The organism is Actinomadura rugatobispora, assembly GCF_055379765.1.
Genome location: NZ_AP029191.1, coordinates 4318545 through 4376215, shown reverse-complemented (window position 1 = coordinate 4376215; position 57671 = coordinate 4318545). Strand labels below are relative to the sequence as shown.

Sequence of the window (57671 nt, the reverse complement as noted above, 5' to 3'; positions counted from 1 at the left end):
CGCGAGTGAGACCGAGTACGGGAGCATTGTCGACATCGCACGGAAGATCCCCGATGGGTGCCGCGCCGTGATCGCGTTCACGCCGGGGATCCAGCCGGAGATCATGGACCCGGCCCAGGAGCAGAAGATCACCAGTGTGTCCGTCGTCCGCGACGGTGACGAGTCGGCCGCCGTCCGGCTCGGCGACGTCGACCCGGCCGTCGCGTCCGAACTCGTCGCCGACCTGACCCGCCTGACGGCGTCCTAGGAACGGGCGTAGCGGGCGGGGGAGGTGCCCACCACGGCGGTGAAGTCGCGGGTGAGGTGGGACTGGTCGAAGTAGCCCAGGTCGCCGGCCAGGCCCGCCCAGTCGATGCGGGCGCCCTGGTCGGCGCGGGCCGCGGCCTCGTGCAGGCGTGCGCGGCGCAGCACCCACTTGGGGCTCGCCCCGACGTACTCGGCGAAGAGCCGCTGGAGGGTGCGGGTGGAGACGTTCAGCGTCCCGGCGGCCTCGTCGACGCGGAACAGCGCCGGGTCGGCGGTGATGCGCCCGACCATTTCCGCCACCTCCTCGGCGACCGGGTCCGGGACGGCGGGTAGCAGGGGCAGCAGGAACTCTTCCGCCCGGCGCACCATCACGGCGAGGTCTGTTGTGCCGAGGACGGCGCGGTTGACCTCCTCCACGGCCGGGCCGAGGAACTCGGTGGCCGGGATCCGGCGGTCGGCCAGTTCGATGACCGGGCGCCCCGCGAACGGGCGGAAGTAGCCGGGACGGAACTTGACCCCCAGAACCTGCCCGCGCCCTTCGAGCTTCCGCACGAACAGGGCGCGGTCCACGCCGTACACCAGCGGGGCGGGCTCCTCGAAGACGAGGTGGACGTTCGGGTGGGAGAGCACCTTGGTCTCATAGGGCTCGTCGGTGTCCCACCGGACGTGCCAGTAGAACTCCACGAACCGCGCCAGCTCCGGGCAGGGGGCTTGGCGGTCCACGCTGACGATGGACTCGTGCTCGTGCGGGTACAGCACCCCACGTCCCATATCCGCCACCTGACCAGGGTACTTGGCGCGTTTCTCCAAGAGCCGCGTCCCGGCCGGTCCGTAGCGTGGACCGCATGAACGAACTCCACGTCCACATGAAGGAATGCGCCGCCGAGGCCGCCCGCGTCGCCCGTGGCGTCCACCGGGAGCGCCTGTCCGATCCGACTCCGTGCGGGGAGTTCGACCTTCGCGCCCTGGTGAACCACTGGGTGCTCTACACGTCCCATGGCCTGGAGCACAGGGCGCTGCGCGAGCAGCTTCCCGAGTCGCTCACCCAGCGCGACTTCACCGTCGACCGGGACTGGGCGCAGGAGTACGCCGCGCAGCTCGACCGGGCCGTCGCCGCCTGGGCGGACCCGGCGGTGTGGGAGGGCGAGATCGACCTCGGGTTCGCGTCGTCGCCGGCGACCGAGGTGGCCTCGCTGATCATCAAGGAGACGGCCGTGCACGGCTGGGACGTCGCCGCGGCCACCGGCCAGCAGTTCAACGTGTCGCCGGAGGCGGGCGCGTTCCTGCTCCGGGTCGTCCAGGAGAACGCCGAGATGTACCGGCAGTACGACGGCTTCGCCGACCCGGTGGCCGTGGACGCGGACGCCCCGGCCTTCGAGCGGGCCCTGGGCGCCTCCGGACGCGACCCCCGCTGGCGGCCCTAGTCCTGCCAGTAGAACAGCAGATCCCCCACGGCCAAGGGCTCGCGTTCTCCGAAGAAGTACACGTGCAGCTTCTCGAAGCGGATCCCGGCCAGCACCTGGTCGATGTGCCGGAACCCGGCCGCCCGCAACGCCGCGATCGCCCGCCCGTCGGCGCCGGTGCCGCCGAAGAACGGCCCGAGCGTGCTCACCATGAGCTGGCCGGCACTGATCTTGATCACGTCGTAGGTGCCCGACCCGGTCCCCTCGTGCTCGCCCGCCGCCACCGGCTCCTGCGGGTCCAGGCCCGCGGCGGTGAGGGCCTCGGCGGCGCGGTGGAGGCGGTCCTCGACGAAGTCGCTGTCCCAGGGGTCGGGCGCCGGCTCCAGGCACGCCGCCTCGAGCAGCCACCGGGGGTCGGTGTCGCGCTGGCCGGGCGTGTACTGGCGCACGATCGCCTCGCGCACGTCCGCCGGCACCCCCGGCAGCTCGATGCGGGGCGGGCCGAGCTCCTCCCACATCGCCCGGATCTCGTGGCCGCGCCGGTGCAGCACGGCCAGCGCCCACAGGTGGCCGGGGCGCCGTTCCTGGGCCATCGCCAGGAGCGGGCCGTCATCGCGGTCATCGGCCGTGCTCAGCAGCTCGTACGCCTTGCGGGCCACCATCGTCGAGGCGTCGGCGAGCGCGGGCGTCACGTCGCCGCCCGCCCGCCACGCGAGCCGCACGCCCAGCAGCCGATCTGCCGCCGACCTCCCGCCGGTCACGAGCTCCTCCGGTGAGCCGGCGCCGAGCGCGCCGAGCACGGCGGGGAGCCCCCGCGATTCGACCAGGACGTCGACGGCCTGCTCTCCGACCTTCCGCCGATGCGCCCAGGGGTCGGCGGCCAGCAGGGCGAGACGTCCCGCCGCGCTCACGTCGCCCATCTCCGCCCTGGCCAGGGCCATCGCCGTGTCCAGGTTGTACCGCTCGGTCTCCGGGGCGCCGTCCTGCGCCCGCAACCAGCCGAGCAGCTCGTCCGAATGTGGCCGCCCCGGCACGCCCAGCGCGCCGAGCAGCGCCCGCCGGATCTCGGTGGTGACGCCGTCGTCGCGCACGCACTCCAGCAGGGCCGCCGCACGCCCGTCGGGGACGCGTCCGGTCAGCGCCCGGGCGCAGGCCATCCGCCGCCACCAGGGCTCCTGCGCGTCCAGGACGAGGTCGGCCAGCGCGTCCGCGGGGACCTCCGCGAGCCTCCGCACCAGGCCGTCCACCGACTCGGTCCGCACCCGCGCCTCGGGAACGAGAGTCCTCAACCGCGCCCGATGATCGAGATCGCCTGTCACGTCCAGATCATCACCTATCCGCCCTGCCTGTGCAATCCGCCGCTTTTATGCGTCAGGACCGAAAAACCTTGAGACGCGGGACCCTCCGCACGCGAAATCAGTGTGTCTGCAATAGGTAGGAAAAATCCGACGTATAGTGGAGGTCATGACCGTGACCGAGGATCGCCTCTTCGCCGCGCTGGCCAGCCCCGTACGCCGCGAAGTCCTCCACCTGCTGCGCGAGCGGGGCCCGGCCTCCGTCAACGAACTGGCCGGGCACTTCACGATGGCCCGCCCCAGCTTCTCCGAGCACCTGCGGGTGCTGCGCGAGGCCGGCCTGGTCCACGAACGCCGCGAGGGCCGCCACCGCCTCTACCGCCTGCAGGCCGCACCGCTGGAGGAGATCCAGCAGTGGCTCCACCCGTTCGAGCGATTCTGGCGCGAACGCCTGACCGACCTCAGCGACGTCCTCGACACCCTGGACGGTGACGAATCATGACCACCAGCGACACGATCAGCGTCGACCAGTTCCTCGCGCACCCGCCCGCCAAGGTGTGGCGGGCACTCACCGAGCCGGAACTACTGGCCAGGTGGCTGATGCCCGGCGACTTCCGGTTGGAGGTGGGACACCGCTACCGCATGCAGACCCGTCCCGTACCGGCCACCGGGTTCTCCGGCACGGTCCTGGCCGAGGTGCTCGCCTTCGAGCCGGAGAAGATGCTCCGCGTCTCCTGGCAGGACGCCGAAGGCGGTGGTGACACCGACTGGACCATTACCTGGACGCTCCAGCCCGAAGGCCGCGGCACCCGGCTGTTCCTGCTCCACGAGGGCTTCGACCCGGACAACCCCCTGCACCAGCGCTCCCGCACCATCATGGGCGGCGGCTGGCGCTCCCACGTAATGAACGCCCTGCAACGCGTACTGAAGGAAGACGCCATGTCGGACCAGGCCGAACGCTTCCGCCTCGCCGCCGACGGCTTCGCCGCCAGGATCGCCGCCGTCCCGCCGCACCGCTGGGACGACCCGAGCCCGTGCCCCGGCTGGTCGGCCCGCGATGTGGCCGCCCACGTCATCTCCGAGACCCGCCGTATCGCCTCCACCGTCCGCGGCACCGAGCCCGAGCCCGTCCACGGCGTCGGCCTGGCCGAAATGGGCGCCCTGCCGCACGTCGAGTCCGACGCGTCCCTGCACGCCGCCTGGATCCAGATCAGCGCCGACCTGACCGCCGCGATCGACGACCCCGCCTGCCGCACCGCACAACTGCCCTCCCCGGTCGGCATGGTGCCGTTCGCCGACACCGTCGAGGCCCTGCCGGAGGACGTCCTCGTCCACACCTGGGACCTGGCCCGCGCGACCGGCGGTGACGAACGCCTGGACCCCGGCCTGGTCGCCCACGTCTACGAGCACCTCAAGCCGATGGACGAGGCACTGCGCCAACCCTGGGCCTTCGGCCCCAAGGTCCCGACTCCGCCCGGCGCCGACCTCCAGACCGAATTCCTCGGCTTCACCGGCAGGACCCCCTGATCGCCGGCTCTACTGGCGGCTGATGGTGCGGGTGATGCCGGCGGCGATCGTGGTGGCCAGGATCCACCCCGACAGGATCAGCGCGTACGACAGCCACTGGTACCAGCCCTGCGGCTTGAACGCCTTCTCCTGACCGAAATCGATGATCGGCAACAGCAGGTCGAAGGTGTAGAAGAGCGCGTTGAAGGCCGGGGCCTCACCCGGCTTCAGGGCGGGCGGCCGCTTCTGCGCGTAGGCCAGGGTGCCGGCGAGCAGCAGCGCCACCAGCCAGGCCGCCGCGCGCATGGGCCGGAAGCCGTAGCCGACGGTGCCGTCCTGCAGGTAGCCCCAGATCTTGGCGTACCGGGGAAGTGTGGCGCGATGGCGTCGCTGCTTGGCCAGCTGCACCATGCGGGCCGCCGCGTCGTCGCCGATGCGCCGGTAGGCGGCGGCGAGCTGCTCGTAGGTGTAGGGGACGTAGCCGTCCTCCTCGCGTTCCAGCAGCGGCAGACGCTGTTCGGCGGGAAGGTGCGGGGTGAGCGCGCTGTAGGTGAGGCCGTCGAGCTTGACGACGTCCGGCCACACGTCCGGGGCGGCGTGGAGCAGCTCGAACTGCGAGCGGCGCAGGTTGACCGCGCCCTCGATGGGGTGCGTGTTCCGCAGCCAGAACTCACGGGCGATGACGCTGCTGGCCCGGAGCGCCACACCGCCGGGGTTGGAAAGCCGCGCTCCGGTGAGGTCGATTCCTCCGGCGACCGTGGTGCCGCGCAGGTTGACGCGGCCCTGCGCGCGCATTCCCACGGCCTGCATGTCGGTGCCGACGGAGAAGGACTTGGCGTCCAGCGCCGTGTCGCCGGGATTGACGAGCACCGCTTCGTCGAGGTTGACGGTGCCGGAGACCTTGGTGCCGTTCAGCCGGATCCGGCCGTGGACGGTGAGGCCCCGGGCCCACATGTCGTCGTCGATGGCGGCGTGGTTGAGGTGCAGGACGTCGCCCTGATCCTCGTCCTCGTCGCCGAGCCGCGCCCGCTCCAGGAACAACGCGCCGGACAGCCGCGCGCCACCGAGCCGGACCTGCCCCGGGATGAAGCACTCGGAAAGCCGCATGACGCCGTCGACCTGGATGGTGGCCGCCTCAACGGCGGGCAGGTAGGAGCGGCCGAGGTTGAGCTGCCGGACGTGCGCGCCGTAGAGGATGGCCGCGCGTTCGAAATGGCAGCCCCACAGGCGGATGGCGTGCTCGACGGTCGCGTACTGCAGGTCGAGCACGCCGGTGATCCGGGCACCGACGACCCGCAAGGCCGCGACCTCGCCCTCCTCGGCGGAGCCGGTGAGCAGGAGGGCCCGCAGGACCTTGGCGCGAACGGTGCGCTCCGGGCCCCAGGCGTGGCCGTCCTCCGGGTCCTCGTCGTCGGATCGGCGGAAATCGACGGTGCCGCCCCGCGGGAACGCCCGCCACACACGGCGCTCGGCGGGCGACAGTTCGTTGATCTCCATCGCCGGGACCTTCTCGTGCCCCCCACCCCCTGTCAACCGGATGCCGGGACGGAACCGTCGGGAGTGGTCCCGGACGGCCGGCCCTACCCTGCGGCCAGGGCTACGACGGAGGGCAGAGAGCATGAAGCAGAAGCGGCACCTGGATCGTTGCGCCTCGTGGGCGCTGCTCATCACCGCGGCGGCCCTGCCGCTCGCGGGGTGCGGCGAGGACGAGCCGGACACGGCCGCCCCGCGCGCCTCCACGTCCGCACCGAGCACCCCGCCGCCGCCCGCCCCCACGTCCGCCGCGCCGAGTGCGAGCCCGGCGGCGTTGAAGGCGGCCGACGGTACGCGCCTGAAGTCCTGCGCGGACGCCAGGTGCGAGGTCGAGATCAAGGCCGGCGACGTCATCCGCTTCAACGCGACCGGCGAGAGCAGGGCGGGCTTCGGTGACATCACAGTGAAGAAGGTGAGTGAGAAAGAGATCACCTACGACCTGGCGTCCGGCGCCGCCACCTTCACCCAGCCGGCAAGGAAGGTGCCCGACTCCGGCAACCTCAACGGCATCTCGCTCACCCTGGTCGCCGTCCAGGGCGAACGCGCCGTCATCCGCCTGGGAAAACCCGTCTCCGGCGCGTTCTCGGCCGAGGTAGGCCCCGGCGGCATGACCGTGACCACCCCCGGCGGCTGACCAACCCCGCAGACCTGATGACCCACCTCCACCCCGGTTCCGTGTCTCCGTGAACGGGGTGGCGACCCGGCGGCGGGGCTGCAAGGCTTTGCCCTGGCTTGTTCGGCTTGATGGTGACCGGGAGGCCGGGGCGCTCCTGGGGAGCGCGCGGCGCAGGGGACACAGGGAGGCGACGGTTGTGACCGTCTCGATGGTGAAGGGCCAGCGGATCCCGCTGGAGAAGCCGGGCGGGGCGCTGCGCATGGTCCGGATGGGGCTGGGCTGGGACGCGGTGCGGAAGCAGGGCTTCTTCGGCTCCCGGCAGCGGGAGATCGACCTCGACGCCTCCTGCGTGCTCTTCGCCGACGGACGCATCGCCGATGTCGTCTTCTTCGGCAAGCTGGTCAGCGACGACGGCTCGGTCCGGCACACCGGGGACAACCTGACCGGCGCGGGCGACGGCGACGACGAGTCGGTGATCGTCGATCTGGCCCGGCTGCCGGTGCACGTCGGCTCGCTGGTCTTCACCGTCAGCTCGTTCAACGGGCAGACCTTCAACGAGGTGGACAACGCCTTCTGCCGGCTGGTCAACGAGATGGACGGCGGGGAGCTCGCCCGGTACACGCTGACCGGTGGAGGCACCCATACCGCCATGGTGATGGCCCGGATCTACCGCCACGGCGAGGGGTGGAAGATGAACGCGATCGGTGAGCCGTGCCACGGACGCACCTTCGAGGACATGCTGCCGACGATCGCCGGGCTGGCCTGACGGGCGATGCTCGAACTCTCGCACGGCGCCAACGCCCCGCTGCCCGCCCGACGGGTGACCGCCACCGTGTCCTGTGCCGTTCCCGTCGACGTCAGTGCCCTGCTGGTGGGCCCGGACCTGCGCGTGCGCTCCGACACCGACCTGGTGTTCTTCAACGCCCCCGAGGCGCCCGGCGTGCGCTGGAGCGAGGGCGGCGGCCACCAGCGTGTCGACCTCGACCTCGACGCCGTTCCCGCGGACGCCCAGGCGGTGCTCATCGCGGTCAGCCTCGCCGGGCGGGGTGTCTCGTTCGGGGCGGTGTCACCGCCGCAGGTCCAGCTCCTCACGGCCGGTGGCGATCCGGTGGCGCTGTTCACCGTCGCGGGGCTGGGCCCGGAAAAGGCGATCATCGGGCTGGAGATCTACCGGAGGGCCGACCGGTGGAAGGTGCGTGCCGTCGGGCAGGGCTACGCCGGCGGGCTGGTCGAGCTGGTCGAGGCGCACGGTGTCGAGGTGGAGGACGCGGGCGAGGAGACGGTCGCCTCGCCGCCCGGTCCCGTCGTCGGGGCACCGCCTGGCCCGCAGAGCACCTCCGCGCCGCAGGGGCCGCCCGCCGGGGAGGTCGGCTACCTCGAACGGTGCTGGCTGGTCTGGGAGGACGCGAGCCGCTCGCTGGCCGCGTTCCGCGCGTCCACCGAGCACGCGCTCAACATCCGCAACGACGAGGTCGTCGGCCGGGCGCCGCGCGGGCGCTTCGACCAGCTGATGGCGGCGGCCGACCAGCGGCTGCGGTCCGATGCCGCGCAGCTGCGCGACGAGCTGGCCCGGGTGGAGCAGCACGTCACCGCCGAGGCGGCACCCTTCGACGCACCCTCCTGGCTGACGTGGCGACCGCGCACCGACCTGGCCGAGGGGGTCCTGCTGGGGCGGCTGTCCACCGCGGAGATGCCCGACCTGCGGGTGCCGCTCCTTCTGCCGGTGCCCTGGCGGCGCGGCGTGTGGATCTCGCGGGGCACGCTGCCCGGCGACGCGGCGGCCTATGCCTGGTCGCTGGTGACCCGGTTTCTGGCGGCCGTCCCACCCGGGCTGGTCGGGCTGGAGGTGATCGACGCGGTGGGGCTGTCGGGGGCCGGCTGGCTGGACTCGCTCGACCCGACCGGCAGGGCCGGGCTGCTGGGCGGCGGGGTGGCCACCGGTCCCGCGGCGGCCGAGCGGCTCCGGCGGTTGCTCGACCTGGTGGACCTGCGCCGGATCGGCGGCTCGGACGGCGGTCCGGCCTCGGGGCCGGGTGGCGGCCCCCCGGTCCGGCTGGTGGTGATCATGGACGCCGGGGCCGCCCTGGACGGTGAGGACGCGGACCGGCTGCTGCGCCTGGTGGAGGACGGACCGCTGGTCGGGGTCCCGGTGCTGCTGGTGGAGACCGACACCGCGGCCGCCGAGTCCGTGCGCGCCATCCGGATCCGGCAGTCCTGCAACAACCTTCCGTCCGGCCAGGGCTCGGTCGGCGATTCGTGGGTGGGCATGGATTGGACGCTCACCCCGGAGGTGCTCCCGGACGGCGGCGACGGCTCTCGTGCCCCGTCGCTGCTCGCGCACGTGCTCGGCGCCCACGCGCGCGCGACCGCCTTGCCCGACTAGCGGCGTCAGACGTGGGCGGCCTCCGCGGCGGCGGTCTTGTCCCAGGAGGAGGGAGCGCGGTTCGCGTTCGGCGAGGCTCTGCATGCCGCGCGGGCGGAGGTCGGGACATGCGAGCGGCGTTCCGGCCGCCTGATCGGAGGCTAACCTGCTGCCAGGCGGGTGAGGCCGGTGATCAGCCACCGCTCGTACTGCTCGGGGCTCCAGCCGTGCATCCGGGTGCCGAGCAGGTAGGTCTCGACGTGCACGAGGATCGCTGAAGTCTCCGTCAGCCAGGCGATGTCGCGGTCGGCCGGGAGCAGCCCGTCGCCCGCCGCCCGGGTCCAGAAGTGCCGCAGGTTGTCGCGCGTCGCCTCGCGGGCCGCCTGGGCCGCCTCGGCCAGGACCGGCTCGGTCGGCGCGGCCTCCAAGGCCACCGCGAGCAGGCCGCTCGCCCGGACCATCATCTCGCGTCCGCCACTGGCCATCGCGGTGATCCGTTCGTCCAGGGTGGGGGCGCTGCCGGACAGGACGAACCAGGGCCGGCCGCTGACGGCCACCGGGGCGGTGTCGCCGACCATGGCCACATCGGCCACCCGTTTCAGCAGGGCGGCCTTCGTTCCGAACCGCACGTAGACGGTGCGGACGCCGACGCGGGCCTGTGCGGCGACGGCGGTGAGCGTCGTGCCCGCGTAGCCGTGTTCCAGGAACAGCCGGGTCGCGGCGCTCAGGATCTTCTCCTCGGTGTCGGCGACCCGGGCTGCCCGCAGATCGGCCTTGACGTCGTCCACCATGAGTTGCAGTATAACTGCATCGATGCAGTGAGACTGCATATACGTGGGGAACGGGGATCATGGAGAATGCGCCGACCCTGGCCGGGGTCCATCACCTGAAGCTGCCGGTGCGCGACATCAAGCGGTCACTCGCCTGGTACGAGAGCCGCCTCGGCTACGAACTCCTGATCGAGTTCGTCGAGGAGGGCACGCTGATGGGCGTCGCGATGCAGCATCCGCGCGGCGGGCCCGGCCTCGCCCTCCGGCTGGATCCCGAACGCGCCGAGGCGGCGGCCGGATTCGACTACTTCGCCATCGGCGTCCCGGACAAGGCCGCACTGGACGACCTCGCCGCCCGCCTCACCGGCATGGGCGAGTCCCACGCGGGGCTGCACTCCGCGAGCATCGGCTGGGTCCTGCCCGGCCTGCACGACCCGGACGGCCACGAGGTCCGCTTCTACACGATCGAGCAGCACACCGACCCGTCCGGCCCCACGACCATCGACGACCCGCGCGAAACCGCCGAACGGCGCGAGCGCGAACTCCAGCAGCGCTCCGGCTGACGGGCGGCGGATGCCGATCGCCCGCGGGGACGCTCGCGGGCGATTGGCGAGTTCTAGACACAGCCGGTTCTTTCGGCGCCGCTCCAGCCTATAGTCGCCACGGCGATTGGTTTCAACGCCTGATTCGATGCGCTGCGGTGGAGGTCGTACAGCCATGGTTCCATGGGCTATCGAAAGGCGGGTTCTCGCGGCGCTCTCAGGTGTGGTCACACGCCTCCACAACCGCCTCAACCTGTGGTTCCTGAATACCGCCGGGGGCGATGAGCGCCCGGTGGTGTTCGACATTGACGAGACAATTCCCGAGCTTCGTGAGCTCGAGAAGAAGTTTCACGAGATCCGGAGCGAGTTCCTGGTCGCGGCGGACCGGGTCGCCGTCATGCCCACCTACCATGAACTCGACCCGCTCCAGCGCTACATCTCCGCGACCACGCCCCACGACTGGCGGATGTTCTATCTGTACGCCATGGGCGGAGTGGCGGAGGAGAACGCGGCGCTGTGCCCTGAGACGGTCGCGGCACTGAAGAGGGTCCCGAACCTGTTCCAGGCGAGTTTCTCCGTCCTGGACCCCGGAAAGTCGATCCCCGGGCACAGCGGGCCGTACTTCGGCTACCTGCGTTATCACCTCGGCATCGAGGTGCCCGAGGACGCTCCGCCGCGCATCAGGATCCGCGACCACGTGCACACGTGGCGGGACGGAGAGAGCATCCTCTTCGATGACAGCTGGAACCACGAAGTGATCAATAATTGCGCGGAACGGCGCGTGGTGCTCATCGTGGACGTGCTGAGGCCGATGCCGAGAAGGCAGCACCTCGCCAACCGCTTCTTCACCTTCGTCACGCGCTTCTTCTACGGCCGCATGCTGCTGCGGCGCCTCAAGGAGCGGACCGCCACGGCCGGCGCGGTCGCCTGAGCGCCGCCCGATCCCGGCGAGCTCGGACAGGAGGAGAGACCATGCAGAAATCCACCGGCGACGCCGCCGGAAGCACCCCGTTCCTGATCATTTCTTCCGACACCCATGCCGGGCTGCGGACCGATCAGTACCGGGAATTCCTGGAAAGCAGGTACCACCCGCAACTGGATCTGTACCTGCAGTGGCAGCAGTCGACCGCCGGTATGCGCAAGAAGACGCAGAACGACGAGTTCGTGCGCGAGTGGTACGAGGAGAACGACGAGGGCCTGCGGGGCGGCTGGGACGCCGAGCGCCGGGACCGGGAACTGGACCGGGACGGCGTCGCGGGTGAGGTGATCTTCCCGGACGCCGACGCCGTGGCCGCCACCACGGCGGTGCCCTTCGGGGCGGGCATCGGCATGTCCGGTGCCGGTTACGATCCCGAGCTCGCACTCGCCGGTGCCCGTGCGCACAACAGGTGGCTGGCCGACCTCTGCCGGCAGAGCCCGGCACGCCGGCGCGGCGTGATCGTCGCCCCCATCGTCGGGAACGTCGAGGGGGCGGTGACCGAGATCCGCCGCGCCCACTCCGACGGCCTGCGCGGCGGCATCATGATCCCCTCCCTGTGGGGCCACGGGAACCGTCCGTACCACGATGAGGAGTACGACCGGGTATGGGCCGTCTGCGAGGAGCTGGGGCTGCCCGTCCAGACGCATGCCGGCGCGGCCCCCGGCGAGGATCTGGGCCCGCACCTGGGCCTGTACGCGACCGAGGTCTACTGGTGGTCGGCGCGCCCCATGTGGTTCCTCATCTGGACCGGCGTCTTCGAGCGGTTCCCGGGGTTGAGGTTCGGCGTGCAGGAGTGCGGCCTGTGGTGGGTGGCGGACATGCTCTGCCAGATGGACGTGGCGTTCGACCGTGAGCACGGCACGAAGAAACTGGCGGGCTTCGGCGGGCACATGAAGCGGCGTCCGAGCGAGTACTTCGACGCCAACTGCTTCGTCGGAGGTTCCACGGCCAAGCGCAGGGAACTGGCCGATCGTCACCAGATCGGCGTGGGCAACATCCTGTGGGGCAACGACTTCCCGCACCCGGAGGGCTCCTGGCCGCACACCCGGGAGTGGCTCACGCACCTGTTCGCCGATGTGCCCGAGGACGAGACGCGGGTGATGCTGGGCGAGGCGGCGGTGGAGATGTTCGGCTTCGACCGCCAGGAGATGATCTCGGTCGCCCGGCGCGTCGGCCCGCTCCCCTCGGAGCTCGGCCAGAGCGGATCGTCCCGCCCGAGCCTGCCCGGCGCACCGGGCCGCCACTGGCTGGACGGGCCCGACGTGCCGGAGATCGGCCGGTCCGCCTGAACGGTCCCTCCCGAACGGGGGCGCGCTCCGGGACACCGGGCGCGCCCCGGAACGTTCCGCCCGTCAGACGGTCTCCTGCCGGGAGCCGGCGGCCGTGGCCCGGGACTCCGCCTCTTCGCGCTCGATCACCCCGGCGAGGAGGGTGAAGGACGTCCAGGCGAAGACGTCGCGGGGTGTGATCGTCCAGCCGTGCCGGCGGGCGGCCAGGGTGCACAGCCGGGCGGCCGCCATGGAGTCGCCATGGTCGAAGAAGTTCTCTTCGGGATCGCAGTTGATGCCCAGCACTTCATAGGCGAGGTCGAGAAGAGCGGAGAGGGGATTGTCAGCGGAACGGGGCGACATCGGCATCTCTTCCTTAGGGCGCGGACGCGGCATCGGAACGCAGGAAGCGCTCCACCTTGCCGGCGTGCGAACGCGGTAGTGCGTCGACGATTTCGGCCGTCATCGGGATTTTGTGCGGCGATATCAGCCCCCGGCAATGCTCGTGCACGGCGGCGATGCCCGGGGGGTCCGCCGGGTCGGCGGGAACGATCAGCGTGTGGAGGGCGTCTCCCATGAGCCCGTCGTGGCGCCGCACCACCACCGCGTCCGCGATGCCCGGATGGGTCAGGAGCACCCGCTCCACTTCGCGGGTGTTCACGTTGGCGCCGCCCACGATGACGATGTCGTCGAGGCGGCCGGTGAGATACAGGTAGCCGTCGGTGTCGACGCGGCCGGTGTCGCCGATGGAGAAGAATCCGTCGCCGCGGCCGCGCAGTGACCCGAAGCCCTTTCCGCCGAATGTCCGGGTCCAGGGGCTGCGCATGAAAACCTCGCCGGTCTCGCCGGGGGGCAGCGGTTCGCCTTTCGGGTCCGCTATCAGTACCTCGTTGTCCCGGAAGGGCCTGCCCGCGGTTCCCGGGCGGGCCAGCCATTCGTCGCCGTCGCAGAACGTGGAACCGGTCACCTGGGTGGAGCTGTAGGTCTCGAACACCCGGTCGCCGCCCAGCCGGGAGATCCAGCGGCGCTTGACGTCCTCCGGGCATGGCGCGGACGTGTGCAGCACCCCGGTGAGCGAGGAGCACAGGGCGTCCCAGAGCGATGCGTTCGCGTCGAGCAGTGCCATCTGGTGCGGCGTCAGCTGGCACCAGGTGGGGCGGAACCGTTCGACCGCGGACATCACCGAGGCGGGGTGGAGCCTGCGCGGGAGGATCACATGGGCTCCACCGGTGATACCGGCGACGCAGGTCAGGAGGGGCGCCGCGTGCGACAGGGGCCCGACGGAGAGCTGGACGGCGTCGCGTCGCCAGGCGGCGGCCCGCATGATCTCCCGGACACCGCTGAGCGTCCTGCCGGGCCCGGGCACGACGGGATACAGCCGTGGGAGGCCGGTGGTGCCGCCGGTCGGCAGGTGCCAGGTCACCTCCGGCTCCGGCGCCGGCGAGACTTCCTGGGGCGGCGCGAGTCGCAGCGCCGTCGCCAGCTCCCGTTCGCCGAGCGGCAACGCGTCCGTGAAGGCCGTGCCCAGGTCCGCGCCGAGCGTCTCGCGCTCCAGGTCCGTCGCCTCGGGCGGCAGGATCAGCGGGCTGGAGCCCAGCGTCCAGGACGCCAGGACGGCCCGGACCAGTCCCTCGCCGTTCGGCAGCGCGACGACGATGTGGCGGCCGGGTTCCCACCCGCCGTCCAGGAGGAACCGGGCCGTCGCCGCGACCCGTCCGGCCAGGTCCCCGGCGGTGTGGTGGGCCCATTCCCCGGACGGCTCCTCGACGCTGAGCAGGGGGCGGCCGGGCGTGCTGCGGGCCATCGAGAGCAGGCGGCGGGACTCCGTGCTTTGCAGGCGAAACAAGGTGCTCAGGCTCCCCTCCGGGTCACGCGAGACCGGAACCGCCAGGGTATTTCCCGCACCGGCCGCAGAAGGCGCCGTGGCGAATTGTCGCCAACTCACTTCCCTGTCCTCCCGAGGCCGCTCGATACTTCTGCCGCGAGCCGGGAACGCGGCGAGCGAACGCAAAGCGGAGCGGGAGAAGAGTCCTTGAGAATGTCCAGCGGATCCCAGGACCGGGACGAGGCCCTCTCGGACAATGACTCGAACGATGAGGATCGCCTGGTGCGCGGGCTCGTCAGGAAGCTGGTCGCCGAGATCGCCCCGCCGGAATCACCGGCGGTGCGGCCCGGCCACATCCTGCGGGACGAACTGGGGTTCGACTCCGTGCGCGAGGTGGAACTCACCTTCGCACTCGAGGAGCTCTTCGGTTTCGAGCCGTTCGTCGTCGAGGATTCTCCGCCGCTGGAAACCGTCGAGGATCTGGAGAACTTCACCCTCGACGTGATCGCTCAGGGACGCGCCACGGTTCCCTCGGTCGCCTCCACGTCCGCGCGGCCGAATTGACCGAGGACACCCGGAGAGACCGGAGAGAAAAGCCCGAGGGGTAGGGAATGACGGTGGCCGACGGCTCGGAGCGCACGGGCGACGCCGAGGCCCGGTTCGTCTGGGACTACGCGCGGACGGACGAGCGGCTGCGCGCCCTGTACGAGCGCGGCAAGGCGGCGCAGTGGAACGCCACGACGGACATCGACTGGGCCGCGGGCGTGGGCACCCCCGCCCAGGCCGGGCTCCTCGGTCCCGATCTCCCGATGGGACGCGACGCGTCCCCCGTCCCGCCCGAGCGCTGGGCCGGATTCCAGTGGGAGTTCCATTCGTGGATGACGAGCCAGTTCCTCCACGGGGAGCAGGGCGCCCTCCTGGCCACCGGGCGGCTGGTGGCGCTGGCCCCCGACCTGGACGCCAAGTTCTACGCGGCCGCCCAGGCGGCCGACGAGGCACGGCACGTCGAGGCGTACGCCCGCTACGTCGACCTGCTCGGCAACGGCTATCCGATCAACCCGTCGCTCAGGCGGATGCTGGACACGGTGGTGTCCGAGAGCCGCTGGGACATCGTCTTCCTCGGCATGCAGATCATCGTCGAGGGGCTGGCGCTCGCCGCGTTCCGGCTGGAGCACACCCGCTCCTTCGACCCCGTCATCGCCCAGATCACCCGGCTCGTCGCCAAGGACGAGGCCCGGCACGTGGCCTTCGGCCTGGTCGCCCTGCGGAACGTCTACGGCGAGCTGACCTCGGGGGAGAGGGCCGAGCGCGAGGAGTTCGTCAAGGAGGCGGCGCTGCTGATGTCCCGCAGGTTCCGCCTGGAGGAGATCTGGGAGCGCCTGGACGTGGACGTCCGGGCGGGCACCGACTACGCGCTCCGGGACCAGAAGATGATCGACTTCCGCCGGCTGATGTTCACGAAGATCGTCACCTCGCTGGCCGGAGTGGGGCTGCTGACCCCAGGAGTCCGCGCGCACCTGGAGCAACTCCAACTGCTGCGCACCGTCTCTCGGAGGTGATGGCTTGACCGCCGCAACGACCGGCCCGGCCGCCACGGGCACGACCGCCGACCCGCGTTTCGAGCACCTCCTGTCCTGGGTGGAGCATCCCGGCCTGGAGCAGGCCATCCGCTTCTCCGACGGCCACGGCACCTGGACCGGCCGCTCCTACGCGGCGCTGGCGGCGGGCGTGCGCCGCAACGCTCACCGGCTGCGCGCGGCGGGCATCGGCTCCGGCGACATCGTGCTCCTCGTCGGCGGGAACACGCCCGGCTTCGTCATGTCCCTCTACGGCGTCATGCACGCCGGGGCCACCCCCTCCATCGTCGCTCCGGCGGGTCCCGCGGAACTGGACGCCCGCCTCCGGGACGTCATCGGCACGGTCGGCCCCGCCGCCCTCCTTCTCACGCGGGAACAGGCACCGTTCCTCGACGGCTCCGGCCCGCTCGGGTGCCGCGTCCTGACGGAGGCGGCCGAGGACGACCCCATGGCCGACGGCGCGCCGGAGCCGCCCGAGGTGGGTCTGGTCCAGTTCAGCTCGGGGTCCACGGGCGTGCCGCGGGGCGTCCAGATCGAGTGGCGGGCACTGAACGCCCAGGTGCGCGCCCTGCACGACTGGCTGTCGATCACCGGTGACTCCCGGGTCGTGTCGTGGGTGCCGTTCCACCACGACATGGGGCTGGTGGGCTGCCTGCTGATGCCGCTGGCGCGGGGCGCCGGGGCGTCCTACATGCCGCCGCAGGAGTTCATCGGGGCCCCGGCCCGCTGGTTCGCCGAGATCTCCCGATCGGGCGGCACCGCGTCCGCCATACCCTCGTTCGCCCTGGGCCATGTGCTGCGGAAACTGCGCCCGGCCCACCTGGAGGGGGTCGGCCTCGGCAGCTTGGAAAGCCTCATCATCGGTGCCGAGCGCGTCGCTCCGGACGCCCTGGACGCGTTCCACCGGCTGCTGAGCCCCTTCGGCCTGCGCCACGACTCCCTGCTCCCGGCCTACGGCATGGCCGAGGCGACGCTGGCCGTGACCGGTGTACGACCGGACCCCGCGGCCATCGGGACCCGGCTGGTGGACACCGAGTCGCTGGAGCCGGGCAAGCCGGTGTCCTTCGCCGACCGCGGCGCGCGCCTGGCCACCCGGCTCATCTCGTGCGGCCGCCCGCTCCGGGGCGTGGAGGTCGAGATCCTGGACGCCGACGGCGCGCCGCTGCCGGAGGGCGCGTTCGGGGAGATCGCGGTGGGCGGGGAGAGCCTGGCGGCGGGATACGCGGGCAAGGAGTTCACTCCGCTCGGCGACCGTCACCGCACCGGGGACATGGGGTTCGCCCTCGACGGCGAGCTGTACGTCGTCGGGCGGGCCGGGGACGGCATCAAGGTGGCGGGCCGCTGGCTGTTCGCCGAGGACGTGCAGATCATCGCCGAGGCCGCGGCGTCCAGGCCGCGGCGGACCGTCGTCCTCCTCGGCACCGTGCGGGGGCGGGACACGGCGGTCATCACCGTCCGGAACTGCGCGGCGGAGGAGGCGGCCGCCGTCGGGCGGGCCGTGGCCGCCAAGCTGCCCGGACTGCGGGTGACGGTCCTGCAGGTGCCGCGCGGCACCCTGTTGCGCACCACCAGCGGCAAGCTCAGGCGCCGCGCCATGTGGCGGAGCCTGGTCATGGCGGGCGACCTGTCCGCCCACCAGGTATGGGACTCGGCGACGGACCGGGCCTGAGGGACGTCGTGGGACGCGGCGCCGGATCGAGAGGAGGATCGGTGGACCGTAAGGGGATCATCGAGCACATACGGCGGGCGCTCACCGCGGCCATGGACCGTGAGGTCACCCAACTGCGCGAGACCACCCTGCTCTTCGAGGAGCTGGGGCTGGATTCGGCGGGCACCCTCGAACTGCTGCTGGTCCTCGAGGACGGCTTCGGGTTCGAGGTCGACCCCGAGGACCTGGAGATGGACGTCTTCCGCACGGCGGGCAGCCTGGCCGACTACGTCACCGGGCTCCTCGCCGCCGAGGCGGCGGTATGACCGCGGGCGCGCCGGTGGAGACCGGGCGCGGGTCCCCGGTGCTGTCCCGGGTGTCCGTACGGCTGCCCAGGGGCGTCGAGTCCGTCGACCGCGTCCTGGAGCGGGCCGGCCATGGCCCCTTCGAGCGGCGGATGTTCAGGAGGTTCCACGGACTGCGCGACAGCCCCACCCTCGCCTCCGGCGAGCGCATGGAGGACCTGCTGGTGGGGGCGGGCCGGGAGGCTCTCGGGGGGCGCGGCGCCGACGTCGTCCTGTACGGGCACTCGCATGTCGTGCAGGGGTTCGCGGACCGGCCGGGTTTCGCGCGGCGGCTGTGCGCCGCGCTCGGCGTCCCCGGAGCGGAGTTCTACGGGATCTCGCAGGTGCACTGCGTCAGCGTGCTGCGGGCCGTGGAGGTCGCTCGCCGCTACCACGCCCGCCCCGGGGCACGGCCCGGGGACCGGGTCCTGGTGCTCGGCGGTGACCAGGGCAGCTACGACGATTCGGCGAGGATCATCCCGAATGTGACCGTGGGCGGAGACGCGGCCGCCGCCGTCGTCGTGCACGCGCCGCACGGCCGGCCCGACGAGCACGGCGAGCCCGGCGAGCACGGCGAGCACGACGAGCACGGCGATGGAACACCCCGCTACCGCTACCTGTCCGGTGCCGCGCTGCGCGACCAGCGGTTCCACCGGGCCCTCCGCATGACGCAGCGGGAGCAGGCGCTCTACGCGAAGGCGTGCATGGAGCACGTGACCACGGTCCTGCGTGAGGCCACCGGACGTGCGGGCTTCGGCATCACGGACCTCGACTGGATCATGCCCGACCTGACCAACGCCGTGTTCTGGCGCAATTTCTGCCGCGAGACGGGCGTCGAACGCGGCCGCGTCCCGCTCGACCTGCTTCCCCTGCGCGGCCACAACTACGGCATCGACGCGCTGTCGGCCCTCCAGCACGCCGACGCGACCGGGCGGCTCCGGCCCGGCGACCGGTGCGCGCTGGTCGCGCTCGGGCACGGCGCGTACTTCCAGGTCGTGGTCGTCGAGGTCCTGGGCGGGTAGCCATGGCCGATCTGTACATCGACGCACTCGCGACCTCGGTCCGCTCGCGGCCGCGGCTCCGGCCGTCCGCCGAACTGCCTCCGCGGAGCATGCGCCGCCTGATGGCGAACATGATCGCGCGCGACCGCGGCGTCCCGGCGGAACGCGTGCACGTGCGGGAGCCCGTGCCCGGCGACCCCGCCGACGCCGCGGACTACGGCACCACCCGGCGGGCGCTGGACGCGCTCGGGCGCCCGGACGACGACCAGCCCCTCTTCGTGGTGCGCTCCGGCCCGGTGGCCGACCCGATGACCTCGCCCCTGGCGGGCACCGTGCACGCGGTCGGCTGGACGGGCGACGACGTGGGGGTCACCCACCTCCGGGAACACGGCGGAACACAGGTGTTCCGCCTGCTCACCTGGGCGATCCCCGAGGACCTGGGGGCCACCGTGGTGATCGTCGACGACCCCGCCTTCGTGGCGGTCGAGGCCGAGAAGCCGGCCTTCGCGGCGGTCGCGGTGAGGGTGGCCCGCACGGGAGCGCTCCGCGTCGTCGCCGCCGGTGAGGACCTCCCCGGGGCGGAGGCGGCGGCACGGGACGCACGGGTCTTCTCCGGCACCGGCGCCTGCGACGCGTGGCTCGACCTGTACGCGGCGCTGTCGTCCGGCGCGGTCGAACCGGGCGAACACGTGCTGCTGCGCACCGTGGGGGACGAGCGACAGGGCCGGCTGCTTCTGGAGGCCGTCCGGCCGCGCGAACTGAGGACGTCCAGCGCACCGATCGGAGAGTGACGGAGCATGGCACCGGACCGGCCCGAGCAGCGCCTGCTCCACGAGGCGTTCCTGTGGAACGTCGAGCGCGACGGGAGCGCCGAGGCGCTCCGCGTCGGCGGCGAGAGCATCAGCTACGGACGCCTCCACGAACGCGCGCTGCGGCTCGCCGGCGGCCTCCTCTTCCACGGACCCGGCACCGCGGGCGAGCCACTGCGCGTCGGCGTGCTCGGCGCCCGCAGTGAGGACGCGTACGCCGGTCTGCTCGCCGCCCTCTACACCGGCGCGGCGGTCGTCCCGCTCAACCCCGCCTTCCCGCCCGAGCGCCTCCGCCACATGATCGGCGCCGCGTCGCTCGACGGCCTCATCGTCGACGACAAGGGCATGTCCCTGCTGCCCGAACTGGCCGACGCGCTGGACGGCGTCCCGGTGGTGCACCGGCCCACCGTGCCCGCACTGGACGAGCCGCTGCCGTCCTTCCCCGGGGACATCGCCTACATCCTCTTCACCTCCGGCTCCAGCGGACGTCCCAAGGGCGTCCCCGTCCGGCACTCCAACGTGGTCGCCTACCTGCGCCAGATCAGGGCGCGCTACGGCTTCACCTGCGACGACGTCTTCTCCCAGACCTTCGACCTGACCTTCGACCTGGCGATGTTCGACATCTTCGCCGGGTGGGGGGCCGGGGGCACCGTCGTCAGCGTCCCTCCGCACGTGTACGTGTCGCTCCCCGACTTCGTGGCCAGGCACGGCATCACCGTGTGGTTCTCCACCCCGAACATGATCTCCCTGGTCCGCAGGGGAAGGGGGCTGGAACGCGGCTCCATGCCGGGCCTGCGGTGGAGCCTGTTCTGCGGCGAGGCCCTGCTGGTCCAGGACGCCGCGCGGTGGCAGGAGGCGGCCCCGAACTCCCGCCTGGAGAACCTTTACGGGCCGACCGAGCTGACCATCTCCTGCAGCGTCCACCGGTTCGACCCCGAGCGGTCGGCGAGACTCGCGGTCAACGACATCGTCCCCATCGGTGCCGTCCACCCGAGGCTGCCGTACCTGCTCCTCGGCGCGGAGCAGGACGGGGACGGCACCGGCGAGCTGTGCGTCACCGGCGAGCAGATGTTCTCCGGCTACCTCGACCGGGCCGACGACGCGGGCCGCTTCCTGGATCACGAAGGGCGCCGCTGGTACCGGACGGGCGATCTGGTCCGCCGCGTCGACGGCGGCGAACTCGCCTACCTCGGCCGGGCCGACCACCAGGTCAAGATCGGCGGCTTCCGGGTGGAGCTCGCCGAGGTCGAATCGGGGCTGCGCCGGCTGCCCGGCGTGCGGGACGCCGCCGCGGTGGCGGTGGACGGACGGCTGGTGGCCTTCCTGGTGGGCGACGAGCGGCCGGTGCCGGTGCTGATGAAGGAACTCGGGTCCTTCTTCCCGCGGTACCTGATCCCGCGCCACTACGAGTACCTGGACGACCTCCCGCTGAACGCCAACAGGAAGACGGACCGGCCGGAGCTGACCGCGCGGGCACGGGCGCTGCTGAGCAGCTGACCCGGCCGCGCGCCCCTCCTGCGCGCCCCCCTGCGTGCCCTGCCGCGCGAACCCGATGCGGGTCGCGCGGCAGGGCACTGGCGGGTCACAGGCGGGTCAGCGCCGCCTGCACGGCCCCGGCGGCGACCCTCAGCGTCCGCCAGTCGAACAGCTCCCGCACGGAGACGTCCACCCCGAACACCTCCGGTATCCGCCCCACCAGCCGCACCGCCGTGATCGAGCTCATGCCCAGCTCCTGGAAGTCGTCGTCCAGCCCGACGTCCTCGATGCCGAGGGCCCGCCCCCACAGCGCCGCCAGCCCCCGTTCGACATCGGTCCGCGGCGGCGCGTACGGAGAGTCGACGTACCGGGCGGCGGGAGCGGACCCGGAAACCTCGGCATCGGTCCTGCTCGCGTCGGTGGCGACCCTGTCGGCGAGTCGCTCGCGCTCGCGCAGCCCGCCCGGGCTCACCACGACCTGCGGACCGGCGCCGGAGGCGAGAATCGCGCGCAGCACCCCGGCCGCCTCCGCCGGGCCGATGGCGCTCTCGCGGTACGCCGCCGGCACGGTGTGCTCCGCGCGGGAGGCCATGCCCACGTCCGTCCACTGCGGCCAGTTGACGGAGACGACATGGCGTCCCGCGCCCCACCGGGCCTGGGCGTAGGCGTCCAGGACGGCGTTGGCCCCGGCGTAGTCCGACTGGCCGTAATCACCCGTGATCGCGGCGATGGACGAGTACAGCACCAGCAGGGGCGGCCGGAACACCCGGTCCAGCACATAGGTGCCCAGTACCTTCGGCGCGAGGACCCGCTCGACGGCCTCCTGCGCGCGTACCTCGATGAGGCCGCCGCCCGCGACACCGGCCAGGTGGAACACGCCGTCGACCCGGCCGTGGGCGCGCATCACCTCCGCGCGGATCTCCCGCATCCGGGCCTCGTCGGCCACGTCCCCGGCGCATGCCAGTACCCGGCCCCCGGCCTCCTCCACGGCGAGGACCCGCCGGAGCCGTTCCCGCAGGGTCTCGTCCGGTGATCCGGCGGCGAGCGGCTCCCACTCCGATCGGGGCGGCAGCCCGGACCGGCCCACCAGCACGACCCGCGCCCGCACCAGCCTCGCCAGTTCCCAGGCCAGTTCCAGGCCGAGACCGCCCAGGCCGCCGGTGATGACGTAGACGCCCTCCTCCCGGAGCACGGACGGGACGTCCGCGGCCTCGTCGAGCCGGATCGCGGAATGTCCCGCGACCCACCTCTTGCGCCCGCGCAGCGCCACCTCCCGCTCGGCCGACCCGGATCGCAGCTCCCGGAACACCTGCGTGGCGATGTTCCCCGCCTCACCGGCTCCCACATCGATTCCGCGGACGGCGACCGAACGCAGCTCCCGGGGCACGGTCTTGAGGAGCCCGCGCACGGCGGCCTTCGCCGGGTGGACGTCGCCGTCGCCCAGGACGTCCTGCATGTCGCTGGTCAGGACGTACAGCTCCAGCGCGGTCCCGGAGGCCCCGCGAGAGAACTCCTGCAGAGTCAGCAGGAGGCTGTGCAGGCCGAGGTCGAGGTGGCTGCGCACGGCGGCCCGTTCCGTGCGCGCCGGGACGCCGCCGAGGAGCCAGGCGTGCACCAGGCGGACCCGTCCGGGCCCGGTGCCGAGGACGGCGGCGGCCAGCCTGCCGTAGTCGGCGGCCTCGCGCGGCCGGACGGTGCGGCGGCCGTCCCCGGTTTCGGCGTACCGGCCGCCGGGCGAGACGACGACGACGTTCCCGCGCTCGGCCCGCGTCAGCCGGATCAGCTCGTTGGTCACGGCCTCGTCGGGATGGGCGAACACCACCCACGCACCGTCGTCGTCGGCGGGAGCGGCGGGGGGCCGCGGCGGACTCGTCTCGGTCCAGGTCGGCGCGTAGAGGGGTCCCTCGTCCGGCGGCTCCGCGGCGGCGGGTTCGCCGCTCACCGGCTGCACCCAGAACGATTCGCGCTCGTAAGGATAGGTGGGGACGTGCACCCGGCCGCGTTCCTCGCGCGCCCAGAAGCGGTTCCAGTCCACCGGACAGCCGTGAGACCACAGCCGGCCCACGCCCTCCAGCAGGACCCGCAGGTCGTCGCGGTCGTCCCGGGCGGTGCGGAGCAGGGGGACCGCCGGGACATGCCGCGACCGGTCCGCGTCCAAGGCCGTCGCGGTCTCGGCGACGAGGTTGGACAGCGCGTGCCCGGGGCCGACCTCGGCTGCGCGGTACCCGCCGTCCGCGAGCAGCAGCCGGGCGGCGTCCGCGAAGCGCACGCAGGCGCGGATGTGCCGCGCCCAGTACGCCGGGTCGGTGGCCTGCTCGGGGGTGATCCAGTCACCCGTCACGTTCGACACGAACGGGATACCGGGCTCCCGAAGCCGCACCTTGGCGACACGCTCCGTGAACGCCCCCAGGATGGGTTCCGTCATCGGGGAGTGGAAGGCGTGCGAGGTGCGCAGGCGGCTGGTCCCCACCTTCCGCGCGGACAGTGACGCCTCCAGTTGGCGGACGGCGGCGCTCGGACCGGAGGCCACGCACATACCGGGCGCGTTGACGGCCGCGAGGTCGACGCCGGGCGGAAGAAGCGGCCGGAGCTCGTCCTCGGGCAGCGGGACGGCCGTCATGGCGCCGGGCGGCAGCGACTCGATCATCAGGCCGCGATCGGCGACCAGCCGCAGCGCGTCCTCGGCGTCCATGACCCCGGCCAGGGTGGCGGCCACGTACTCCCCGATGCTGTGGCCCGCCATCGCGGCGGGTTCCACGCCCCAGGAGATCAGGAGGCCGGCCAGCGCGTACTCCACGGCGAACAGGGCGGGCTGGGTGACCGAGGTCCGGACGATCTCGGTCTCGGCCCGAGCGGCAGCCGCGGCCGTCGCGGGGAACAGGACGGCCTTGAGATCGAGGCCGTGCGACCGCTGGAGCACGGTACAGCAGTGGTCCAGGATCGCGGCGAACTCCGGCTCTCCCTCGTAGAGCCCGCGCGCCATGCCCACGTACTGGGAGCCCTGTCCGGGCATCAGGAAGGCGGGCTTCGGCGGACGCCCGCGCGGCACCGGGTGCGCCGGCGTGGCCCGTCCCGCGCCCAACTGCCTCACGGCGTCCTCCCGGTCGGTCACGACCAGGGTGCGGCGCACGGAACGTTCAGGACGTCCCTCGGCCAGCGTGAAGGCGATGTCCGCGAGTTCCCCGTCCCCGCTCCCCCCGCTCCCCTGGGACGCGCACAGGTGATCATGGAAGGTCTTCTCCATGGCCGCCAGGGCGGTCGGGGTGCGGGCCGAGAACGTCAGGAGGTGGTACGGCCCCGGCGTCGCGCCGGTCTCCACCGCCGGGGGCTGCTCCACGATCACGTGGGCGTTGGTGCCGCCGACGCCGAAGGAGTTCACGGCCGCGCGGCGGGGGCCGGCGTCCCGCGGCCACGGCATCGTCCGGTCCGCGACGTAGAAGGGCCCGCCGTCGAAGTCGATGCGCGGGTTCGGGTCGCTGAAGTTGAGGCTGGCCGGGACGACGCCCTCCCGCACGCTGTGGACGGCCTTGACGAGCCCGCAGATCCCGGCGGCGGCACCGAGGTGGCCGACGTTGCTCTTCACCGAGCCCAGCGCGACGTCCCGTGCGCCGCGCCGGTCCGCGCCGTAGACCCGGTTCAGCGCGGCCACCTCGACGGGGTCGCCGACCAGCGTGCCCGTGCCGTGGCCCTCGACGTACCCGACCGACACCGGGTCGATCCCGGCTCTCCGCACGGCGGACGCGAGCGCCTCCGCCTGGCCCCGCTCGCTCGGTGCCTCGTAGGCGGCCTTCGCGGCGCCGTCGTTGTTGATCGCCGAGCCGATGATCACCGCGTGGATCGCGTCCCGGTCGGCGACGGCCGCGCTCAGCCGTTTGAGCACCACCACACCGGCGCCCGCCCCGAACACCGTTCCGGTGGCTCCGGCGTCGTACGGCCTGACGACGCCGTCGGCCGCCAGGATCCCCCCGCCCTCGCTGTACCGGTAGCCCTGGTACGCCGGAAGCGGGATCTCCACGCCGCCGGCGATCGCCATGTCGCACTCGTCGTTGAACAGCGCCGCGCACGCCATGTGCACGGTCACCAGGGAGGTGGAGCAGGCGGTGAGGCTGGTGATGGACGGGCCGCGCAGCCCCAGGTAGTAGGAGACGGCGGTGGACAGGAAGTCCGCGTGGTTGGTGATCCGGGCGCGCGCCTCGCCGATCGTCTCCATGAACCGGGGGTTGGCGCGCAGGTTCCACGCCAGGTACTCGTTGTTCCCGGCCCCGGCGTACATCCCGATGCGGCCGCCGAAGCGCTGCGGGTCGTACCCGGCGTCCTGCAGGGCGTCGTGGCAGATCTCCAGCAGGACCCGCAACTGGGGGTCCATCGCCTCCGCCACGCGCGGGGTGATGCCGAACAGGGCGGGCTCGAACAGGTGGAAGCCGCCGAGCAGCGAGGCGACCTTGACGTAGTCGGGGTCCGCCAGCGCCTCCCGCGGCACCCCGGCGCGGTGGAGCCGATCGTCGTCCAGCCGGGTGAGCGACCCGGTGCCGGCGCACAGGTTGCGCCAGAACCTCGGCAGATCGCGTGCGCCGGGGAACCGGCCGGCCATGCCCACGACGGCGATCGCGTCCCCGGACTCTGCGAACACGTTCCTCTCCTCGTGCTCTCCGGGCCTACTTGCCCGACCCTCGGTTGTCTCCCATGCGGACCTTCGCGGCCCCCGGGACCAGCCCCGCGAACGCGGGGCAGCCGGCCGCCTCCGGAGGCAGGGTCGCCGGATCGAGCCCGGCGCCGACCTCGTCGTGGGTCGGTCCGACCCGCTCGGCGACGCCGCGCAGGCGGTCCAGGTCGAACCCGTACATCTCGGCCGCGTTCCCGGCCAGCATCCGCTCGGTGTCCGCGACCGGGACGCCGGAGAAGGCGGTGCGGACGGCCTCGCTGGAGAACGGGTAGGTGGACTCCAGATGCGGGTAGTCGCCGCCCCAGAGGATCTTGTCGACGCCCACCGCGTCCCGGATCGCCATCTCGGTCGGATGGACGAACGTGGCGCCGGCGTGGCACTGCCGGTGCCAGTACTCGCTGGGCCGCAGGGACAGGTCGTCGATCGCGCTCGCGGCGTCGTAGGCGATGCCTCCGCCGGTCCCCGTGGAGCGCATGGAGTCGAACAGCCGGTCCAGCTTGCGCAGTTCCCGGGGAATCCAGCCGATGCCGGATTCGGTGAAGACGACCTTCAGGCCGGGGTGGCGGGCCAGGACGCCGCCGAGGACCAGGTGCCTGAACCGGTTGATGTCCCACCAGCGCAGGTCGAGCAGGAAGAACATGTCGTCGACGGGCGTGTCGCCGGTCCTCGGGCCCGCCCCGCCGCCGTGGCAGTTCACCGGGACCCCGAGTTCCTCGCAGACGCTCCACAGCCCGTCGTACGAGCGGTCGTACAACGGGGGCACGCCGGCGCCGGGAGGGGCGCCCGGCAGCAGCACGCCGCCGGTCAGGCCGGCCTCGTGCGCCCACCGGACCTCGGCGATCGCCGCGTCGACATCGTGCAGCATGATCTGGAAGACGCCCGCCCGCCGGCCCGGAAGGTCCTGGCAGAACTCCGCCAGCCACCGGTTGTGCGCCCTGAGCCCGGCCCACCGGCGTGCCAGGTCGGCGGCGCCGGCCACCCCGTCCTGGCTGCTGGCCAGCGACGACGTCGGGAAGAACGGCGGCACGGTGTTGGGGTAGATGACCTCGGCCACGATCCCGTCCGACTCCAGCTCGGCCGCCCGGCGCGAAGAGTCCCAGTTGCGGGAGGCGTCAGGGCCCTTCATGTCCTCGTAGGGGACGGTGAACTCCGCCGCCCAGCGGTCGAAGTCGTCGACGAAGGCGGGGGCGAGGTAGTCCCGGTACTGCGTGAGGTCGGCGCCCCCGTGGCAGTCCGCGGAGATGATGACGTGGCGGCTGTGGTCGCCCATGGTTCTTCCTTCCCTCCGGGAGAGCCCGGTGACGGGGAGCGGCGGCCGTTCCCGCCGCTCCCCGTCACCGGGCCGCTACCGGTCAGACGCGCGCGTAGCTGAACGAGTACGCGCCCTCGGTCTCGTCGAACTCCTCCGCCTCGTCGGCGACGAAGTTGTCGTCGTCGACGCTCCAGGACTGGGGCTGAACGTTGACCTCCCGCATGTCACACCTCCTCTCGGATGCCGGCCGAACACGACCCGGGCCGTGCGGCGGCACGGCCCGGACTCTCAGCGGAAGTGGTGCTCGCTTTCGGGGACGACGAAGTCCATGTGGGCACCGGTGATCCCGTCTCCGAACCCGATGTGCATGACGCCGGCCCCCTCGTTCAGCTGCGAGTTCACCGGCCAGTCGACCTCCGGCAGCACCCCGAGGTTGGTTCCGATGCCGAGTTCGAGGGCCTGGAGGCCGTGGTCGGGGTTGGTCGCGCCGAGCAGTTCCCGGGTGAAGTCCCTGCCGCCCGCGGTGGCCCGGGTCAGCACGTTGTCCTCCATCTCCAGCCGGACGGTGCCGAACCCGGACATCTCCGCGCGCAGCCTCCGGGCCGTCTCGAACCGCTCCCGCCCGGCTTCGGTGCACCGGGGATCGCGTGCCGCCAGCACGGCCGATGCGTTCGCGGTCCCGTCCATGCTGAACGTGTCCGCACCGGTCTGGCCGGGCCGCCTGGTGATGGACAGCTCGCAGCAGCTCCCCACGCTCACCCAGTCACCGGGCCCGATCACCGCGCGGGGCCACGCGTCCACGGTCAGGGCGGTGCCCAGCGAGCACACGAGCCGCATGGTGTCCGTGTCCCCGGCGTCCCTCCCCGGTGCCTCGGGCGGCCCGAACACCACTCGCGAGGCTCCCTCCCGCAGCTTGCCGATCCAGTAGGACGCCCTGTCCGCGGCCCGGACCCAGTCGGTCCGCAAGGTCATCTCCAGCGTGTAGCGGGCGGCGCCGGGCGAGCCGTCGAAGCTGGCGATCGGCACCACCAGCACGCTGTGATGCTTGAACGCGAGCCTGATCCGCTTGCTGATCATGTGGTGCTGGAGGAGGAGGACGACGCTCGCGCCCGCGGGCAGGTCACCGGCCCGGTCCAGGGGGACGTAGGCCAGCCCGTGCTCCGTCGCGGCCCGTCCCAGCTCGGCGTCGTCGGCCACGGCGAAGATCTCGCCCTGGGGGAAGAGCTGCCTGAGCAGGCCACCGCGTGCGTCGGGTCGTGCGTCGGGTCGTGCGGCGGGTGTCGTCATGCGTGCCGCCCCTCCGCCGCGGCGAGCGCGGGCGGCGGGCTGTCGCGCGGCACTATGGGGTTCTGCGCGAGAAAGTCGGCGACGATTCTCCGGGCCGTGTCCTTGTCCTCGGCGGGGACGATCTCCGCCGGCGGGCGCCGCGCGTAGTACTCGTCCCTGAGGATCGAGCCGATCAGGGCATCGTGATAGGCGCCGTCAACGAAATAGTAGTCCCGGAGAACACCCTCGACGGTGATCATCCCCGAACAGAAGTTCTCGACCGCCCGCCGGTTGAAGACGCCGCAGGTGAATTCCACCCGGTGCGCGTTCTTCGAGTCGAAGAGCATTCCCACGAGCAGGATCGTCGCTTCCAGCCCGAAACCGGCGCCCCACATCTCGGCGTCACCGATCATCGCCCCGACGACATAGTTCCCCGGCGTGTCGGTCGGCTTCCAGCCGACCATGCCGAGCGCCTGCCCGTCGGGCGTGCACACGATCAGGAACTCGTCGTCGGCCCGCTCCAGGAATGCCTTCAACTCGGCCGCGCCGGTATGGCTCTGAATACCTGAGGCGTACACCCAGGTATTCGATGAGGTCCATTGCGAGAGGAGTTCGTAGTCACCCTCCGTCACCGGAGCCAGCGTTACTGAATGCTTGTCGGGCATGCGCGGTCCCAGCCTTCCGATGCCTTACTGCGTCGTCAAAGTAACGGCCTGCGGGCGGCCGGGGAAGACGCCTGGCTACTTCTCGCCATCATCCATTCGGAAGGTGTTCTCCGGCCCGCTCGTCGCTTACGTTCCTGCCCATGTGAGTGCCTGCGCATGAGGCCACGGCCTCTCACGTGTCCCTGGCGGCGGCAGCCGTGCCGGACATCGCCCGTCCGAACGGGCCGGCCGTGACCACCACCACCACGGAATGCCGGAAGGAGGTACCAGCCGTGAGCAAGAAGGAGAAGAAGGAAGAGACGGTCGACATCACCGCGCTTGCCGACGAAGAGCTCGATGACGTCGTCGGCGGCAGCGACGACGTCGTCGTGCCGTACGGGAAGAAGAACTGACGGGCCGGGCGGCACGAGGGAGAAGCCGACTTTCCTTCGTGCCGCCCCGCTCGCGACACCGCTTGCCGCCTGATGCGAGGAGCCGGGGATGACGGGTTCCCCAGAGACCGCAGAACTTCCGCTCACTCTGGGCCAGTCGCAACACTTCACGGTGGTGCACGAAGATCCCGCACTGCGTACCGCACTCTGGTCCTGTTTCCGCATTCCCGGCGAGTTGGACGTCGACAGGCTCACCGACAGCGTCGAGACCCTGGTGGCGCGGCACGAAGCACTGCGCATCGAAATAGTGGAGCGGCCCGGAAGGGAACCGTGCCAGCGCATCAGAGGGCTGCCGCCCCGGGACGACCTGATCATTTTCCAGAACGTTCTCGCCCGCTCGGAAGAGCAGTTCAGCCGCTACGTCCGGCACATCCTGGTCCAGGAGCACCGCCGGGTGTGGGACGCCGACGCCTACCCCTTCAGAATCCGGCTCTTCCGGTACGGCCTCGGCGTCCATGTGCTGATGGTCGGCCTCTCCCACATGGCGGTCGACGGTGTCGGTGCCGAGATGCTCATCCGCGATCTGATGCGCACCTACGCGGACGCCCTGGCGGGCCGCGCCGTCCGCGGTCCGTCCGGCCGGAGCTATGCCGACTCGGTCCTCCGGCAGTCCGCCGCGGGCCGCGCCGGCGCCCGGCGCCCCGCCGACCGGGTGCGCTCCGCCCCGCCCCCGCTCACCTGGTCCGACCTGCCGGCCCCTGATCCGGGCGAGCCGGGGTGCCGGACCAGGCAGTCCTCCTTCACGCTCGCCGGGACCGAACTCGCGGCGCTCAGGGAGCAGGCCGGACTGCACGGCGGCACGGAGTTCGCCTGGGTCCTGGCCGCCTTCGTCAGGACCGTCTTCCAGTTCACCCGTCAGGACCGGATCACCGTGTCCGTCCCGGTCAATCTGCGCAGCCCCGCGGAACGCGACGTCGTCGGCATGTACGTCGTGGAGCTCCCGGTGGTCGTCGAGAGACCGGGAGACGCCGGCGCCGGACGCGATCTCGTCGCCGCGGTGGGGACCGCGGTGCTCCGCGCCACGGTCCGGTACCGGCGGGGCCGTGGCCGGGACGAGGCGTACCCGACCGACCTCTCCGTCAACTACCGGAAGATGTCCGCCCTGGACAGCCGCGAGTTCTGCCGGCTGGGCGGGACCGGCTACCAGCCTCGGGTCGACTACCGGGCGGCGGGCGTCGGACTGCGGGTCTTCAGCTACCGCGACGTCCTCGACGTCCAGACGGTGTTCGCTTCCCATCTGTTCTCGGCGGACGGCGCGAAGGGCGTGTCCGAGGTGCTCAGGACGAACCTGACATCGCTTTCAGGCCGGTGAGGAAGAGGAAGAGTGCCGGGTCAATCGTCGTTCGACTTCTTCGCCCACCCGCGTGAGCGCGGTGACGGGTCCGGCGGCCCGACCGAGCCCGCGCCGGGGAACGGGCGCACGCCCCGGCCCCCGCGTTTCCGGGAGGAGGCGCGGCAGGCCGCCTCGGTCGACCGTGAACTGGGCCCGCCCATGGAGAAGGGCGGGCTCCCCCGGCCGTCGTGGCCCGCGGACGTCCGGAGCCTGCGGATCCCGGCACGGCGGCGGCGTGCGATCCCCGTGCACCTCCAGTCGCAGCTGAGCGACTGCGGCCCGGTCAGCCTGATGATGGCACTGGGGCACCACGGCATCGAGGTCGGCCTCGAACAACTGCGGCAGGACACCGACTGCGGGCGGGACGGCGTATCGGCCCGCGCCCTCCTGACGGCGGCCCGCAGGCACGGACTGCCCGGCCGGGGGGTGCGGACGTCCCTGGAGGGGCTGCGGAGCCTGCCGCCGGGATCCATACTCTTCTGGAAGTTCAACCACTTCGTGGTCCTTGACCGCGCCACGCGCCAGTACGTCTATATCGTCGATCCCGCCTACGGACAGCGACGGCTGCGCATCGCGGACGTCGACCGGCTCTTCACCGGTGTGGCCGTCGAGTTCGACGCTCCGCTCCGCACGGTGCGCCGGCAGAGGCGGGCCAGGCGTGCCAGGCGGGCGCGCAGCCCCTGGCGGCACCTCGCCTATTTCTTCCCCCGGTCGAAGAAGTGGCTGGCGCTGGTGGTGGCTTCGCTGTCCCTTCTCGTCTTCGGCCTGCTGACGCCCCTGGCGTCGGCCTACGCCGTCGACCACCGCGGTCTCGGGGGCGAGCTGACGCCCGTGCGGGCGGTCGCGGCCGTCGCACTGTCCGCCCTGTGCTTCTTCCTCCTCCAGCTGCTCCGCGGCACCGTCATCCTCGAACTTCAGGCGGCGGCGGAGAAGCGGGTGACCCTCGGCATCTTCAACCGGCTGCTCGCCCTTCCCCTCGGCTTCTTCACCCGGCGCGCGCCGGGCGACCTGGCGCTGCGCGTGCGGACCAGCACGTCGGTCCGGAACGTGCTGACCGCCTCCATGCTCTCGGCGGCCTTCGACGGGGTGCTGGTCGGCTGCTACCTCGCCGCGTTCTTCCTGGTGGAGCCGCGGATCGCGGTATGGGTCTCGCTGCTGGCGGTGATCCAGGTCGGGCTTCTGCTGCTGGCCTGGCGGTCGCAGGTGTACCTGGCCGCCGACGAACTGGAGTGCCAGGCGCACTCCAACAGCACGCTGAACGAACTCCTCGAAGGCATCGGCACCGTGAAGGCCGCCGGCCTGGACGAGGTGATGGGCGGCAAGTGGACCCACTCCCTCATCGAGGAGATCAACGCGGGAACCCGGCGCCGCCGCCATTTCACCCTGTTCTCCTCCCTCGTCGCGTCCGTCCAGTTCACGGCGCCGCTGCTGGTGCTGATCATCGGCGCCCTCCAGGTGAGCGGCGGGCGGCTCGGGCTCGGCCAGATGACCGCCTTCACCTCCCTGTCCATGGGGATCTTCATCCCGCTGACCGGCCTGGTGCAGGCGGGCTTCCAGGTGGCCACGCTGAAGGCTCCCCTCACCCGGCTCGGCGACATTCTGGACGCCGAGCTCGATGAGACCGGGCGGACGGCCGAGTCCGGCTTCGACACCCGGGGAGACCTGGCGGTCAAGGGGGCGTGGTTCCAGTACCCGGGCGCCGCGGCCCCGGTTCTGAGGGACATCGACCTGACCGTCCCCGCCGGGAGGTTCGTGGTGTTCCTGGGCGCCTCCGGATGCGGCAAGTCGACCCTGGCGATGATGCTCGCGGGTCTGTACCGGCCCAACGCGGGACGGGTCCTCATCGGCGGGAAGCCCTTCGACCACATCGACCGTGCCTCCCTGCGGCGGTCGATCTCGTTCGTCGACCAGGACGCCCGCATCTTCGCCGGATCGATCCGCGACAACATCACGATGGGCGCGGCCATCGAGGACGGTTCCACCTGCGACTACGTCCACGCCGCCGGCATCGCCCAGATCCACGACGAGATCGCCGCGCTGCCGATGGGCTACGAGACCTTGCTGGGCTCGGGCGGCACCGGCCTCTCCGGCGGCCAGCGCCAGCGGATCGCCCTGGCCCGCGCCCTCGTCCGGCGCCCCCGCATTCTCATCCTCGACGAGGCGACCAGCGCCCTGGACCGGGTGACCGAGGCGAACGTGATCTCGAGCATCCGGCGGCTGGACTGCACGCTCCTGGTCATCACCCACCGGCCGGCCACCGCGGCCGAGGCCGATGAGATCTGCGTCTTCGGCGAGGGGCGGATCGTGCAGCGCGGCGACCACGGCCGGCTCAGCCGTCAGCCCGGCCCGTACCGTGACCTGATGGCGGCCTCGGGCCTCGCGAGCGGCCCCGGCGCGAGCGGCACGGGCGCCGAGGCCCGGCCGTCGCCGCCGGGTCGCGACGATCAAGGGCACCTGCGGAATGAGCGGCTTCAAGCCGATCGGGCGAACTGACCCGGCCGAGTACGACGGCGGCACACCTCACCACGAGCGTCCGTCCCCGCGTTGATCAGGGTGCTCGGCCGTCCCGCCCACCCGGGATCACCGCGCGAATTCACCCGGCGTCCATTGGCCCCACGTGTACCATCGCCGTGACCACCGCCCGGATCCTCCTCCGCCGACGCATTTCCACCACCCTGCTTCAGCGGTGCGAACTTCGGGAGCAACGGCTCGGTGAGCTTCACCCACCGAGATCGCCATCGGCCGAGGTACCAGAACATGGCAGACGAGATGCTGACCGAGGGTCCGGTTTTCCGGGTTCTCGGACGACTCGAGGTGCGGCTGGGCGGATCCCGCGTCGCGGCGCCCGGCTCCGCCGTTCTCCAAGGGCTGCTGGGAGCGCTGATCCTCGCGCGCGGCGAACCGCTGCCCGCCGACCGGCTCATGGATCTGGTGTGGGCGGACCAGCCGCACAACTCCGGTCGCGCCTCGGTTCATGTCGCCGTCTCGCGGCTGCGCAAATGGCTCGCCCAGTTCGACGGCACGGCGGAACCCCTCTCGATCGGCTACGCGGATGGGTACCTGCTGCGCTGCCCGCCCGAGCGGTCGGACCTCGGCCGGTTCCTGTCGTTCCTCACCCGGGCCCGCGCGGCGCCCGCCCCGGAAGAGCGCTTCCAGGCCCTTTCCGCGGCATTCCGGGAACATTCCGGCCCGCTGCTGTCCGGGGTGGCGAGGATCGACCGTTCCGACCCCCTCGTCCGCTCGCTCGAAGAAGGCATCGGCCAGGCGGCCCTCGACCTCGCGACGGCCGCCATGGAGACCGCGGCGCCGGGGGACGCGCTCAAGGCGGTGCGCCGGCTCGCCCGCGAACGTCCCTACGACGAGCCGCTCCACGCCGCGCTCATCGATCTCCTCCTCGCGGCCGGCAGGCCCGGGGAGGCCGTCCGCGCCTACCACGAACTCGCCGCGCGCCTGTCGGACGAACTGGGCATCGAGCCGAGCGAGAAAGTGCAGCTCGCCCACCTGCGCGCCCTGTCCGCCGACCGTCCCGTCCACGCCCCGGGCCCGGCGCCCGAGCCGCGGGTGGCCCCCACCCCCGCCGAGCTGCCGCCGGACATCGCCGATTTCACGGGCCGGGACGACGAGGTGGCACGCCTCACCGAGGTCCTCACCGGGCCGCGGCCGGGCACCGTCGCCATCGCCGGCATCGCGGGCCTGGGCGGGCTGGGCAAGACCACGCTCGCCGTGCACGTCGCGCACCGGATCGCCGATTCGTTCCCCGACGGCCAGCTCTACGCGGACCTGCGCGGCGCCTCCGCCGACCCCGCCCGCCCAGAGGACGTGCTCAGCAGATTCCTGTTCGCCCTGGGCGTCAGCGCCGCCGGCATACCCGAATCCCTCGAGGAACGTGCGGCGCTCTTCCGGAGCTGCCTGGCCAGACGCAGAATCCTCATTCTGCTCGACAACGTCGCCGGGGAGGAGCAGGTGCGGCCGCTCCTGCCCGGTGCCCCCGGCACGGCCGTGCTCATCACCGGGCGCGTCCGCCTGGTCGGCCTCGAGGGCGCGAGCCTGCTGGAACTCGACGTCCTGCCGACCGCCCAGGCCGTGGACCTGCTCATGAGAATCGTCGGGACCGAACGCGTCCGCGACGCCCCGGCCGCGGCCCTCGAGATCATCCGGCTGTGCGGCCGGGTTCCGCTGGCGGTGCGCATCTCGGCGGCCAGGCTCCTCGGCAGGCGGCAGTGGAGCCTGGACCACCTCGTCGGCGCCCTCGGGGAGGAACGGCACCGGCTGGACGAACTGGTCGTGGGCGACCTCGACGTCCGCGCCGGATTCGAGATGAGCTACCGGACGCTGCCCACCGGCGCGCGGCGGGCCTTCCGGCTGGCCGGGCTGCTCGACGCGCCCGACTTCGCCTGCTGGGCGGTGGCGGCCCTGCTGGACGTGCCGGTGCGGCAGGCCGAACGCGAGATCGAGATCCTGGTCGACGCCCACCTGGTGAACCTCGTGGGGACGGACGAGACCGGCGCGCTCCGGTACAGACTCCATGACCTGGTCCGGTTGTACGCGCGCGAGCGGGCCGTGCGCGAGGACCCCGGACCCGAACGGGAGGCCGCGATCCGGCGGGCCCTCGGCGCGTGGCTGGCGCTGGCGGAGGTCGCGGCGGAACACGTCCCCGGACCCTGCTACGCGATCATGCACGGTCCCGCGCCGCGCTGGCGGCTCCCCGCGGAGGTCGCCGGCCCGCTGCTGGCCGATCCGATGGCATGGTTCGGCGCCGAGCGCGCCGCGCTGGTGGCGGGGGTGGCGCAGGCGTGCGAGGGGCGGCTGACCGAACTCGCCTGGGACCTCGCGGGGTCCACGGAGAAGTACCTCAACGTGCGCGGGTCGTACGACGGCTGGCAGCGCATGCACGAGCGGACGCTCGCGCTCTGCCGTGAGACGGGCGACAGGCGCGGCACGGCCGTGCTGCTGCGCGGCCTCCTGGAGGTCACCACCTGGACGGCCCCGGCGGGCCCCGGACCCGCGATGACGCGGATGCAGGCCGCGGCGTCCGAACTCCTCGACCTGTTCGTCCAGCTGGACGATCCCGTCGGAGTGGCCGACGCCACCGTCGACCTGGCCTGGGGCATGACGGCCGACGGGAACGGCGCGCAGGCCCTCGCCCTGGCGGAGCGCGCCCTGCGGATCGCCGTCGACGCTGACTACCTCGGCGGGCAGGCGCGGGCCTACCACGTGATGGCGGTCGTCCACGGCGAGGAGGACCCCCAGGGCGCGGTCGTGGTCCTGGAGAAGGCGATGGGGGTCGCCGAGGCACTCGGCAACGCCCGCTACACCACGACGGTGATCCAGTTCCTCGGCGCGGCGAAGTCGTTCTGCGGTGACATCGCCACCGGGCGGAAACTGCTGGAAGAATCCCTGGCGATGGCCCGGCGGCTGGACGATCGCTATCTCGAGACCTTTTCGCTGCTCTACCTCTCAAAACTGTTCGCCGCGACAGGGGACGAGCGGGCGAGGGCGACCGTCGAACTGACGCTGGCCCACAGCGAGAACGGCAACTTCGGCCATTTCCTCGCCGACGCGCTCAGCATCCTCGGGCGGCTGAACCTGGCCGAAGGAGACGTGCCCGCCGCCATCGCGGCCCTCGAACGCTCGGTTCAGGTCTGGAGGACCCGCGGCTGGATCCCCTACCTGGCGCGGACGCTCCGCTACCTCGGCGACGCCCACGGTGCCGCCGGCGACCACCTGGCGGCGGGGGCCAGCCGGCGGGAAGCCCGCGAACTCCTCAACGAGATCTCGGGCGAGAGCGACATGAGGACGCTGGAGGAGCGGCTCGCCCACGAAGGGCCGGGGGGCGAGAAGAACGCCGCACAGACCCCTCCAACATCAGGAAACCTCGCGGTTAGCAACACGTTAGGCGAGTGTCGCTAGCATCGCCATCGCTGATCAAGAGTGCCATTAAGACGGCTCGCAGCGATGCCGGCCGTGCAGTTCGGGCCACCCGGCTGCGCACAGGAAGCGAGGCAAAGAATGACACGCCATTCCCATGCCTATCACCAGGCCGCGCCGGAAGCTTTCGATCTGCACAACACCCATGCCATGGGAAGGAACGCGCCGAGAAGGGGAGCCGAAAGGATCTCGGCGGGACCGTGCCGTTCCGCCCGTGACGTACTTCCGCCGGACGCTCCCGCCTATCTGCTCCCGATCGTCGAGGCCCTGCTGTCCGGACAGACGGACGAGGCGGCCAGCAAGCAACTCGGGATCTCACCCCGGACCTTCAGCCGGCGCGTGGCGGAGCTCCTCGAGCATCTGAACGCCGTCACGAGGTTCCAGGGCGGAGTGGAGCTGGTGCGCCGCGGCTGCCAGAACTGTTCCGGCTGCGGCGAAGGCCGCTCTCGCCGGGCCGGCCGCCCCTCGTCCGGGGCGGAGCCCGGTCATTGAACGCTTTCGGGCGGGCGGATCGGAAGCAGCGCGATCAGCCCGGCCAACAGGATCAGGGTGATGCCGGCCATGCCCGCCCGCTGCGTGTTGAACAGGGCGATGAACCCGCTGAAGGCCAGCGGCCCGAGGAAACCGACGGCGCGCCCCGTGGTGGCGTAGAGCCCGAACGCCTCCCCTTCTCGCTCGGGCGTGACGATGCGGGTGAGGAAGGTCCGGGTGGACGACTGGGCCGGCCCGACGAAGGTCGCCAGGGTCAGCCCGCACACCCAGAACGCGATCTTGCCCGGTAGCACCACCAGCGCGCCGCACACCAGCACGAGCCCCAGCAGCGCCACCACGATCACGGGCTTCGGGCCGAAGCGATCGTCCAGCCGCCCGCCCAGGACGGCGCCGACACCGGCGGTGAGGTTGGCGCCGATCGCGAAGATCACCACCTCCGTGGTGGTGAAGCCGAACGTGCCGGCCGCGACCACGCCGCCGAAGGTGAAGATCGCCGCGAGACCTTCCCGGTAGACGGCGCTGGCGGCGAGAAAGCCGAGCGTGCGCCGCTCGCCGCGCCACATCCTTTTCAGGCGCCTGCCCAGCTCCGCGTACTCGGCGAAGAAGCCGCGGCGCACGTGCTCCCGGGACGCCGGCGTCTCCGGCACGAACAGCAGCAGCGGGAGCGCGAACAACGCGAACCACAGCGCCGAGAACAGCGCGACCACACGAATGTTGAGCCCGTCCTCCGAGGTCACGCCGAACAGGCCGACGTCGGGCAGCACGAACGCGAACAGCACGACCGTCAACGCGATCAGGCCCCCGAAGTACCCCATCGCCCAGCCGAAGCCCGAGACCCGCCCGAGCGTCGCCTTCGTCGACACCTGCGTCAGCATCGCGTTGTAGTTGACCTCGGCGATCTCGAAGAACACGCTGCCCGCGGCGATCAGGACGAGCGCCGGCAGCAGGTACGACGGGTCGTCCTGGATGAAGAACAGTCCCGCCGTACAGGCCACCACCAGCCCGCTATGGACGGCCAGCCACAGCTTGCGTCTCCCGCCGGCATCGCCGCGACGGCCGATCACCGGTGCGAGCAACGCGACGAACACCCCCGCCACCGCGAGCGAGACGCCGAGCGCCCGGGACCCCGACTCCTCATCGGCGGCCACCGTACCGGTCACGTACACCGTGAAGACGAAGGTGAGGATGACGGCGTGGAAGGCGGACGCTCCCCAGTCCCACAGCGCCCAGCAGATCGCCTGGCGCCCGGAACGCCGTGTGGCGACGGATGAATCAGTGACGTCCGTGTGCACATCGCGACGCTAGCCGATCTCCCCATGAGACCGGCACCGGTCACGCCAGTCGATCCAACGCGCGCTCGTGGTCGGGCCGGTCGATCGTCCGGCCGGTGCGGCGGGAGCGGACCAGAGCCAGATAGCCGAGGACCGTGGCGATCAGCCCCAGCACCAGGCCGATGGCGCCGCCGGCCACTCCGTTGCCGGTGCCGAGGCCGCCGTCGGCGACGGCCAGGTTCAGCGCGCCGATGACCATGCCGGTCAGCCCCGCCACCAGGGAGACCATGGCCCCTCTCTTCCCGTTGCGGCCGGCGGAGCGGGCCAGAGCCAGCCCGCCGATGACCACGCCGGCCAGCGACACCAGTGCGGCCGCGGTGCCCACGAGCCGCCCGCCGGTCAGGTCGTAGGCATCGGCGGCGACCACCTGGGCCGAAGCGTGCGCGGCAAGCACAGATGTGACTGACATGTCTCCTCCTGAAACTGGATGTGCTCCGAGCATGTCCGTCACGCCCACCGCCGGTCGTCCCGCAGCCGGACGCACTTCGCGCTGCCGCCGATGGCGCACCCGGCTACCGCGGACGCGGCAGAAGCAGGGGGAGTACCGCGTGTGCGGTAGCCGCCGTTCGTCCGTGAGCGGGACTTCTCCCGCGGCGGCGCCCGGCTAGGGTGCGCTTGTGAGGATTGGACCCGGTGTCCGGGACTGGGCGATCGCCGTCGGCGTGGCGGCCACGCTGCTGGTCACCGGACTGTCCCGCCAGCACTCCGTCACGAGTCTCGACCTGCTCGGCTATGCGCTGCTGACGGCCGGCGGCCTGGCGCTGGCCGCGCGCCGCCGCGCGCCGGTCACCGTCCTGGCCGTCACCGGGCTGTGCGCGGCGGGTTACCAGGCGGCCGGTTTCGATGTGCCGGCGGTCGCGTTCCTGTTCGCGGTGTACGCCGCCGTACGGGCCGGGCACCGGATCATCGCGGTGGCGGCGAGCGTGGCCCTGCTGGCCGCCCTGCCGCTCGCGGCCCTGCTCTCGGGCTTGCACGACACGGGCGAGGCGTTCGCCCAGGCCCGGGGCGCCCTCGAGATCGCCTGGCTGATCGCCGCCGGCGCCGCGGGCGAGGCGCTGCGGCAGGCCGAGCGGCGGGCCGATGAGGCCGAGCGCACCCGGGAGGAGACCGCGCGGCACCGCGCCGACGAGGAACGGCTGCGCATCGCGCGGGAGCTGCACGATTCGCTCACCCACCAGATCTCCGTCATCAAGGTTCAGGCCGAGGTCGCCGTCCACGTGGCCCGCAGGCGCGGCGAACCGGTCCCGGAGGCACTGCTGGCGATCCAGGAGGCCGGGCGCGAGGCGACCCGGGAACTGCGCGCGACCCTGGAGGCGCTGCGCGACGACGACACGGCCCCGCCGCGCGGGCTCGACCATGTTCCGGAACTGGTGGAACGGGCCCGCACCATCGGCCTGGACGCGACGCTGACGATCGAGGGACGACGGCATGGCGTGCCGGCCGCGGTGGACCGGACCGTCTACCGGATCGTCCAGGAGTCGCTCACCAACATCGCCCGGCACTCCGGCGCCGCCACGGCGTCGGTCCGCATCGACTGCCGTCCGGACGTCCTCGCGATCCGCATCGACGACGACGGCACGAGCGCGCCGGACACCGCTCCCGCGCCCGGCCTCGGGCTGCTGGGCATGCGCGAACGCGTCACCGCCCTCGGCGGCCGGCTGCGCGCCGAACCGCGCGGCGAGGGCGGCTTCACCGTCCAGGCCGAACTGCCCGTGGAGCGGACGTCATGATCCGTGTTCTGCTGGTCGACGACCAGCCGCTCATTCGCAGCGGCTTCCGCGCGCTCCTCGACCTCGAGGACGACATCGAGGTGGTGGCCGAGGCCTCGGACGGGAAGGAGGGCATCGCGCTGGCCCGCAAACACCTGCCCGACGTCGCTCTGATCGACGTCCAGATGCCGGTCGTCGACGGTATCGAGGCGACCCGGCGCATCGCCGCCGACCCCGCCCTGGCCGGGGTGCACGTGGTCATCCTGACCAACTACGGCCTGGACGAGTACGTCTTCAACGCGCTGCGCGCCGGCGCCGCCGGTTTCCTGGTGAAAGACGTCGTGCCGGAAGACTTCCTGCACGCCGTCCGCGTCGCCGCGCGCGGCGACGCCCTGCTCGCACCGTCGATCACCCGCAAGCTGATCAGCCGGTACATCACCCAGCCGCCCGGCACCGGCACCGGCACGGGGCTGGAAGAACTGACCAACCGCGAACGCGAGGCCGTCGCCCTGGTCGCGCGGGGCCTGTCCAACGACCAGATCGCCGACCGCATGGTGATCAGCCCGACGACCGCGAAAACCCACATCAACCGGGCCATGGCCAAGCTCCATGCCCGTGACCGCGCCCAGCTCGTGGTCCTCGCCTACGAATCCGGCCTGGTCACCCCGCGCGATTCCTGACACCCGCCCAGCGGACTTCGCGAAGCACCGCACCCATGCTTGCTGTACCCCCTACCGGAACCGAGACGTACGGCTGCACCACCAGCCCCCACCACCTCAGGGGCTGTGCCCTACCCGTCACCAACCGATTCGACATCCCCTGACACCGAGGGTCACCTTGCTCCGTGATGATGTGCCACCGTGTAGCACCGCGTGGCGCTGGGCCGGTATCGTGATGGTATGAGCCCGCAGCCTGAGATCACTCAACGTGACCTGCGTAACAGGTCTAAAGAGATCATGGACGCGGTCCAGCGTGGCCAGGCGTTCACGGTCACGCGTGACGGACACCAGATCGGCGAACTGATTCCGTTGCGGCGGCGCAGGCGGTTCGTGCCCCGCAGCGAGTTCGCGGCGATGTCCCGCAGCGCCCCCGGCATCTCCCTGGATGCCTTCCGGGCCGACCAGGATGCCACAGCCGACCGGGAGCCGGACGATCCTTATGGCCGGTGAGTACGCGCAGGGGCTGCTCGACACGAACATCATGATCCTGCGCAAGTGGGTGGATCCTGAAGAGCTCCCTGTAGAGATGGCGATCAGTGCCATCACCTTGGCGGAACTGTCCGCAGGGCCGCATGAGGTGCGCAGGAAGGAGGAGCAGGACGACTACGACGAGTACGCCGAACGCGCCCGGCGGTTGGACGTGCTCCAGCGTGCGGAGAACGAGTTCGACCCCATCCCGTTCGAGACGGAAGCAGCCCGCGCCTACGGCAGGGTCTGCGCGGCCGTGATCAGCGCCGGGCGCAAGCCCAGACGCCGAGTGGCCGACCTGATGATCGCCGCCATCGCCATCGCCGAGGACCTGCCGCTGTTCACCACCAATCCCGACGACTTCAAAGGATTGGACGACCTCCTCACTGTCGTCCCCGTAACGCGCCCGAGGACGCCCGGCGGCCGGTAAGGCGCTCTACCGTCAGATGAGCCGGCCGACTGAAAGCGTTCTGCGAAGTCGCCGACGAGAGGGTGGAGACGGTGGTGGCCTCTGCGGCGGAAGGGGCGCCGCTAGGGCGATGTCGCCGAATGCGGGTGTTCAGTGCGAAGGCGGCGGGAGAATGTCCCAGGGTGAATGACGACGCCGTTTGACGGGGGAAGTCAGTGGAGCAGTTGATCCCTAGGCCGTTCGCGCATCTTGACGCGCCGCTGTCGGAGACCTATCGCCGGATCATGCGGGTCTTCGTGGACAACAAGCGCCGTTTCGTGGTGCATCTGCGGCCTGAGGACGTGGCCGAGGTGCTTCGACGGGACGGCGGCCCGGCCCTCGTGCAGGAGGCGGTCGACAAGGCGTTGGAGAGTCTGGCCGACTGGGGGAATCTGCGCGCCGATCCCGACACCAGCAGGGTCACCACTGTCGAGGACTTCTACCGGGCTCGTTACCTTTACCAGCTCAGCCGTGAGGGGGAGGCGGCCGAACGTGCCCTTGTGGTCTACGAGGAGGAGATCGGGCGGCGCGGGGAGTTGCAAGCGGTCGCGTTGGAGGACATCCGGGTGCGGTTGCGGGCACTGCGCGATCTGCCCGGACATCCGGATCCCGCCGTCGTCCACAGCCTGCTGCTGGAGCTGATGAGCAGGCTGGACAGCCTGGCGGCGAACGCGAGCGCGTTCATGAGCGGGCTCCAGCGCACCATTGACCTCCAGGACGTCGACGAGGAGGCGTTCCTGGCCTACAAGGACCGGCTTATCGCCTATCTCGAACGGTTCGTGTCCGAACTGGTCGTGAAGCACCATGACATCGCCACCACGTTGCGGGCGCTGCCGCCGCAGCGGGTCGCGGCGCTGCTGGCGCTGGCCGCGGAGCGGGAGGCCGCGGATGCCGTGCCCGACGGGGCGGCGGGCGGCGTGGCCGTTCCGGACGGGGCCGCCGGATCCAGCGGGGACGACGCGTCCGCGCGGTCGGTGAGCGTGGCCGCCGCAGAGAAGCTGGCGCTCTGGGAGAGCCGCTGGTCCGGTCTGTGGTCCTGGTTCGTCGGTGGCCGTGGCCATCCCTGCCAGGCCGACCTGCTCCGTACCCGGGCGCGCAAGGCGATCCCGGACCTCCTCGCCACGATCAGCGTGCTGCAGGAGCGGCGCGCCGGGCGCAGCGACCGGTCCGCCGACTTCCGGGCGTTGGCCCGCTGGTTCGCCCAGGTCCCCACCGACGAGGACGCTCACCGGTTGTGGCGGGCGGCGTTCGGCCTGTCCACCTCGCGGCACCTCACCGCCGAGCCGGGGGCGTCACCCGCCGAGGTGCCCGCGGCCACCAGCTGGCTGGACGCGCCACTGGTAGAGGTGTCGGCCCGGTTGCGCGCCAGCGGCCGGTACGCCCGGCGCGGTGCGCCGCGGCGGGTCCGTGACCGCGCGGCCGAGCGTGAGCTGCTCGCCCGGGAGGTGGCGGCCGAGCGCGAGCAGACCGAGGCGGCCCGCCGCCGCCTGGCCACCGGACGGCCCACCCGGCTCAGCGATCTGGGCAAGCTGGACCGGCAGGAGTTCCGGCTGTTCCTGCGGTTGCTGGGCGACGCGCTGGCCGCGGGCCCGCCCGGCCCCGATGGGGTGATCCGGACCCGTACCTCCGACGGCGCGCTGGCGGTGATGCTGGAGCCGGTGGACGGCTTGGCGGAGGTGGTGACCGAGGACGGCGTGCTGCGCGGTCCCGACCACGAGATCACCATCGCCGATCTGATCAGCTCCGGCCGGGCGGTGGTCTCATGACCGGGGCGCTGTCCGATGTGCTGGAGGAGCAGCGGGACGCTGAGCGGCGCCGGGCCGTCCGGGCGCTGCTGCGCACGCCGCTGCTCACTCCGCGCGACGCCGGGTACGCGCTGGTGCGCAAGCACGCCGGGCATCTGGCGCAGTGGTTCGCGCGGGAGGCGGGCTGGTCGCTGCACACCGATCCCGGTGTCGCCAGGCTCCGGAAGGTCCCCGGTGATCTGGGCGACGGGAGCCGTGCCGCGAACGTCAAGGACGGCGGGGCACGGGCGCGGCAGCCGTTCAGCCGCCGCCGCTACGTGCTGGCGTGCCTGGCGCTGGCCGCGTTGGAACGCGCGGAGGCGCAGGTCACGCTGGGCTGGCTGGTGGACCGGGTGGTGGCGTTCGCCGCCGATGAGCAGATCACCCGCGCCGGGATCGCCTTCGCCATGGAGGACAGGGACGAACGCGGCGATCTGGTCGCGGTCGCACAGTTGCTGCTGTCGCTCGGGGTGCTGGTGAAGGTGGCCGGTGACGAGCAGGCGTTCGTCAACCGCAGCGGCGACGCCCTCTACGACGTGGATCGCCGGGTGCTGGCCGTGCTGCTGTCCACTCGGCGGGGGCCGTCACTCGTGACGGCCGACGGCCATGGCGCGCGGCTCGCCGCGGTGACCGAGGACTTGGTCCCTGACACGGAGGACGGCCGCAACCGGGCGATCCGCCACGCCATCACCCGGCGGCTGCTGGACGATCCGGTGCTCTATTACGCCGACCTGACCGCTGAGCAGCGCACCTATCTCGACAGCCAGCGCGGCCCGCTGCTCAAGCGGCTCACCGAGGCGACCGGGTTCATGGCCGAGGTCCGCGCCGAGGGCATCGCCCTGATCGACCCGACCGGGGAGGCGACCGACTTCGGGATGCCGGAGGAGGGCACCGAAGGGCACGCGACCCTGCTGCTGGCCGAGTACCTGTCCGAACGGCTGCGGGCGGACCAGGGGGTGGTCTCGGTCACGGCGGCCGAGCGGCGGATGGCCGAACTCATCGGCGAGCACAAGGCGCACTGGCGCAAGAACGTCCGCGACCCCGGCGCCGAACGGATCCTGACCGCGCACGCGCTGCACCGGCTGGCCGCGCTCGGGCTGGTGCGGTGGCACGGTGACGAGGTCACGCCGCTTCCGGTGCTCGCCCGGTTCGGCTACCTGGAGCCCACCATCATCGGAAAGAAGGAGCCGTCATGACCGCGACCACCCATCCCGGTGGCTCCGGCCCGGGCGCCGGCGGCTCGGATGTAGCGGCGGAGTTTCCGGTGGCGCACACCCCGCGGTGGCAGCCGCTGCGCACCGGACTGGTCGACCTTTTCTACTACGACCACCAGGAATTCTGGTTCCGCGACGGCCGGGTGCTGTTCCGGGGCAACAACGGCACCGGCAAGTCCAAGGTGCTGGCGCTTACGCTGCCGTTCCTGCTGGACGGCGACCTGACCCCCAGCCGGGTCGAGCCGGACGGTGACCGCAACAAGCGGATGGAATGGAACCTGTTGCTGGGCGGCCGCTACGACGAGCGGCTGGGCTACACCTGGCTGGAGTTCGGCCGGGTCGCCGAGGACGGTGAGCGTGCCTACCTCACCGTCGGAGCCGGGCTGAAGGCCGTCGCCGGGCGCGGCATCGCCGACCGGTGGTTCTTCGTCACCTCCCAGCGGATGGGGCAGGACCTGTTCCTCATCGGCCCGAGCGGCGCGGCGCTCACCCGGGACCGGCTCACCGAGGCGATCGGGCTGCACGGCCAGGTGACTCAGCGCGCCGAACGCTACCGGCGGATGCTGGACGAGCATCTGTTCCACCTGGGCGAGGAACGGTACGACGCGCTGATCAGCCTGCTGATCCAGCTCCGCCAGCCGCAGCTGTCCAAGCGACCCGACGAGAAGCGCCTCTCGCGGGCGCTGTCGGACGCCCTCACGCCGCTCGACCAGGCGGTGCTGAGCGACATCGCGACCGCGTTCCATGACCTGGAACAGCAACGCGCCGAGCTCACCGGCCTGCGCGACACCCGCGGCCACGTGACCCGTTTCCTCGACCGCTACCGGCGATACGCCTCGGTCGCGGCGCGCCGTCAGGCCCGGGAGCTGCGCACCGCGCACAGCGCGTACGAGGCCGTGCAGCGGTCACTGGCCGGGGTACGCGAGGAGATCGACCGTACCGAACGAGAGGAGACGGAGGCTGCCGGCCGCCTGGAGGCGGCGCGGGTCGAGCACGCCGGGCAGACGGCGGTCCGCGAAGAACTCGGTTCCGACCCGCGGCTGAAGAATTTCGCCGACGCGCAGCGCTATGCCGAGCAGGCCGAGCAAGCCGCGGCGCATGCCAGGCGGGCCGCCGAACGTGCCGAAAAGGCCCGCACGGAACGCCTGGCACGGCGGGACAAGGCCGCCGAGGCGGCCGAACGCAGCGCCGCCGACATCGTTGACGCGCACGTGCCGGCCGCGGACGCCGCCGGACGCGCCGGCATCGGTGACCGGCATGCCGCGATCACCCTCGACCCGCCCGCCGAGAGCACCCTGGTCGCGGCCGGGCGCGAGACCGCGCGGCTGGCCGACGGCCGTGCCGAGGCCGTGGCGCACGTGACCCGCCTGGCCGACAAGGCGTCCCGGGCCGAGGCCGAACTGGTCCAGGCCCGCCGCGTCCTCGGCGAACGCGAGTCCGACCGGGACGCCGCCGCCGACGCGCTCGGCGAGGCGACCGACGCCCTCGCCACGCAGGTGGGCCGGCACGTCGAGGAGTGGCGGGAATACGGCCGGTCACTCACCGAGCTGACCGTTCCCGATCCCGACGACGTGGACCTGACGGGCTGGGCCGACAGCCTGGAGGGCCCGCACCCGCTGCTGGCCGCGCTGCGGGCCGGCGCGGACGGCGCCCACCAAACCCTGGCGACCGCCCGCGCGGAGGCCGCGGCACGCGTGGAGGCGGCACGGGTCGAACTGGGCGAGCTGACCGCCGAACGCGACCGCCTGGAATCGGGCGTCGTGGACCGGCCGCCCGTGCCCCGCACCCGCGGCGCCGACACCCGCACCGGCCCCGGCGCCCCGCTGTGGCAGGTCGTGGACTTCACCGCAGGGCTCGACCCCGCCGACCGGGCCGGACTGGAGGCGGCGCTGGAGGCATCCGGGCTGCTGGACGCCTGGATCACCCCCGAGGGGACGCTGCTGGACCCCGCCACCCACGACGTGATGGCCCGGGCGGGAGTCCCCGCCCCCCGCCCGCTGACCGCGGCGCTGACCGCCGTGATCGACCCCGACGACGAGCACGCCGCCGCGCTGTCGCCGCAGACCGTGACGGCCGTGCTGGCCGGGATCGGCTTCGAGGAGCAGGACACCGCCGCCTGGGTGGCGACCGGCGGCCGCTGGCGGCTCGGACCGCTGCACGGCGCCTGGTCCAAGGACGCCGCCCGCTACGTCGGCGCGGGCGCCCGCGAAGAGGCGCGCCGCCGCCGCCTCGCCGAGCTCACCGGCCTGATCGAGGCCGCCGAGAACACCGTGGCGCGGGCGCGTTCGGCCGCCGAGGCCGTCGACCGACGCCGCGCAGTGCTCGCCGCCGAACTCGGTCGCGAACCTTCCGACCAGCCGCTCCGCGACGCGCACGGCACCGTCGCCGGTGCCGCCGGCCAGTTGGAGAAGGCCCGCACTCGCGTCGAGCGTGCCGCCGACGACGTCGGCTGGGCCGAACGTGATCACGCCGAGGCCGTCGTCGACCGCGACCAGGCCGCCGCCGACGTCGGCCTGCCCGCCGACGTGGCCGGACTCACCGCCGTCCGTGCCGCGCTGGAGGACTACCGGCGGGCGACGGCGCAGCTGCTGGCCGCCGCGCGCCGCCACGCCGACCGCCTTGCCGAGCTCACCACCTGGACCGAGGAGCTCGCCGCGGCCGAGGCGGCGGCCGGTGAGGCCGCCGCGGAGGCCCGCGATGCCGAGGTCCGCGCCGCCGAGGAACGCGGGCGCCTGGAGGCGTTGCGTGAGTCGATCGGCGCGTCCGTCGAGGAGCTCCGCGAGCGGCTGCAGAACGCCAAGCGCCGCCTCGGCGAACTCGACGCCACCATCCGCCGCCTGGATGGCGAGCACCGTCGGGCCGGGGAACTGCGCGCCAAGGCGCAGGGCCGCGAGGAGCAGCTCACCGGCCAGCTCTCCGAGGCCGGCGACCGCCGCGCCGCCGCCGTCACCGAGTTCCAGCGCTTCACCGCCACCGGCCTGCTCGAACTCTCCTGCGCCATGGAGGTCCCCGGCACCGGCGAGGACCCCTGGGCGGCCGACCCTGCCGTCCGGCTCGCTCGCCGTGCCGAGGAACGGCTCCGCGACGTTGATGACGGTGACGAGGCGTGGCGCCGCGTCCAGGACGAGATCACCCGCTACTACTCCGACCTTTCCGAGGCGCTGTCGAGGCACGGCCACCACGCGCTGGCCGGGCTGGACGACTGGTTCGTGGTCACCATCCAGTTCCAGGGCCGGGAACGCACACCGGCCGAGCTGACCGAACTGCTGGATGGGGAGATCGGCTATCGCGAGCGCATGCTCACCGCCAAGGAACGCGATCTGCTCGAGGAACACCTGATCAACGACGTCGCCAGCCATCTCCAGGAGCTCATCGGCGAGGCCGAGGCGCAGGTCGGATTCATGAACGCCGAGCTGGAGGAACGTCCCACCTCCACCGGCATGCGGCTGCGGCTGCGCTGGGAGCCCAGCCCGGACGCCCCCGCCGGGCTCGCCGAAGCCCGTGCCCGGCTGCTGCGGCAGAACGCCGACCTGTGGTCGCCCGCCGACCGCTCCGCCGTCGGCGACTTCCTGCAACGCGAGATCGAACGGGTCCGCGCCGAGGACGAGCACCGCACCTGGCAGGAGCACCTCCGCGACGCCCTGGACTACCGCTCCTGGCATCGCTTCGTCATCGAGCGCTACCAGGACGGGCGCTGGCGCAGCGCGATCGGCCCGGCCTCCGGAGGTGAACGCGTGCTGACGGTGTCGCTGCCGCTCTTCGCCGCCGCGTCCGCGCACTACCGCTCCGCCCACCCGCACGCGCCGCGCATGGTCGCGCTCGACGAGGCGTTCGCCGGGGTGGACGACGACGCCCGCGCCAAGTGCCTCGGCCTGCTCACCACCTTCGACCTGGACGTGGTGATGACCTCCGAACGCGAGTGGGGCTTCTACACCACCGTCCCCGGTCTGGCCGCCCACCACCTCGTGCGCCGCGACGGCGTCGACGCCGTCCACGTCACCACCTGGGAGTGGGACGGTCAGGAGCCCGTCCGCGTCGAACGCGGCACGTCGGCTCGCCCACCGGCGCCCGAGTCGAGCCCGGACGAGGGACTGTTCTGAGGCGGGACGAGGATGAACGGCGATCTGCCCAGGCTGCGCCGGACGCTCGGCGATCCGGCACTCACCCGGCTGCTCGCGGCGCTGGCCCGCAGGATCGAGCTGGGGCGTCCGCTGACCGGGCCGCTGGTGCTGTCCCACCCCACCCCGGTCGAACTCCGCGCGATCCGGGCCCTGCTCGGCTCGGGCCGGGCCGGTAGCGGCGGCTCGGTCACGATCCCACTCGACCGGGTCGCCGCCACCCTCGCCGACGCGGGCATCGCCCCGGACCTACAATCGGCCGTTGAGGCACTGGCCGGTCCCATCACGCCCCGTGCCCGCGTCGCCGCCGCCGAACGGGCGGGCCGCAGCGCCGCGGCGGACAGACTCGACGCAGGCCGGCACGCGGGAACCGCCTGGTACGAGGAATGGGCCAAAGGACTGGCCACCGACGGGACGCTGACCAGGCTGATTCGCCGGGACGACCTCGACCTGATCAGCGCCGCCGTCGCCGTGCTCGACCTGATCCCCGCCCCGGGCACACCGCTTCCCGTCATCGCCGAACGCGCCACCGGTGACACCAAGGCCCTGTCCGGCACCCCGCTGGCGAGCATGACCCTGCGCGCCCTCGCCCTGCGCTCGGGCACCGCACCGCCGCGCGGCGCCGAGGCCGAACGCGCCCTGTGGGAGTCCGCCGGAGTGATCGTCGACGACCTGTCCAGCCAGGTCCTCGTCCTCGGCCTGCCCGCGCACGGCGACCAGCCTCTGGCCGGCTGGCTGACCCAGGCCGCCGCCCGCCGCACCCCGTTCCGGATCACCCTGCACCAGCTCGTCACCATGCCGATCACCCCGGACGCCACGGTGGTCCACGTCTGCGAGAACCCCTCCGTCCTGCGCGCCGCCGTGTCCACCCCGGTCGCCGCCCCGCTGATCTGCACCGAAGGGATGCCGTCGGCGGCGGCGAGCCGGCTCCTGCGGACCCTGGCGGACGCGGGCACGACGATCCGCTGGCGCGGCGACTTCGACTGGACGGGCCTGCGCACCACCGCCGTCGCGATCGCCCGCTACGCCGCCGAGCCGTGGCGGATGTCCACCGCGGACTACGAGGCGGCCCTGGCCACCGGCGACTCCGAACCGCTCCGCGGTGCCGCCGCACCCAGCCCGTGGGACCCCGACCTCGCCACCCGGATGCACGAGACCGGCCGCGCCGTCATGGAGGAACGACTGATTCCCCTGATGCTCGCAGACCTCGCCTCCTCGGTGCCCTGATGGTTCCTCCATCCCCGCCCGCGGACTGCGGATTGACGGGGTCAGGGTCAGACTGGGATTCCAGCGCGGTCGAGCCGTTGGAGCAGGCTGGGCTAGCGGTGATGCTCCTCGCGCAGTAGTAGCGCAAGGCCGAGTTGCTGGAGGCGGTTCTGCCAGGTCTGGGTGACGCGCAGCGGGTGCGGCGTCTGATCGAGACGGCTGCGCCCGATGGCTATATGGGTGATGACCAGGGCGTCTACCTGGTTCGGGATGACGGTTCGCACGCCTGGGCGCTGGCACGAGGGCTGCTCGTCCACCTCGACTGGTTGGAGCCCGTCATCCCGGCGGAGGTGGCGTTGGCGCTGCGCGGCCCGTCCTAACGGGCGCCTTTCGCGCCGGCCGTTCCGGCCACCGCCACGGTGGCGGTGGCCCCGCCCGCCGGGGCAGGCGGGGATCCTCACTGCCGGTCAGGGATCGGCGAGGTGACTCCGGCTCCGCTATTGGCCCCAATGAGCCGGAACGATTCCCCGGAGGTCACGATCAAATGTGCATGGTGGAGGAGCCGGTCAGAGGCCGACTCCAATCTGTCGCCGTACCGCACACAAGGCCCTGCGGAGCGCTTGACATGCTTCGGTGTTTCCGACCATGGCGACGAAACCGCACAGACCGGGTCGTACCCCCTACGGGGTCCTGCACAAACCGGCGCGCCCCGCCACCCCCGGCGCCCACCTGACGATCCCGTCCCGCTTCACGATCGGCTGACCGTGGCGTCCCCAACGGTGGCCCGATCGTGCCGGCAACCCCACATGAGATCACCGCCACCGGCACAAGGCCCGTATGGGGCCCCCGCATGAGCGGCACCATCCCATGCGCCCCGGACGATCCGCCACCACGGACATCCCCGCGCGTACGGGCCGACCGGCGTGACACCAGCCTTCTCGAAGTGACCCGTGGACCATCCCCGAGCGTGCAGGGCTGACGACGAGCGCCGCGATGGCTACGACCGCGACCTCACCGCTGGCGCGGACGATGGTGCTTCTGCGACGTACGCCTGCACCATCAACAACGGCCGTGGCGGCTGCGCTCCCCATCGTCAGCCGGGGGCTGCCGGGTCGGGGTCTGAGGGAACAGCGTAGGGGCGGGCGCACCGTCGTTGGCTTGCGCATCCCCGGCTCCGCCAGGACCGGGGGACTCAGTGAGGTGGGAGTTGGGCTGCTCCGGGTTGTGGACGTCTCCATTATTGTATAGATATACATGTTTATTTGACGCGGGGGTGGGCGTGCGGTCGCTGCAGCCGGGGGACCCTGTGCGGGTCGGTCCGTACCGAATTCTCGCTCGGCTCGGCGCGGGCGGGATGGGGATCGTCTATCTCGCACGGTCGCCGGGCGCCCGGCTGGCCGCGCTGAAGCTCATCCGGCGTGAGTTCGCCGGCGATACGGCCTTCCGGGAGCGGTTTCGTCGCGAGGTCGCCGCCGCGAGCAAGGTGAGCGGGCTTTACACGGCCCCGGTGCTGGACTCCGACGCCGACGCGCCGCAGCCCTGGTTCGCCGTCGGCTACGTCCCCGCGCCCACGCTGAGCGAGGCCCTCGCGAGCGTCGGAACGCTGCCCGAGTCCGCCGTCCGGGCGCTGGGCGCGGGACTGGCGGAAGCGCTGCAGGCGATCCACGGGGTCGGCCTGGTGCACCGCGATCTCAAGCCCGGCAACATCCTGCTGTCCGAGGACGGCCCCAAGATCATCGACTTCGGGATCGCCAAGACCACCGATGCCACGCAGCTCACCCGCACCGGCGCCATGATCGGCACACTGGCCTACATGGCTCCCGAGCAAGTCGCCGAAAGCAAGGACGCCGGGCCCGCGGCGGACGTGTTCTCACTCGCGGGCGTGCTGGTCTACGCGGCCACGGGCGCCAAGCCGTTCGGCGAGCGGGACCCGGCCACCGTGCTTTACGAGGTCATGTACGAAGAGCCGTGCCTCGACGGCGTGCCCGCGTCACTGCGTGAACTGCTGGCCGCCTGCTTGGCCAAGGAGCCGGCCGAACGCCCCGCGCTGGAGTCCGTGCTCGCCGCACTGACCCCCGCCGATCCCCGGGCGTTGAACTCACCCGCGCTGCGTCAGGAGGTGGCGGCCAGGGAGGCCGAGGCGACCTGGGTGGCGTCGCAGCCGGTCACGCCGCCCCCACCGCCACCGCGGGTCGATGACACGGAGGCGGGCAGGGTCAGGCGACGCCGGATCCTGGGGCTGGCCGCCGCGGTCGCCGTCGCCGGCATCGGCGCGGGAACGACGGGCTGGGCGATGACCCGCAGGAACTCCGATCCCGCCAGGCCCGCTCCCCGCGCCACCGCCCTCGCCGCGGCGCCCCCGCCCGCGTGGACGTTCACCCCGCCTCAGCCCGTCAGCGGGACGTCGACGGTGCTGGTGGCAGGCGGTGTCGTGCTGTGGGGCGGCGAACAGGAGATGTACGGGGTGGATGCCGACTCCGGGCGGCAACTGTGGACGAAGGACAAGGCCAACGCCGCGTATTCGGGCGACCTCGCCCGCGGATCGAGGTTCGTCGTCCTCGGCGGCGTGGTCGGCGACTTCAAGGACCAGACGATCACGTTGGTCGATGCTCCGACCGGCAGGACCACGAACCTTCCCACGCCGCGCGGCGTCACCGCCTCGCCCGTCCTCGGTGTGGTCAGCGACACGGTCATCGTGCGTTCGAGCGGGGACGTCTGGGCGCTGGACCTGACCAGCGGCGAGATTCGGTGGCACCTCTCCGGCCAAGGGTTGACTTCGGGAGCGGTCGACCAGTCCAACCTCTACCTCAGTACCGAGCCCTCCCTCGCCGCACTCGACCCCGTCACGGGCCGCAAGCGCTGGGTCCGCACGTGGTCTGAGAGCGGCGGCCCCCGGGACGGGGCGAGCCTGGACATCGCGGTCGCCGGCGGGCGGGTGTTCGGCAACTTCGGCGACACCCTCCAAGCGGTCGACACCGCCGCCGGGAGGCCCGTGTGGTCGCGAGACGCCGACAAGCGATTCGACACCGTCATTCCCGCGGGCGCCAACGTGATCTTCAAGGGAGAGGTTCTCCAGGCCTACGACCAGGTGACCGGCGCGCCCCGGTGGACGCTGGCCGGTCCAGAACCGTTCGCCGACGACCGGGGACACATCGCGGCGACCGGCGGCCTCGTCGCGGCCGCCTTCAACGACCCGACAGGCCCGTCCCAGGGCGTTCTCGTCGCCGGGACCGATGGCCGGGCACTGTGGGCGCACCGGGGGCCGGCGGACACGCGGCGCGGTTGGGAAGTCGCGGTGTCCGGTTCGTCGGTCTTCGCGACCGACCACAAGCGGCTCTACCGCTTCCAGGTGGGACGGTGACGGCGGCGCTGGAGCCCGGCGACCCCGAACGCATCGGGCGGTACCGTCTGCTGCGGCGCCTGGGGGAGGGCGGCATGGGGGTGGTCTACCTGGGCGCGTCCCCGGCGGGACGGGCGGTGGCCATCAAGGTCGTGCGGCCCGAGCTCGCCGGGGACCCCGATTTCCGCGCCAGGTTCCGGGGCGAGGTCGAGGCCGCCCAGAAGGTCAGCGGCGCGTTCACCAGCCCGGTCGTCGAGGCCGAACCCGACGGCACCGTCCCGTGGCTGGCGATCGCGTACATCAACGGCCTCGGCCTGAACGAGACGATCGAACGGTACGGACCCATGTCCGAGCCGCCGCTGCGCACCCTCGGCGCCGGACTGGGCGAGGCCCTGATCGCGATCCACGAGGCGGGGCTGCTGCACCGCGACCTCAAACCGGCCAACATCCTGCTCGCCAAGGACGGCCCCAAGGTCATCGACTTCGGCATCAGCAAGGCCGACACCGCCACGCTCACCGCGGAGGGCCAGTTCATCGGCTCCCCCGGCTACATGTCCCCCGAGCAGATCCACGGAACGCGACTCACACCGGCCTCCGACGTGTTCGCCTACGGTGCCGTGCTGGCCTTCGCCGCCACCGGCCGCCCGCCGTTCGGCAAGGGCGCGGTCCCTTCGATCATCCATCGGACGCTGCACGAAGAACCCGACCTGTACGGCCTACCGGCTTCCCTGGCCCAGTTGGTGACCGCCTGCCTCAGCCGGGATCCCGACCGGCGTCCGCCCGCGAAACTGCTGCCGGCGCTGCTGGCCGCCCAGCCGGTCACGCCCGGCTGGCTCCCCGGCGACGTGGGCGAGGAGCTGCGGCAGCGGGAGGACACCCTCGTCCTGGATCTGCGAACGCTCGTCAGGGCCCGCAACCGGCGACGGCTGCTCATCGGCGGGGCGGTCGCCGGACTCGCCGCCATCGGCGGCGGAACCGCCGCGGCGCTGGCCGCGCCCCAGGGCGAGAAGGGACACCGGCTCTCCCCGCCGAAGCTGCTGTGGCGAACCACGATCGAAGACGAGGACGACATCGGCCTCGTAGTCCGCCCTCGATCGATCATCTCGGTCGCCCGCAAGACCTTCGAGGACGACTTCCGTTGCTACTCGCTGGCCACCGGACGGCAGATCTGGTCCGAAACCGGCCGGATGGTCGCCGGACCGGAGCTCATCTACACGATGTCCGGCTCCAGCGGCGCGGTCGTCGCCATGGACGAGTCCCAGACGGTCAAGTGGACCTACAACCCACCGGCGAGATACCGGTACCCCGAGCTCATGGCCCCGGCCAACGGCCTGCTGGTCCTCAGCGGGGATCGAACGATCACCGGCCTGAACCCCGCCACCGGCGGCCGTCTCTGGATGCGCGAGTGGCCGCAGGCGTCGTTCGTCACCTGCTACGGCGTCCAAGGCCGCACCCTCCTTGCCGGGGCGATCAAGGAGGGAGGCGAGAGCCGGCACCTCGCGCTCGACATCACGACGGGCGCGGTCCGGTGGTCAAGGCCGCTTGAGACGATGCTCTCGATGCCGCGCAACGGTGACCTGATCTTCGCCGGTTCCTCTCGCACCACTCTCGACGCGCTGTCGGCGGACACCGGCCGGAAGGTCTGGAGCGCGGACCTGCCCAACGCCGAAAGGGACCCTGACGGCAAGGACGCGCTCTTGCTCAACGTGACCGTGGCCAATGGACTGGTCTACATGAACGGGCCGACCATCTACGCCCTGGACGCGTCCACCGGCCGGCAGCGGTGGACGTACACGCCGACCTCACCCGGCGGCCGGACACGAAACTTCCTCGTCGACGGGAGATACGCCTACGTCCTGGACAGCCCACGACTTGTCGCCCTCGATGCCCGCACCGGCAGGCGTCTCTGGTCCGCCGACACCCCCGCGCCCGACACCGCCCCACTGGTCGTCGCCGGCGGGCTGATCTGCGTCGGCGTGGCAGGCACCACGGGCTCGGGACTCTACGCCTGGGACGCCAAGACAGGCCAAATCATCTGGAATTACCCCATAACAACCCCTGTCTCCACCAAGCAAGGGGAACTCAGCACCAACGGCCCCACCCTTGCCGCCGCACACGGCAACGCACTACTCGCCTTCCACCTCGGCTGAGCTCAAGGTCTTGGTGTGGCATTCGTCCTTCCGAGCGCGCCGGGTTCGGAAGGTCTTTCAACTACGTGAGCAGACAGGTGAGAGGACCGGCACGATCGCCCGTGTCGCCGACCAGCTCGGGGCGCACCCGGAGGCGTCGCGGACCTGGTCCGCCAAGCCGAGGTCGATGGCGGAAAGCGTCCGAGGACCACGACCAGCGACGTGCGGCGGATCGCCGAGCTGGAGAACCGTGAGGGCGTAAGGCCGTCCGGTGCACGGTGGAACGGCTGAGGCGCGAGCTGCGCATCGTCGGAGCGCCGGCGTCCCGTCAACGCCGGACACGCCCGGGGATGGCAGGCAAAGGGGCCCAAACGCACCCACTTGGGACGTACCCCCTACCGGATTCGAACCGGCGCTACCGCCTTGAAAGGGCGGCGTCCTAGGCCGCTAGACGAAGGGGGCCCTTGAGTGGCGGGCATGCTGCCACTCGACCGGTCCAGCATAGGGGACAACCTGGCTGGACGCATAAACGGTTTAGTCGCCTTCTGGTGGACGGGTGGGGGTTGGGCTGGTTGCGGGGGGCGTTTCGCTTGGCCACTGGGATGGCGGGAGGGACGGGAAGGTGGGGGAACCGGTGGGGGCCGGGGTGTTCGGGGGGCCGATGGTGCGGTCGGGTTTGGGTTCCAGGTGGCGTTCTATCTGGGCGGAGGAGAGGCCCAGGCCGCCCAGGCGGAGGTCGTCCCAGCCTTGGAGGCGGTGGGTGGCGCGGCTGAAGTAGAGGACGGACAGCTCGATCGGGGTGGGTTCCTCGTGTTCGAGGCCGCGGAGGCCGGCGCCGCCGGTGGAGCCCTGGACGAAGAGGCGGGTGCCCGAGGGAAGGAGGCGGGTGGAGCGCTTGTGGCCGTGGCCGGACAGGACGATCGGGGTGGTGCCGGAGAAGCCCTCGCCCTCGTTGGGGTCGTGCGCGACCACGAGGTCGGGGGTGGTGCCGGCGCCGCGGAGTTTCTGGGCCAGCTGGGAGCCGTTCAGGCGGAGCTGGTCGGCGCCCAGGTTGTCGTCGCGGGTGGTCTTGTCGGGGGTGTAGCGGGGGTCGCCCACGCCGTAGACGCGCAGGCCCGCGACCTCCTGGAGCTTGTCGTCCAGGACGACGGCGTTCTTCTGGCGGCCGACGGCGCGCTGGGTGGCCATGGAGTCGTGGTTGCCGCGCACGAAGACGTAGGGGACCTTCAGGGACTCGATGTCGTCGGCGAACTTGTCCTCGGGCTTGCTGCCGTGGTCGGTGAGGTCGCCGCTGTCCACGATGAGGTTCACCTGGAACTGGGTGCTGACCGAGCGGATGACCGACCAGGCCGCGGGGTTGAGGTGGATGTCGGAGACGTGCAGGACGCGGAGGGTCGACGGGTCGGGCTCGTAGGTGGGGAGGGTGGAGGTCGCCGCGTACAGCTTGGAGACGTTCCCCACCAGGCGGGCCAGCTGGGCCCGGTACGCGGAGAAGCGCTCGACGATGCTGCGGGCGTCGCCCACCACCTGGGGGGCGTTGGCCAGGAGGCCGGTGTAGCGGGGCTCGGCCACGGCCTGAGGGTTGAACGTGAACCAGGTGAGGAGGGTCAGGACCATCATCGCGGCGACGGTGGAGCCCAGGCTCACGAGGGCGCGGCGCCACGAGCGGAAGAGGACGAGGCCCGCGAGGAAGGAGAAGGTGAGGGCCAGGACGGTCGCGCGCAGCAGCAGGACGATCACGCCGTGCCGGAGCTGGTCGCTGATCTGGTCCGTGAGGCCGTTCAGGGCGGTCTGGTTCTCGATGAGTTCGCGGGCCGGTTCCGGACGCAGCTCTGTGATGCGGGCTTCGAGCGCGATCGGGCCCCAGTGGGTGTCGAGGTGGAGCGCTCCGAGTGGGGGGATCTGGATTGTCGTGCCCCCGCCCAGGTGCGGGCGTAGGAGCAGGGAGACGTCGGTTGGGCCGACGGGGGTTTCG

At 72.1% G+C, this 57671-nt stretch carries 45 protein-coding genes and 1 tRNA gene (2 of these 46 cut by a window edge); 31 read left to right on the top strand and 15 right to left on the bottom strand.

Annotated features, from left to right (window positions below; all coding sequences use genetic code 11):
- On the top strand, nucleotides 1-247 hold the 3' end of the coding sequence (locus ACZ466_RS19120; RefSeq protein ID WP_378283278.1) for a DUF4132 domain-containing protein. Its footprint begins 3044 nt before the window's first position; only the last 247 of its 3291 coding nucleotides appear in the window; its start codon lies beyond the left edge, outside the window; its stop codon occupies nucleotides 245-247.
- Here ACZ466_RS19120 and ACZ466_RS19115 read toward each other — a convergent pair.
- On the bottom strand, nucleotides 244-1017 hold the full coding sequence (locus ACZ466_RS19115) for a DUF6597 domain-containing transcriptional factor (RefSeq protein WP_378283279.1): 774 nt from the start codon (nucleotides 1015-1017) through the stop codon (nucleotides 244-246). The genes ACZ466_RS19120 and ACZ466_RS19115 overlap by 4 nt on opposite strands.
- A gap of 74 nt (nucleotides 1018-1091) precedes the next feature.
- Here ACZ466_RS19115 and ACZ466_RS19110 point away from each other — a divergent pair, with 74 nt between their 5' ends.
- Entirely contained in the window at nucleotides 1092-1670 is a 579-nt protein-coding gene (locus tag ACZ466_RS19110; protein ID WP_378283280.1) for a TIGR03086 family metal-binding protein, read from the top strand.
- Here ACZ466_RS19110 and ACZ466_RS19105 read toward each other — a convergent pair.
- Nucleotides 1667-2968: a hypothetical protein gene (locus tag ACZ466_RS19105; protein ID WP_378283281.1), complete on the bottom strand. Its 1302-nt coding sequence runs from the start codon at nucleotides 2966-2968 to the stop codon at nucleotides 1667-1669. The genes ACZ466_RS19110 and ACZ466_RS19105 overlap by 4 nt on opposite strands.
- Nucleotides 2969-3113: 145 nt before the next feature.
- On the opposite strand from ACZ466_RS19105, the gene ACZ466_RS19100 reads away from it, so the two are divergent.
- Nucleotides 3114-3446, top strand: coding sequence for an ArsR/SmtB family transcription factor (locus ACZ466_RS19100; RefSeq protein WP_378283282.1), 333 nt, complete (start codon nucleotides 3114-3116; stop codon nucleotides 3444-3446).
- Entirely contained in the window at nucleotides 3443-4471 is a 1029-nt protein-coding gene (locus ACZ466_RS19095; protein WP_378283283.1) for a TIGR03086 family metal-binding protein, read from the top strand. Before ACZ466_RS19100 ends, ACZ466_RS19095 begins: the two co-directional genes overlap by 4 nt.
- 9 nt (nucleotides 4472-4480) lie before the next feature.
- Here the strand turns inward: ACZ466_RS19095 and ACZ466_RS19090 are convergent, their stop codons facing one another.
- The gene (locus ACZ466_RS19090; RefSeq protein WP_378283284.1) at nucleotides 4481-5947 is read right to left on the bottom strand and encodes a translocation/assembly module TamB domain-containing protein; all 1467 of its coding nucleotides are present in this window, start codon (nucleotides 5945-5947) and stop codon (nucleotides 4481-4483) included.
- 121 nt (nucleotides 5948-6068) lie between these two features.
- On the opposite strand from ACZ466_RS19090, the gene ACZ466_RS19085 reads away from it, so the two are divergent.
- From ACZ466_RS19085 to ACZ466_RS19075, 3 genes are all read left to right on the top strand, one after another.
- Nucleotides 6069-6617 (top strand): hypothetical protein, encoded by a 549-nt coding sequence (locus ACZ466_RS19085; protein ID WP_378283285.1) that lies wholly within the window; start codon nucleotides 6069-6071, stop codon nucleotides 6615-6617.
- Nucleotides 6618-6795: 178 nt separating this feature from the next.
- Entirely contained in the window at nucleotides 6796-7365 is a 570-nt protein-coding gene (locus ACZ466_RS19080) for a TerD family protein (protein WP_378283286.1), read from the top strand.
- Between the two features lie 6 nt (nucleotides 7366-7371).
- Nucleotides 7372-8982, top strand: a complete 1611-nt coding sequence (locus ACZ466_RS19075) for a TerD family protein (RefSeq protein WP_378283287.1) — start codon at nucleotides 7372-7374, stop codon at nucleotides 8980-8982.
- 140 nt (nucleotides 8983-9122) lie between these two features.
- Here ACZ466_RS19075 and ACZ466_RS19070 read toward each other — a convergent pair whose 3' ends face one another.
- Nucleotides 9123-9752 carry a TetR/AcrR family transcriptional regulator gene (locus tag ACZ466_RS19070; RefSeq protein ID WP_378283288.1) on the bottom strand — a complete coding sequence of 210 codons (630 nt, stop codon included), beginning with the start codon at nucleotides 9750-9752 and terminating at the stop codon, nucleotides 9123-9125.
- Between the two features lie 59 nt (nucleotides 9753-9811).
- Between ACZ466_RS19070 and ACZ466_RS19065 the strand changes: the two genes are divergently transcribed.
- The 3 genes from ACZ466_RS19065 (at nucleotide 9812) to ACZ466_RS19055 (ending at nucleotide 12541) form a co-directional block, all read left to right on the top strand.
- Nucleotides 9812-10294, top strand: coding sequence for a VOC family protein (locus ACZ466_RS19065; protein ID WP_378283289.1), 483 nt, complete (start codon nucleotides 9812-9814; stop codon nucleotides 10292-10294).
- Nucleotides 10295-10496: 202 nt separating this feature from the next.
- Complete coding sequence (locus ACZ466_RS19060; protein WP_464043892.1) at nucleotides 10497-11204, top strand: aspartyl/asparaginyl beta-hydroxylase domain-containing protein; 708 nt, start codon at nucleotides 10497-10499, stop codon at nucleotides 11202-11204.
- Between the two features lie 41 nt (nucleotides 11205-11245).
- Entirely contained in the window at nucleotides 11246-12541 is a 1296-nt protein-coding gene (locus tag ACZ466_RS19055; RefSeq protein WP_378283291.1) for an amidohydrolase family protein, read from the top strand.
- Nucleotides 12542-12604: 63 nt separating this feature from the next.
- Here ACZ466_RS19055 and ACZ466_RS19050 read toward each other — a convergent pair whose 3' ends face one another.
- Together ACZ466_RS19050 and ACZ466_RS19045 are read right to left on the bottom strand one after the other, a co-directional pair.
- A complete protein-coding gene (locus ACZ466_RS19050; protein WP_378283292.1) occupies nucleotides 12605-12883 on the bottom strand; it encodes a phosphopantetheine-binding protein in 279 nt (92 codons plus the stop codon).
- Between the two features lie 13 nt (nucleotides 12884-12896).
- Nucleotides 12897-14366 carry a class I adenylate-forming enzyme family protein gene (locus ACZ466_RS19045; RefSeq protein ID WP_378283293.1) on the bottom strand — a complete coding sequence of 490 codons (1470 nt, stop codon included), beginning with the start codon at nucleotides 14364-14366 and terminating at the stop codon, nucleotides 12897-12899.
- A gap of 261 nt (nucleotides 14367-14627) precedes the next feature.
- On the opposite strand from ACZ466_RS19045, the gene ACZ466_RS19040 reads away from it, so the two are divergent.
- Genes ACZ466_RS19040 through ACZ466_RS19010 form a run of 7 tightly spaced genes read left to right on the top strand, consistent with a single transcriptional unit; the run spans nucleotide 14628 to nucleotide 21221 of the window.
- A complete protein-coding gene (locus tag ACZ466_RS19040) occupies nucleotides 14628-14909 on the top strand; it encodes an acyl carrier protein (RefSeq protein WP_378283294.1) in 282 nt (93 codons plus the stop codon).
- A 47-nt stretch (nucleotides 14910-14956) separates the two neighbouring features.
- On the top strand, nucleotides 14957-15904 hold the full coding sequence (locus ACZ466_RS19035; RefSeq protein WP_378283295.1) for a ferritin-like domain-containing protein: 948 nt from the start codon (nucleotides 14957-14959) through the stop codon (nucleotides 15902-15904).
- 4 nt (nucleotides 15905-15908) lie between these two features.
- Nucleotides 15909-17591 carry an AMP-binding protein gene (locus tag ACZ466_RS19030; protein WP_378283296.1) on the top strand — a complete coding sequence of 561 codons (1683 nt, stop codon included), beginning with the start codon at nucleotides 15909-15911 and terminating at the stop codon, nucleotides 17589-17591.
- A 41-nt stretch (nucleotides 17592-17632) separates the two neighbouring features.
- Complete coding sequence (locus ACZ466_RS19025; protein ID WP_378283297.1) at nucleotides 17633-17896, top strand: acyl carrier protein; 264 nt, start codon at nucleotides 17633-17635, stop codon at nucleotides 17894-17896.
- Nucleotides 17893-18936, top strand: a complete 1044-nt coding sequence (locus ACZ466_RS19020) for a 3-oxoacyl-[acyl-carrier-protein] synthase III C-terminal domain-containing protein (RefSeq protein WP_378283298.1) — start codon at nucleotides 17893-17895, stop codon at nucleotides 18934-18936. Before ACZ466_RS19025 ends, ACZ466_RS19020 begins: the two co-directional genes overlap by 4 nt.
- A gap of 2 nt (nucleotides 18937-18938) precedes the next feature.
- Entirely contained in the window at nucleotides 18939-19706 is a 768-nt protein-coding gene (locus ACZ466_RS19015) for a hypothetical protein (protein ID WP_378283299.1), read from the top strand.
- 6 nt (nucleotides 19707-19712) lie between these two features.
- A complete protein-coding gene (locus tag ACZ466_RS19010; RefSeq protein ID WP_378283300.1) occupies nucleotides 19713-21221 on the top strand; it encodes an amino acid adenylation domain-containing protein in 1509 nt (502 codons plus the stop codon).
- Between the two features lie 85 nt (nucleotides 21222-21306).
- Here the strand turns inward: ACZ466_RS19010 and ACZ466_RS19005 are convergent, their stop codons facing one another.
- The 5 genes from ACZ466_RS19005 to ACZ466_RS18985 form a co-directional block, all read right to left on the bottom strand.
- Complete coding sequence (locus ACZ466_RS19005; protein ID WP_378283301.1) at nucleotides 21307-25830, bottom strand: type I polyketide synthase; 4524 nt, start codon at nucleotides 25828-25830, stop codon at nucleotides 21307-21309.
- A 25-nt stretch (nucleotides 25831-25855) separates the two neighbouring features.
- Nucleotides 25856-27133: an amidohydrolase family protein gene (locus ACZ466_RS19000; RefSeq protein WP_378283302.1), complete on the bottom strand. Its 1278-nt coding sequence runs from the start codon at nucleotides 27131-27133 to the stop codon at nucleotides 25856-25858.
- Nucleotides 27134-27215: 82 nt separating this feature from the next.
- Complete coding sequence (locus ACZ466_RS18995) at nucleotides 27216-27338, bottom strand: hypothetical protein (protein WP_378283303.1); 123 nt, start codon at nucleotides 27336-27338, stop codon at nucleotides 27216-27218.
- A gap of 65 nt (nucleotides 27339-27403) precedes the next feature.
- The gene (locus ACZ466_RS18990; protein WP_378283304.1) at nucleotides 27404-28402 is read right to left on the bottom strand and encodes a hypothetical protein; all 999 of its coding nucleotides are present in this window, start codon (nucleotides 28400-28402) and stop codon (nucleotides 27404-27406) included.
- Nucleotides 28399-29046, bottom strand: a complete 648-nt coding sequence (locus ACZ466_RS18985; protein ID WP_378283305.1) for a GNAT family N-acetyltransferase — start codon at nucleotides 29044-29046, stop codon at nucleotides 28399-28401. The genes ACZ466_RS18990 and ACZ466_RS18985 overlap by 4 nt, the downstream gene beginning before the upstream one ends.
- Before the next feature lie 480 nt (nucleotides 29047-29526).
- On the opposite strand from ACZ466_RS18985, the gene ACZ466_RS18980 reads away from it, so the two are divergent.
- The 3 genes from ACZ466_RS18980 (at nucleotide 29527) to ACZ466_RS18970 (ending at nucleotide 36720) form a co-directional block, all read left to right on the top strand.
- Nucleotides 29527-30789, top strand: coding sequence for a condensation domain-containing protein (locus ACZ466_RS18980; RefSeq protein ID WP_378283306.1), 1263 nt, complete (start codon nucleotides 29527-29529; stop codon nucleotides 30787-30789).
- 12 nt (nucleotides 30790-30801) lie between these two features.
- Nucleotides 30802-33303, top strand: a complete 2502-nt coding sequence (locus ACZ466_RS18975; protein WP_378283307.1) for a peptidase domain-containing ABC transporter — start codon at nucleotides 30802-30804, stop codon at nucleotides 33301-33303.
- 264 nt (nucleotides 33304-33567) lie between these two features.
- Entirely contained in the window at nucleotides 33568-36720 is a 3153-nt protein-coding gene (locus ACZ466_RS18970; RefSeq protein ID WP_378283308.1) for an AfsR/SARP family transcriptional regulator, read from the top strand.
- 503 nt (nucleotides 36721-37223) lie between these two features.
- Here the strand turns inward: ACZ466_RS18970 and ACZ466_RS18965 are convergent.
- Entirely contained in the window at nucleotides 37224-38522 is a 1299-nt protein-coding gene (locus tag ACZ466_RS18965) for an MFS transporter (RefSeq protein ID WP_378283309.1), read from the bottom strand.
- Between the two features lie 40 nt (nucleotides 38523-38562).
- Complete coding sequence (locus ACZ466_RS18960) at nucleotides 38563-38970, bottom strand: DUF6223 family protein (protein WP_378283310.1); 408 nt, start codon at nucleotides 38968-38970, stop codon at nucleotides 38563-38565.
- Between the two features lie 208 nt (nucleotides 38971-39178).
- Between ACZ466_RS18960 and ACZ466_RS18955 the strand changes: the two genes are divergently transcribed.
- The 11 genes from ACZ466_RS18955 to ACZ466_RS18905 all read left to right on the top strand — a co-directional run bounded on the left by ACZ466_RS18955 (nucleotide 39179) and on the right by ACZ466_RS18905 (nucleotide 55717).
- The gene (locus ACZ466_RS18955) at nucleotides 39179-40291 is read left to right on the top strand and encodes a sensor histidine kinase (protein ID WP_378283311.1); all 1113 of its coding nucleotides are present in this window, start codon (nucleotides 39179-39181) and stop codon (nucleotides 40289-40291) included.
- Nucleotides 40288-40950, top strand: coding sequence for a response regulator (locus tag ACZ466_RS18950; protein ID WP_378283312.1), 663 nt, complete (start codon nucleotides 40288-40290; stop codon nucleotides 40948-40950). Before ACZ466_RS18955 ends, ACZ466_RS18950 begins: the two co-directional genes overlap by 4 nt.
- A gap of 219 nt (nucleotides 40951-41169) precedes the next feature.
- Nucleotides 41170-41439, top strand: coding sequence for a type II toxin-antitoxin system Phd/YefM family antitoxin (locus tag ACZ466_RS18945; RefSeq protein ID WP_378283313.1), 270 nt, complete (start codon nucleotides 41170-41172; stop codon nucleotides 41437-41439).
- The gene (locus ACZ466_RS18940) at nucleotides 41429-41887 is read left to right on the top strand and encodes a type II toxin-antitoxin system VapC family toxin (protein WP_378283314.1); all 459 of its coding nucleotides are present in this window, start codon (nucleotides 41429-41431) and stop codon (nucleotides 41885-41887) included. The genes ACZ466_RS18945 and ACZ466_RS18940 overlap by 11 nt, the downstream gene beginning before the upstream one ends.
- Before the next feature lie 194 nt (nucleotides 41888-42081).
- Entirely contained in the window at nucleotides 42082-43671 is a 1590-nt protein-coding gene (locus ACZ466_RS18935; RefSeq protein ID WP_378283315.1) for a TIGR02677 family protein, read from the top strand.
- Nucleotides 43668-44885, top strand: coding sequence for a TIGR02678 family protein (locus ACZ466_RS18930; RefSeq protein ID WP_378283316.1), 1218 nt, complete (start codon nucleotides 43668-43670; stop codon nucleotides 44883-44885). Before ACZ466_RS18935 ends, ACZ466_RS18930 begins: the two co-directional genes overlap by 4 nt.
- Nucleotides 44882-49003 carry a TIGR02680 family protein gene (locus ACZ466_RS18925; RefSeq protein WP_378283317.1) on the top strand — a complete coding sequence of 1374 codons (4122 nt, stop codon included), beginning with the start codon at nucleotides 44882-44884 and terminating at the stop codon, nucleotides 49001-49003. Before ACZ466_RS18930 ends, ACZ466_RS18925 begins: the two co-directional genes overlap by 4 nt.
- A gap of 12 nt (nucleotides 49004-49015) precedes the next feature.
- Nucleotides 49016-50248 (top strand): TIGR02679 family protein, encoded by a 1233-nt coding sequence (locus ACZ466_RS18920; RefSeq protein ID WP_378283318.1) that lies wholly within the window; start codon nucleotides 49016-49018, stop codon nucleotides 50246-50248.
- A gap of 215 nt (nucleotides 50249-50463) precedes the next feature.
- Nucleotides 50464-50607: a hypothetical protein gene (locus ACZ466_RS18915; protein ID WP_378283319.1), complete on the top strand. Its 144-nt coding sequence runs from the start codon at nucleotides 50464-50466 to the stop codon at nucleotides 50605-50607.
- An 815-nt stretch (nucleotides 50608-51422) separates the two neighbouring features.
- A complete protein-coding gene (locus ACZ466_RS18910) occupies nucleotides 51423-53588 on the top strand; it encodes a protein kinase domain-containing protein (protein WP_464043891.1) in 2166 nt (721 codons plus the stop codon).
- Nucleotides 53585-55717 carry a serine/threonine-protein kinase gene (locus tag ACZ466_RS18905; RefSeq protein ID WP_378283321.1) on the top strand — a complete coding sequence of 711 codons (2133 nt, stop codon included), beginning with the start codon at nucleotides 53585-53587 and terminating at the stop codon, nucleotides 55715-55717. The genes ACZ466_RS18910 and ACZ466_RS18905 overlap by 4 nt, the downstream gene beginning before the upstream one ends.
- Nucleotides 55718-56085: 368 nt before the next feature.
- Here the strand turns inward: ACZ466_RS18905 and ACZ466_RS18900 are convergent.
- Together ACZ466_RS18900 and ACZ466_RS18895 are read right to left on the bottom strand one after the other, a co-directional pair.
- A tRNA-Glu gene (locus ACZ466_RS18900) sits at nucleotides 56086-56158 on the bottom strand.
- 72 nt (nucleotides 56159-56230) lie between these two features.
- A protein-coding gene (locus ACZ466_RS18895) for a metallophosphoesterase family protein (protein WP_464044018.1) crosses the window boundary here: on the bottom strand, nucleotides 56231-57671 show its 3' portion. The gene runs 116 nt beyond the window's last position; 1441 of the gene's 1557 nt are visible here — the last part of the coding sequence; the start codon falls outside the window, past its right edge; the stop codon is at nucleotides 56231-56233.

What these genes read in the sequence shown, in the direction of transcription:
- ACZ466_RS19115 (WP_378283279.1), bottom strand. Translation starts at nt 1,017, where the DNA reads ATGGGACGTGGGGTGCTGTACCCGCACGAGCACGAGTCCATCGTCAGC.
- ACZ466_RS19110 (WP_378283280.1), top strand. Translation starts at nt 1,092, where the DNA reads ATGAACGAACTCCACGTCCACATGAAGGAATGCGCCGCCGAGGCCGCC.
- ACZ466_RS19100 (WP_378283282.1), top strand. Translation starts at nt 3,114, where the DNA reads ATGACCGTGACCGAGGATCGCCTCTTCGCCGCGCTGGCCAGCCCCGTA.
- ACZ466_RS19095 (WP_378283283.1), top strand. Translation starts at nt 3,443, where the DNA reads ATGACCACCAGCGACACGATCAGCGTCGACCAGTTCCTCGCGCACCCG.
- ACZ466_RS19090 (WP_378283284.1), bottom strand. Translation starts at nt 5,947, where the DNA reads ATGGAGATCAACGAACTGTCGCCCGCCGAGCGCCGTGTGTGGCGGGCG.
- ACZ466_RS19085 (WP_378283285.1), top strand. Translation starts at nt 6,069, where the DNA reads ATGAAGCAGAAGCGGCACCTGGATCGTTGCGCCTCGTGGGCGCTGCTC.
- ACZ466_RS19075 (WP_378283287.1), top strand. Translation starts at nt 7,372, where the DNA reads ATGCTCGAACTCTCGCACGGCGCCAACGCCCCGCTGCCCGCCCGACGG.
- ACZ466_RS19070 (WP_378283288.1), bottom strand. Translation starts at nt 9,752, where the DNA reads ATGGTGGACGACGTCAAGGCCGATCTGCGGGCAGCCCGGGTCGCCGAC.
- ACZ466_RS19065 (WP_378283289.1), top strand. Translation starts at nt 9,812, where the DNA reads ATGGAGAATGCGCCGACCCTGGCCGGGGTCCATCACCTGAAGCTGCCG.
- ACZ466_RS19055 (WP_378283291.1), top strand. Translation starts at nt 11,246, where the DNA reads ATGCAGAAATCCACCGGCGACGCCGCCGGAAGCACCCCGTTCCTGATC.
- ACZ466_RS19050 (WP_378283292.1), bottom strand. Translation starts at nt 12,883, where the DNA reads ATGTCGCCCCGTTCCGCTGACAATCCCCTCTCCGCTCTTCTCGACCTC.
- ACZ466_RS19035 (WP_378283295.1), top strand. Translation starts at nt 14,957, where the DNA reads ATGACGGTGGCCGACGGCTCGGAGCGCACGGGCGACGCCGAGGCCCGG.
- ACZ466_RS19020 (WP_378283298.1), top strand. Translation starts at nt 17,893, where the DNA reads ATGACCGCGGGCGCGCCGGTGGAGACCGGGCGCGGGTCCCCGGTGCTG.
- ACZ466_RS19015 (WP_378283299.1), top strand. Translation starts at nt 18,939, where the DNA reads ATGGCCGATCTGTACATCGACGCACTCGCGACCTCGGTCCGCTCGCGG.
- ACZ466_RS19010 (WP_378283300.1), top strand. Translation starts at nt 19,713, where the DNA reads ATGGCACCGGACCGGCCCGAGCAGCGCCTGCTCCACGAGGCGTTCCTG.
- ACZ466_RS19000 (WP_378283302.1), bottom strand. Translation starts at nt 27,133, where the DNA reads ATGGGCGACCACAGCCGCCACGTCATCATCTCCGCGGACTGCCACGGG.
- ACZ466_RS18995 (WP_378283303.1), bottom strand. Translation starts at nt 27,338, where the DNA reads ATGCGGGAGGTCAACGTTCAGCCCCAGTCCTGGAGCGTCGACGACGAC.
- ACZ466_RS18990 (WP_378283304.1), bottom strand. Translation starts at nt 28,402, where the DNA reads ATGACGACACCCGCCGCACGACCCGACGCACGACCCGACGCACGCGGT.
- ACZ466_RS18985 (WP_378283305.1), bottom strand. Translation starts at nt 29,046, where the DNA reads ATGCCCGACAAGCATTCAGTAACGCTGGCTCCGGTGACGGAGGGTGAC.
- ACZ466_RS18980 (WP_378283306.1), top strand. Translation starts at nt 29,527, where the DNA reads ATGACGGGTTCCCCAGAGACCGCAGAACTTCCGCTCACTCTGGGCCAG.
- ACZ466_RS18970 (WP_378283308.1), top strand. Translation starts at nt 33,568, where the DNA reads ATGGCAGACGAGATGCTGACCGAGGGTCCGGTTTTCCGGGTTCTCGGA.
- ACZ466_RS18960 (WP_378283310.1), bottom strand. Translation starts at nt 38,970, where the DNA reads ATGTCAGTCACATCTGTGCTTGCCGCGCACGCTTCGGCCCAGGTGGTC.
- ACZ466_RS18950 (WP_378283312.1), top strand. Translation starts at nt 40,288, where the DNA reads ATGATCCGTGTTCTGCTGGTCGACGACCAGCCGCTCATTCGCAGCGGC.
- ACZ466_RS18945 (WP_378283313.1), top strand. Translation starts at nt 41,170, where the DNA reads ATGAGCCCGCAGCCTGAGATCACTCAACGTGACCTGCGTAACAGGTCT.
- ACZ466_RS18940 (WP_378283314.1), top strand. Translation starts at nt 41,429, where the DNA reads ATGGCCGGTGAGTACGCGCAGGGGCTGCTCGACACGAACATCATGATC.
- ACZ466_RS18930 (WP_378283316.1), top strand. Translation starts at nt 43,668, where the DNA reads ATGACCGGGGCGCTGTCCGATGTGCTGGAGGAGCAGCGGGACGCTGAG.
- ACZ466_RS18925 (WP_378283317.1), top strand. Translation starts at nt 44,882, where the DNA reads ATGACCGCGACCACCCATCCCGGTGGCTCCGGCCCGGGCGCCGGCGGC.
- ACZ466_RS18920 (WP_378283318.1), top strand. Translation starts at nt 49,016, where the DNA reads ATGAACGGCGATCTGCCCAGGCTGCGCCGGACGCTCGGCGATCCGGCA.
- ACZ466_RS18915 (WP_378283319.1), top strand. Translation starts at nt 50,464, where the DNA reads ATGGGTGATGACCAGGGCGTCTACCTGGTTCGGGATGACGGTTCGCAC.